Here is a 55,802-nt window from a genome sequence, read left to right as displayed (position 1 = left end):
GTGCGGGTGGCCGACGACCTGATCGGGCCGCGGCCGACGCCGGCGCAGTACGGGCTCGAGGCCCTGGCCGGGATCGCGGAGGTCTGCCAGGCACTGATCGGCGCCTCCTTCGACACGGGTGCGGTGCGTCTTGTCGAGGGGGCGGCGGTGCGGCGGTTGCGGCGGTACGCGCGCACCTATCCGATGGCGCGGCCCCGGTACGGGCGTGTGCTCGGGCGGCATCTCGCGCTGCGGGGGCGGACCCGGGCCGCCCGGCGGGCGTGGGCGCGCGCCGCGCGGGCCGCGGAGCGGCTCGGGATGCCCTTTCTGTCGTACCCCGGTGCTTGACTGTCGGCATGACCCGCCGTGGCCCGCCCCTGATGTTCGACCGGTGTGACGTTCTGCGAGGACAACGGGATCGGGCACGTGCTGCGGGTCCTGCGGGCGCTGCCGCCGCCGGCCGCCCGTGCCCGGGTGGCGTCGATGAGAGGCGCGCTCAGCCCGTGTAGAGGACCGCGTCGACCTCGATGTCGAATCCGACGAGCGGCACCGGGATCGTCGTGCGGACCGGTAGGTCGTCAGGGCCGAAGAACTCGGCGTAGATCGTGTTCATCGCCGGGAAGTCGGTGAAGTCCCGCAGGTACACGCCGACCCGGACGGCCTGGTCGAGTGACGCCCCGCAGGCGGCGGCGACGGCGGCCAGGTTCCGGAAGGCGGCCCGGGCCTGCTCCTCGAACGGGCCGGTTACCCGCGTCCCGTCCGGCAGTGCCGGGATGGCCCCGGCGAGGTAGACGGTGTCACCGGCGACGACGGCGTGCGAATACGGCCCGCCGGGTGGTGCGGCCTGGTCGGTCATGACGGTCCGCTTGGGCATGGTGGCAACCTTTCAGTGGTGGCGTGGGAACTGTTCGGCGAGGTCGTCAGGGCCGACGAGTGGGGTGTTCAGCAGCGCGCGCAGCCCGTCGGCGCGCGCCGACAGCGCCGAGCGCTGGGCGGCTGTCAGCGGCACCCAGGGCGGCGGGTCGGCGGGCAGCCGGGCGGGCAGCAGCCGGCCCGCGACGTAGGTGGCCTCGTTGACGAGCCGGACGGGGGACGTGCGCCGCTGCTGGTGGGCGTCGACGACGGTGAACGGCTCGTCGCGGACGTCCCACACGGCGAGGTCCGCGGGCGCGCCGACGGTGAGGGTCCCGCCGGGCAGGCCGAGGGCGGCGGCGGGACGGCTCGTCGCCGCGGCCACCACCTCGGCGAGGGGAAGGCCGGCGGCGAGGAGTTTCGCCATCGTCGTCGGCAGGTCGAACACCGGGCCGTACAGCGACCGCGCGTGCAGGTCCGAGGAGACGCTGAACGGTTCGAGCCCCGCGGCGAGCTGCGCCTCGAGGACGTCGAACGCGAACCCGCCCGAGCCGTGCCCGACGTCGAACCGAACACCACGTCGATGGGCGTCCACAAGGGACGGACGTACCACAGCGTCCCCTGCGGCGATGGCACTGGCGCAGTGGGTGACGAGGTCGCCGGGGCGCAGCAGGTCGAGGACCTCGTCGACGGAGGGCGGGCCGGCGCCGATGTGCGCCATCAGCGGCACCCCGCACGCGTCGGCGACCCGCAGGCCCCGGCGGAGCGGCTCGATGCCGTTGCGACCGACGGTCTCCCGGTCGATGCGCACCTTGATGCCGGCGACGAGGTCGCGGTTGGCGGTGACGGTCTCGATGGCGAGGTCGACGTCGCACGAGTTGATGTCCTTGCTCTCGCCGGTGCGGCCGGTGAGGCCGACGGCGGAGATGTTGAGCAGCACGGGCACCCGCACGGTCATCCCGCGCACCGCCTGTCGTAGCCCGTCCAAGGTGTACGCCCCGGCCGAGCCTGCGTCGACCCATGTGGTCACCCCGGAGTACCAGGCGACGGGGTCGGGGTCGATGCCCCAGTAGGTGGCGCCGGGATGGACGTGGGTGTGCAGGTCGATCAGGCCGGGGGTGACGAGCTGGCCGCGGGCGTCGACGACCGTGCGGGCGCCGTCGCGAGGCAGGTCCGGCCCGATCGCGGCGATCCGTCCATCGTGGACGGCGACGTCGAAGGTGCCGGAGGGTTCGAGCAGAGTGCCGCCGGTCAGCAGGAGGTCACTCGCCATCGGTGGCCATCGCCTCGTTGATCGTCAGCCGGTAGAGCGTGGTGGGGCGGCCCTTCGGGGTGGCCTGGGCGCTGCCTTCGGCGGTGACGAGGTTGTGCTCGCCGAGCTTGCGGATGAGCCGCCGTCCGCTGGGGTCGGTGATGCCCAGCGAGCTGGCCAGGTCGCTGGGGGAGATCGGTCGGCCGTTGAGGGTGCGGTCGAGCGCGGCGAGCCGTGACAGTGTCGCCGGGCTCAGGCCGATGCCGCGGGCGAGGCTCTCGAGGCCGTCGCTGTGGCCGCGGTACGTGAACGTGAGCGGCGTCCCGGCGCTGCCCATCGGCCCGATGACGACGCCGCTGTCCTCGACGAGGTACGCGACCGGCGAACCGTCCTGCTCGGCGCGGGCGGCGGCCCGTTCGGCGAGGGCGACGCACGTGCGGGCGCTGGCGCCGACCCCGAACCCGGCGACGACCCGCACGCCGAGGGTCTCCTGGGCGCGGGCGAGGACCGGCAGGCTCACCCAGTTGCCGGTGAGGGTCTCGAACAGCGCCCGGTGCGCGAAGACGACGACGCCGCGCCGGTCGCGGTTCTCGATCCAGCCGTCGGCGAGCTCGGGAGTGTTGAGCAGCAGGTTCATCAGACCGATGCGGGCCCGGTCGAGGTTGGGGGAGTGGTTGGCGATGAGGAACACCCCGGCGGCGAACCGCAGCTCGCTGGCCCGTTTCGACTGGATGCGCAGCGCCAGCTCGTGCAGCTCGGCGCGGAGTGTGGCGAGGCCGGTGATGCCGCTGAGGACGGGCAGCTCGCCGTCGAGGGCGGCCATCACGCCGGTGCGGACGCTGATCGTGTACGCGCTGCCGGACCTGGCCCGGAACGCGCGGTGGAACTCGACGATCTCCTCGACGGACTGTTCGGGTTCGAACGGCAGGCATGCGACGTCGGCGCGGTTGAGGCCGAGGGCGTGGGCGACGTCGTCGACGGTCTCCTGGGTGAACGTGTCGATGCTGACCGGGGTCGCCGGCAGTCCGCGGATGAGCGCCCGGCACCAGGCGAGCGCCAGGTCGAGCCCGGCGGAGCGGGTGATGGCGACGGTCAGCCCGTCGGGGAGCACGTCGCGGCATCTGGCATAGGGCACCGGGCCGAGCAGCAGGCCGTCGACGGTGCGGCGCTCCAGCAACGCGCGGACGCCGGCCCGGATCTGGCCCTCGTGCTCGTAGACCACCCATTCGAGGGCGACGCCCGTCAGCGTGCGGGCCGCGTCCTCGAACAGGCCGCGGTGGCTCGCGTGCACGACGAGCCCGATCACCATCGGCACCGGCACTGGCGGGTCCTTCCGTTATGCTCCGGCGCTATACGAGCCGGTTCGTAAGTAGCTCGTTGAAGCTTGCGGGTTCCGGGCCGAAGAATCAAGCGGGAGATCTCATGAGCGGCGAACTGCTGGACTGGCGCACCAAGGGATTCTGGCAGCCCGACCCGGTGCCGATCGGCGACTTCCTGGCGGCCCGGCCGGGGTTGTTCGACGGCGCGTTCACGTGGCCGCTGCTGGTGGCCCGGAAGTCGGCGCTGGAGCACAACGTGCGCACCATGGCCGACTTCTGCGCCGCGCACGGCCTCGCCTTCGCCCCGCACGCCAAGACCCACATGGCCCCGTCGCTGCTGCGGGCGCAGCTCGCCGCCGGGGCGTGGGCACTGACGGCGGCCACCGCCAGCCAGGTCCTCGCGCTGCGCAACCTCGGCTCGACCCGGGTCGTCGTGGCCGGTCAGCTGCTCGACCGCCGCGTTCTGGAGTGGCTGGCGCGGGAGCGCGAGGCCGGCTTCGAGGTGATCTTCCAGGTCGACTCCGCGGTCGGTGTGCGAGCCGCCGCCGGACTGCCGCTGCCGGTCCTCGTGGAGCTCGGGCACCCCGGCGGCCGTACCGGCTGCCGCGGCCGGGACGAGCTCCTGGCGGTCGCGGCCGCCGTCGAGGCCGACCCAGCGCTGCGCCTCGCCGGGGTGGCCGGCTACGAGGGCACCCAGCCTGGCGCCGAGGGTGTGTCCGGCTTCCTCGATGACCTGCGGGCGGCCGTCCATGCGCTGTCCAGGGTCGGGCTGCTCGGCCCGGAGGTGCTGGTCGCGACCGGTGGCAGCGCCTGGTTCGACCTGGTCGCGGCCCGCCTCGGCGCCGGCGCACGGTGGCCCGCGGGCCACCGTGTCACCACGGTGCTGCGCAGCGGCGCGTACCTGTCCCACGACGAGGGCTTCTACCGCGAACGGACCCCGTTCAACCGGGTCGCCGGCGAGCTGCGCCCGGCGCTGACGCTGTGGGCGCAGGTCCTTTCCGCACCCGAGCCGGGGCTGGCGATCCTGGGCGCCGGCAAGCGTGACGTCTCCTTCGACGAGGGGCTGCCGATCCCGCGCGACGGCCGGCTGACGGTCACGAAGGTCAACGACCACCACCTGTTCCTCGCCGACCCGGACGGTCTGCTGCGCCCCGGTGACCTGGTGGAGCTGGGCATCTCGCACCCGTGCACCGCCTTCGACAAGTGGCGGGCGATCCCGGTCGTCGACGATGACGGCACGGTAACGGATGTCCTGCGGACGCATTTCTGAGCGCCGACCTATTGACGCGGAGGTGACCGGCGTCTCAGGCTAGGGGCCAGTTCAACGAACCATATACGAACCAGGTCCGTAAGCGCCACCCCTCAAGGGAGCCCACATGAGATTTCGCGCAACGGCGCTCGCCGGTCTCCTCTCGGCCGGTCTGGTCGCCGGGCTGACCGGTTGCGCGCCGTCGACCACCCCCGCGCAGAACGACGGCGCCGACAAGCAGACCGGCGCCCTGCGGGTGTGGCTGTTCGACGAGCCCAACCGCGCGCCCAAGGAGAAGATCGTCAACGACGCCGTCGCCGAGTTCAAGGCCGCGCACAAGGACGTGACGGTCGAGGTCACCTACATCGCGGTCAACACCCGCAGCGAACGGTTCAAGGGCGCCTTCAACGACCCGGCCAGCGCGCCCGACATGGTGGAGTTCGGCAACACCGACCTGCCCGAGTACGTCGCCGCCGGCGGCCTCGCCGAGGTCGGCAAGGACGCCGAAGGGCTGGACCTCGGCGCCGACCTGAAGAACAGCGCCACCATCGACGGCAAGCTCTACGGCGTGCCGTGGTACGTCGGGGTGCGCGCCCTCTACTACCGCACCGACGTGTTCACCGAGCTCGGCCTCGCCCCGCCGACCTCGCAGGCGGAGCTCGTCGCCGCCGCCAAGCAGATCCGGGCCAAGAAGCCGGAGCTGTTCGGCCTCGCAGTCGGCGGCAAGTACACCTTCGGCGCGCTGCCGTTCGTGTGGGACGCGGGCGGCGACCTCGCCACGAAGTCCGGCACCGGCTACACCGCCACCATCAACTCGCCCCAGTCGCGGGCCGGGGTGAAGGCCTACACCGACCTCATCAAGGCCGACAACTGCCCGCCGCAGCAGTGCGCCGACCTCACCGGCGGCAAGACGGTGGAGCTGTTCGCCAGCGGCAAGGCCGGCATGGCGATCCTCGGCAACTTCAACCGGGCCGCCGTGGAGGCCGGTGCGGCGAAGGGCAAGTACGCGGTCGTGCCGCTGCCCGGCACCAAGCCCGGGTCGGTCGCGCCCGCGTTCGCCGGCGGCAACAACCTCGGCGTCATGAAGAGCACCCAGCGGCGCACCCTCGCGGCCGAGTTCATGAAGCTGCTCGCGAGCAAGAAGTACCAGGAGCAGATGTACACCGCGATGGGCAACCTGCCGACGCTCACCTCGGCCCGCGCCGAGCTGGCCGGCAAGGAACCGTTCCTCAAGCCGTTCATGGACACCATCGCGGCCGGCACGAAGTTCGTCCCGCTGCACCCGGGCTGGGGCAAGATCGACGCGCAGGCGGTCGTACCGACGATGCTGGAGAAGATCGTGACCGGCAAGGCGACGGTCGAGCAGGCGACCGACGAGGCGGCGACCGCGATGAACGCGGCCTTCAAGTGACAGTGATCCCGCTGGACGAGACGGGCCGGTCCAAGCCGGCCCGCCGCTCGTCCGCACCCGGCGGGCCGGTGGACGGTCGCGGCGGGCGCCCGGCCACCGGCCCGTCCGGCCGCGCACGGCGCACCCCGTGGTGGATGCTGGTCCCGGCCGCCGCGGTGCTGATCCCGCTGTTCGTCTACCCGATCTACCAGCTCGGCCTGCTGTCGGTGCTGGACTTCCGGCAGGCGCAGGTGAGCGGCGGGCAGCCGACCCGCTTCGTCGGCGCCGGCAACTACGCGGAACTGTTCGGCGCCGAACGGTTCTGGTCGGTGCTGCTCGCCACCATCGGCTTCGCGGCCGCCTGCGTCGTGGCGACCCTCGCCGTCGGCGCCGCGCTCGCGGTGCTGCTGACCCGGGTCGGGCGGTGGCCGCGGACGCTGCTGTCGGTCGCGGCGCTGTCGGCGTGGGCCGCGCCCGCGGTCACCGGGTCCACCGTGTGGATGTTCCTCTTCGACGCCAACCTCGGCCTCGTCAACCAGGTCCTCGGCCTCGCCGGTCACAACTGGATGTACGACCGTTACAGCGCCTTCGGCCTCATCGGCGCCGTCGTCGTGTGGCACTCGTTCCCGTTCGTCATGGTCACCCTGTACGCCGGGATCAAGGCCATCCCCGACGCCACCCTCGAGGCGGCCCAGCTCGACGGCGCCGGCGCCTGGCAGCAGTTCTGGCGGATCATCGTGCCGATCCTGCGGCCGCTGCTCACCATCGTCGTCATCCAGTCGATCATCTGGGACTTCAAGGTGTTCACCCAGATCTACGTGATGACCGGCGGTGGCGGGATCGCCGGGCAGAACCTCACCCTCAACGTCTACGCCTACCAGCAGGCGTTCGCCGCGTCCGAATACGGCCTCGGCTCGGCCATCGGCGTGGTCATGATGGTCATCCTGCTCGCGGTGACGCTCGCTTACCTGCGGGCGCTGCGCAGGAGCGGAGAACCGCTGTGAGAAAGCACCTCCTCAACGGGATCGCGGTCATCGTCGCCCTCGTCACGATCTTCCCGATCTACTGGATGCTGCTGTCGGCGGTCAAACCGCCCGGCGAGATCCAGTCGCTGCACCAGCGGCCGTGGACGCTCGCGCCGTCGCTGGACAGCTTCCGGCGCGTCCTCGGCGTCGAGAGCTTCGGCCGGTACTTCCTCAACAGCCTCGTCGTCGCCCTCGTCGTGGTCGCCCTGTCGGCGCTCGTCGCGTTCCTCGCCGCGGTGGTGCTCACCAAGTACCACTTCAAGTTCCGCACGACGATCCTGGTCATGTTCCTCGTCGCGCAGATGGTGCCGATCGAGGCGCTGACCATCCCGCTGTTCTTCCTCGTCCGCGACGTCGGCACCGTCGTGCCGGGGGTCGGGCTCAACACGCTCGGCTCGCTGGTGCTGGTGCACACCGCGTTCACGCTGCCGTTCGCGATCTGGATGCTGCGCGGGTTCGTCGCCGCCGTCCCCGACGAGCTCGAGGAGGCCGCCGTCATCGACGGCGCCAGCCGCTTCACCGTCCTGTGGCGGATCCTGTTCCCGCTGGTCGCGCCGGGTCTCGCGGCGACGAGCGTGTTCTCGTTCATCACCGCCTGGAACGACTTCCTGTTCGCCCGGACCTTCATCATCAGCGCCACCGAGAACCAGACGCTGCCGATGGCGCTGCTGGTGTTCTTCAAACCCGACGAGAACGACTGGGGTGGCATCATGGCCGCGTCCGTGCTGATGACCGTGCCGGTGCTGCTGTTCTTCCTGTTGGTCCGGCGCCGTCTCGTGGCCGGTCTCGGCGGGGCGGTGAAAGGATGATCCCCCGTCCGTCCACAGTGGAACCCGGCCGCGGCGAGCTTCGCCTCACCCCCGCGACGACCCTTTCCGCCGCCCCCGGGCTCGAGCGGGCCGCGGCCTGGCTGCGCGCCACGATCGGCCCGGCCACCGGCTGTTTCCTGCCGCCCGGCGACGACATCCGGTTGTCCGTCGACGGTTCACTGCCCGACGAGGGCTATCGCCTGCGCATCACCGCGGACGGTGTCGACCTCACCGGCGGCACGCCTGCCGGGGTCTTCCATGGTCTGCAGAGCCTTCTGCAGGTCCTGCCGCCCGAGGTGTACCGCCGGGCGCCGGTCACCGGCGTCGACTGGCTGCTGCCCGCCGTGACCGTCGACGATGCGCCGCGGTGGCCGTGGCGCGGGTGCATGCTCGACGTCGCCCGGCACTTCATGCCGAAAGCCGACGTGCTGCGGTTCGTCGACCTGCTGTCGGTGCACAAGCTGAACGTGCTGCATCTGCACCTCACCGACGACCAGGGGTGGCGCCTGCCGATTCCCGGCTACCCGCGCCTCGTCGAGATCGCGACGTGGCGGCACGGCACGATGCGCGGGTCGCGGCAGCACGGCGTCGTCGACGACCGCCCGCACGGCGGCTACTACACCGCCGACGACCTGCGCGAGATCGTCGCCTACGCCGCCGACCGGCACATCACGGTTGTGCCGGAGGTCGACCTGCCGGGCCACATGCAGGCGGCCGTGGCCGCATACCCGCAGCTCGGCAACGGCCTCGCCGATGTGGGCGTGCGGACCGGCTGGGGCATCTCACCGCACGTGCTCAACGTGTCCGACGCCGCCCTCGACTTCTGCCGTGCCGTGATCGACGAGCTGTGCGCGATCTTCCCCGGGCGGTACATCGGCATCGGCGGCGACGAGTGCCCCAAGGACGAGTGGAAGGCGAGCCCCGCGGCCCAGGACCGGATGCGGGAGCTCGGGCTGCCCGACGAAACGGCACTGCAGGCGTGGTTCGTCGGCCAGGTCGCCGGCCACATCGCCGGCCACGGCCGGACGGTGCACGGGTGGGACGAGATCCTCGAAGGCGGCGCCCCCGGCGGTGCACTGATCGCCGCGTGGCGCGGCCCGGAAGCGGCCGTCCGCGCGGTCCGCGCGGGCCACCACGTCGTCTCCTGCCCAGACATGTGGACCTACCTCGACTACCGCCAGTCCGACGCGCCCGACGAACCGATCCCCGTCGGCACGCGGCTGTCCGTCGCCGACGTGTACACCTTCGACCCGGTCCCGCCGGGCCTCACCCTGGCCGAGGCGGGGCTGGTGCTCGGCGCGCAGTGCAACGTGTGGACCGAGCACCTCCCGTCCGCCCGCGCGGTCGACTACGCGACGTTCCCGCGGCTGGCCTCCTTCGCCGAGGTGATGTGGTCCGGCCCGGCCGACGGCTTCACCTCCAGGCTGGCGTCGCACCTCGACCGGCTCGACGCGCTCGGCGTCGAGTACCGCCCGCCGGGCGGCCCGCACCCGTGGCAGCGCCGCCCCGACGCGCAGGGCTTCCCGAAGACCCGCGCCCAGCGGGAGGAGGAGATCCGCGCGATGTTGGGTGCCCCGTTCATGCGGTGATCAGGTCGGCCATGCCGAAGGTGTGCTTGTGACGGATGTCCTTGGCGGCGGCGCGGACGGCGGGAAGCCGCAGCGCGGGCCGCTCGCTGCCGTCAGTTCGACGGTGCCATCGGGCTCGGAGTGCGCCGTCCGTTCGCCCTCCACCATGCAGCGTAGGTGCCGTCCCAAGGGAGGGGGTCCCTCCGCACGCCGTCGGAGCGGTACGTGCGCCGGGTGGGGAAGACCGTGACCTCCATCTCCGCCTCGGCCTCCCGGGAGGCGAGCCGCACCTCGTCGAAGGTGTCGTCCACCGGGACGATCGGCCGGCCGCTCATGACGACGTGGATGTGGTCGAAGACGCCGTGTTCGAACGAGTCGAACACGGTGATCGTCAAGAAGCAGGCGCCGAGCGGGTTGGGCGGATCGGGTTTCTCGCGGGCGACCGCCCACTCCGCGATCGTGTGACCCGCCCCCCATTCGAACGGGGCTACCTCTCCCGGTCGCAGGAGGCGCTCCCTTTTTGCGGCGGTCGCCCCCACGAACTGGGCCCCTTCGTCGAGTCGCACCCGTGCCGTGGTCGTGCCCTCGTTGATCAGTACGCCCCTGGTCTGGAACCACATGAGCTGTGCCCGCGCTCCATCTCGTGCGAAGAGATGCGCCGGCGAGGCCGTCTCGGCCCGCCCCGCAGAACGTTGGTCGAGCAGTCGCGGTTCGTTCCCGTACGGCATCCGGTCGCGCGTCGCGTCGATCAACGGGGGCCATTGCGGCGCCTCGAACAGCGCGACGACGAGGGGCGCCCGCTCGTCCGTCCTGGCGCGTGCCGCTTCCCGGACCGCCGCCGTCGCGGCCTTGAGGACCTCCTGGGCGAGGGTGACCTGCTCGTCGGCGGCTTTCGACTGAGCCGCACTGATCTCGACCTGCTTCTGCAACTCCGGCAACTGCCTGGCGGCGGTCCGGGCCGCCCCGCGCGCCGCGCGAGCGGCCGAGGCGCCGGCGATCGCCGCGGCGACCGCACCGATGCTCGAGATGATCTGCAGCCACCCGGCCAGCGTCAGACGATCGACGCCGGCCGCCAGCGCGTCCCACAAAGCCCGCACGTCAAGGCCTACTTTCCACGGAAGCTCACCCTTGTGGCCGGGTCCGTGCCGGGCTCGGCCGCTCACCGGTCGACGTGCGACCTGCCCCGCCAGGGAAGGTATAAGCACGTGATGCCGAGGCGACGGCCGCGGCCCGGCGCGCTGGTCGCGCTCCGTGCCATGGGTGCCGTGCCGGGTGAGGAGGATGAGCCGTGGGGTGGTCGAGGCGTGCGGTCCGTCGCCGTTCACGATTTGCCGACGACTGGTGCGAGGTGAGCGGTCACAATTCAATGCTGGTCCGGCCTCGCAGTTCAATCTGGCGTCAACTCGGATCGCTTTCCAGGCTGAGTCACCGCAGTGGTCGCCGTCCCAGTTCGGAAGCTGTTGGATGAGTTGTGCTGAGAAATTGTTATATTCCCGAGGTCTCTTGAGTCGCAATTTATGGTGCGGAAAGTTACATGCTTCCCTTGCCTGGTGGCAGCGGCAGATATGGATGCCCACTTGAATGGCCGGCGTATTTCTGACAGTGTCGGCGCCTCGCTGTTAGCGCTAACAACGACATCTTCAGGAGCGATCGACGCGGAACGGCATCGACGACCGGAAAGGCAAGGCATGACACAGGAGCAGAAGGAACTGGTGCACTCGGAGCGACGGTTGCTGAGCCGGAGAACCGTGCTGACCACCGTGGGGGCCGTGCCGGTCCTCACGGTCGCGGCGTCGGTGCTGCGGGCGACGGAGGCCGCGGCGGCGACGGCGAACATCAATCCGTCCTCGCCGCGGCAGACGATCCGGGGCTTCGGCGGCATGGCGCACGCGGCGTGGATCGGCGACCTCACCGCCGCCCAGCGGACCACGGCGTTCGGTGGCGGCGACGGCCAGCTGGGGTTTTCCGTGCTGCGGATCCCCGTCGGGGAGAACCAGGCGGACTGGAGCCGCGACCTGGCGACGGCGAAACGCGCCGTCGAGCTCGGCGCGACCGTCATCGCCTCGCCCTGGAACCCGCCCGCGAGCATGATCGAAACCTTCACCCGCGGCAGCCAGACCAACGCGAAGCGCCTGCGGTACAGCTCCTACGGCGCCTACGCACAGCACCTGAACGACTTCACCACCTACATGCGCAACAACGGAGTCAACCTGTACGGCATCTCGGTGCAGAACGAGCCTGATTACGCGACCGACTGGACGTGGTGGACCTCCGCCGAAATCGTCCGGTTCCTGCGGGAGAACGCCGGCTCGATCGGAACCAGGGTCATCGCCCCCGAGTCGTTCCAGTACGTGAAGTCGATGTCGGACCCGATCCTCAACGACGCCACGGCGCTGGCCAATGTGGACATCATCGGGGCCCACCTCTACGGCACGTCGTATGCGAACTTCCCGTACCCGCTGTTCAAGCAGAAGGGCGCGGGCAAGGAACTGTGGATGACCGAGGTCTACTACCCGAACAGCTCCGATTCGGGTGACCTCTGGCCGCAGGCCCTCGACGTGGGGGAGCACATCCACCACGCCATGGTCGACGCCGAGTTCCAGGCGTACATCTGGTGGACGATCCGCCGCAGTTACGGGCCGATGCGGGAGGACGGCCAGATCAGCAAGCGCGGCGCGATGATGGCGCAGTTCGCCAGGTTCGTGCGTCCGGGCTATGTGCGGGTCGACGCGACGGCGAACCCGGCGACGAACGTGTACGTCTCGGCGTACCGGGGCGGCAACACCGTGGTGATCGTCGCGGTCAACAAGAACACCTCGTCGGTGAGCCAGCAGTTCACCCTGGCGGGCACCACCGCGTCCGGCAGCGTCGCCAGCTGGCTGACCGACGCGAGCCGCAACGTCGCGCCGCAGAGCGCGCAGACGATGGCGAACGGCTCGGTCACCGTCACGCTTCCCGCCCGCAGCGTGACGACGTTCGTGACCAGCGTGAGCGGCACGCCGCCGACCAGCCCGTCGCCGAGCATCACGCTCTCTCCCACGCCCAGCCAGTCTCCCACCGGTGGCTCGGGTCCCCGGGTCGCGTACACGATGAACACCTGGAGCTCCGGGTTCACGGCCAGCATCAGCATCACCAACACCGGCTCCGCGACGATCGACGGCTGGACGCTCCGCTTCACCCTGCCTTCAGGGCAGGCCATCACCTCGGGCTGGAACGCCACCTTCGCACCGTCCACCGGCCAGGTGAGCGCCACCAACGTCAGCTACAACGGGACCCTCGCGCCAGGGGCCACCGTCGACATCGGCTTCCAGGCCACCCACACCGGGAACACCGCCGAACCGGCCGCCTTCACCCTCAACGGCATCCCCTGCATCGTGGTCTGACCGGTAGACGAAGCACCGTGCCGCGGCGGCCAGGATCAGCGACAGGCGAGGGGGAGACATCCCGGACAACGCACCGCGTCGATACGTCGCCGGGATGCCCCGAAGCACCCGTCAGTGGTTGGCGGTGGAGCCGAGCAGGCCGCGGATCCGGGTGGCGAGCCGGTCGAAGCGCGGGTCGGACATGACGGCGCCTACTCGCGCTCCGCCGGCAGGTCCACCTCGAACTCCTCCTCGATGCGCCCCGGCCGGGGCTCATCACCACGACCCGGGTGCCGAGGAACACCGCCTCGGCGATCGAGTGCGTCACCAGCAGCACGGTCGTCGACGTCTCCCGCCAGATGCGGTTGACCTCGGCGCGGGGCATGCCGAGCATCTCCGCCTGCAGCAGGACTCGATCCCGGCCGGGATCACCGCGATCCAGCAGCTGGGCGGGGCCAACAACTTCCGCAACCCGTTCCGGATCACCGTCGACCCGTTGACCAACGCCGTGCTGGTCGCCGACTACGGCCCGGACGCCCGCGCCGCCGACGCCAACCGCGGCCCCGAGGGCACCGTCGAGTTCGACCGGGTCACCTCGGCCAGCAACTACGGCTGGCCCTACTGCATCGGCAACAACACCCCGTTCAACGACTACAACTTCGCCACCAGCACGGCCGGGGCGAAGTTCAACTGCGCGGCGCCGGTGAACAACTCGCCGAACAACGCCGGCGCCGGCGACGGGCACGGTGAACCTCACCAACCCCGGCACCACGTTCAACCTGTACCTGGTGTTCAAGAACCCGGCGACACCACCGCCGGCGGGCACCTACCTGATGTCGATCGACTGGCTGCGGTTCAACGGCGCGGGCGTCAAGCAGGAGACCGGGGCCGGCGTCACCGGCACCGCGACCCCGGCCACCGGCGGCCCGCGGACCGTGTCCTTCAGCGCGGTCGCCACCCCACCGGCGGGCCGCACCATCGCGAAGTACGAGTGGGACTTCGGTGACAACGCGGCGGTGTTCACCAGTACCACCACCGCGACGACCACCCACGCGTACAACCGGGTCGGCACGTTCACGGCCCGGCTGACCATCACGGACAGCGCGGGCGCCCCGCACGCGACCATGGTGACGGTCACCGTCACGTAGCACGGTTCCACCCACCGCCGGCGGCTCGGCCAGGGCCGCCGGCGGTGTCCGTGCGCAGCTGGACGAGCAGTTCACAACGATCGCTGACCAGGGTTTTGTAAACCTTCTTTGGAGATATTGACTCGGTATCGGGGCGCTGCGACGGTACTCGGCATGATGACCCGCCGCACCCTGTTCGCCGCGTTCGCCGCCGCCGGTGGTGCCCTCGCCCTGCCACGGCCGTCGGTTGCCGCGGTCACGGACCCGGTCGCCGACGAGTACCACCGGCTGCTGCTCGTGCACACCCGCTGGGTGCAGCAGCAGTGGGACCCGGCGACCGGCGCCTACCGGGCCGCCGACTTCCGGTTCGCCGCTGTCCTCGGCAACGCCGTCCTGCTGACCAGCGACGGCTACGACGCCGACCTCGCCGGCGTCGACGCGGCCACCCTGCGCACCCGGACCCTCGCCACGATCACCCGGTTCGCCGCGACGAACAAGCTCGCCGGCGGCGCCGACTGGGGGCAGCGGCTGTTCTGGGACTCGACGTTCGAGCTGTACTTCGTGCTCGCCGCGCGGCTGCTGTGGGCGGACCTGGACGCGACCACCCGCGCGAACGTGGACAAGATCGCCCGTGGGCAGGCCGCGTACGCGTACGGGCTGGGCACCGGCAACGACCCGCTCAGCGGCTCCTGGTCGCCGAACGGCAGCACCGGCGGGTACGTCGGCGACACCAAGCTCGAGGAGATGGGCGTCTACGCCCAGGCCATCGCGCCCGGCCTGGCGTGGGCGCCCACCGGCGACGCCGACGCGGCCCGCTGGCAGGAGCGGTTCGTGTTCTGGGCGGCCAACTCCAGCGGCCTGCCCGCGGCCGACCGGGCCAACCCGGCCGTGGTCGACGGCCGCGCGGTCAGCGCCTGGAACGTCGCCCGCAACCTGCACGACACGTTCATCGTGGAGAACCACAACTCGGCGAACCCGCACTACCAGGCCGAGCTGTGGCGGACCGCGGGGCGCTCGGCCGCGCACTTCCTCGCCGCCGGCCGGCCGCTGCCGCAGGTGCTGACCCGCCAGCCCAACGGCCGCGAGCTGTGGGCGACGCTGCGCCTGCTGGCCAGCGACGCGGGCGAGCCGGTGATGCCGATGGTCGCCGACCGGTACCACCTGTATGGCCGCGACGTGCTGCCGCTGGCGTTCCTCGCGCAGGTCCAGGGCGACCCGCACGCCGCCCGCGCCGAGGCCGACCTCGCCGCGCGGCTGATGCCGTACCTGCAGTACGCGCCGCAGTACCGGCTCACGAAATTCAGCGGCGAGGAGAAGTACGAGCCGGAGGCCCGGGCCGAGCTCGCCATCGCCTACCTGTTCCACCGCTGGCGCAGCACCCCGGTGCAGCCGGTGACGTCCGCCGAGTTCTTCGCCGCGGCCGCCGGTACCCGCGACTTCGGCCCAGCGGTCGGGCTGACCGCGCACCAGAGCGCCACGGGCTTCGCCGCCGCGGTCACCAAGCCGGGCCAGGTCAAGTTCCTGTGGCAGCCGGGCCACGACAACTGGTTGATCGACACCCGGGCGCCCGCGTTCCTGCCCGCCCAGACGGCGGCGCCGCTGCGGCAGTCGACCGTCGCGTACACCACCGCCCGCGACGGCGTCGAATCCACCGCCACCGTGCTGCAGACCGCCGCCGGCTGGGCCGGCTACGCCACGCTGCCGACCGGCACCGTCGTCTACACCGGACCGGGCACCGCCACGCTGACCCTGTTCAACCTGTCGATGCCCGGGGTGCCCGGCCTCGACGGCAGCCGCACGTTCACCGGCCCGTCCGGCAGCGTGACCCCGCCGACCGGCGTCGGAGACGGCGGCACCGACCGGCTGACGTTCACCGCCCGCACCGCCCGGCACGTGCGGTTCCTCGGCCGGGCCGCCGCCACCCAGTACGGCTACTCGCTATTCGCGTTCGAGGCGTTCGGCACGGCCGGCACCGACCTGGCCCGCGGCCGCACCGTCACCGCGTCCTCGGCCGACCCGGCCTACCCCGCCACGAACGCCGTCGACGGCAACGCCGGCACCCGCTGGGCCGTCGCCCGCGAGGAGCGCGGCCGCGCCGACAGCTGGCTCGCCGTCGACCTCGGCAGCAACGTCCAGCTCACCGGCGTGACGCTGACGTGGGAGGCCGCGTACGCCACGTCGTTCCTCGTGCAGACCTCCACCGACGGCGCCACGTGGAGCACCGCCGTCACCGCACCCGACGCCACACTCGGCGCGTGGGCCGGGATCGACGGCCGGGCCGGGGTCGTCGCGCACGGCGCCGCCGGCCCGATCACCGCCTCCCCGACCCTGGTCAGCATCCCGGCCGCGACCCTCGTCGAGGGCTACACCGGCACGGGCACCGACCTGGCCGCGGCCGCCGCCCGGCGACTGCCGACCGGCGGGCCGTCGACGCTGCGGCTCAGCGACGCCGACGGGTACCTCACCCTGCTCAACCTGTCCACGACCGCGGTCGACAACGCGGTGCTGACCCTGACCCGCGCGGACCGGCTGTACCGGGGGCTGTCCGTGGTCCGCGCCGACGGCCGGCTGGACCTGACCGCGTCCGTGCCGGCCGCCGGCGGCGCCGTGCGACCCACCCGGTTCACGGTGACCGGCACCGCGCCGGCCGGCACCCGGTTCAACGTCGCCGACTCGCACCACCTCACCGTCACCGCCCCGGCCGGCGCGGCCGTCGACGTCCGGCTCGCCGCCGGCGGATGGTCCACGCAGGCTCAGGTACCGGCCGGCGCGACCCGCAGCTACACCGCCACGTTCGGCGGGCCGGTCACCCCGGCGACCGACCTGGCCCGCGGCCGCACCACGTTCCCGACCTCGCCGCTGCCGGCCGGCATGGGCGAACCGTCCCGGGCCGTCGACGGTGACCCGGCCACGTCCTGGCGGCCCGGCCCCAACGGGCGGATGGTCGTCGACCTCGGCACCGCCCGGACCGTGACCGCCGTGTCGCTGACGTGGACGACCGGCACCGCACCCGCCGCCCGCATCGAAACGTCCACGGACGGGGTGACCTACGCGACGCTCGGCGGGTCGGTGTCCGCCCGCTACGTCGCCGTCGCGGTGCCGGCGTGGCGCACCGGCGACCCCGATCTGGTGCACCTGTCGGTGACGTGACGCCGCACGGGTCTACGCCGGCGCCCGCGACCCGCGCGCGGGGCGAGCCCCTGGGCGAAGTGGCTTGGAGGGTTCCCAGACGGTCCTGCAGTTCCCGGCCATCGTGTTCACGAAGTGACCCGGCTGGGAGCTGCGCAGCCTCATCGGGACGGTGCGTGTGCCCTCGGTTCTCCGCCGGTTCGTCGTTCTACGTGAGCGGAAGGTGCTCAAGCGTTCCCAGATCGTTGGGACTCTGCCCGACGTGCGGATGCCACAGCACGTTGATCCGTCGGCGCGCATCGTCGGACAGGGCGATCCGATCGGTCGGACCATCGCAGGCGGCCTGAGGACAAGTCTCTGTCTCGCGTTCGTCGGTCGCTTCTTGTTGGATCTTTTCGGCAGTCTTGAAAACCTTGGCTCGTATGCCAAGCGGGATCGATTGCTCGTCGTAGAACTCATGGCTAAATCGGTCCGGTACGCGAGAGCCGTAGATGAGTAGGATGCCGTGCTCGTACCTCCGATCTCCCGCGTCCAGGAAGGCGCTTAGGGTCTCCAAATCCTTGCGGGGTCCGTACTTCACGAAGCCCGGCAGTGACTTGATCTCAACCACGACGGCGTTGCCATACGGGTCCCCGGGTACGTGCCATACCAGGTCCGGCTGATGGTTCCCCTTTTCGATCACTGAGTGCAATCCACTCTTGTTGAGCTCGCCTGATGCGACGAAGTGTGGTGAGCCGGCCGCTTTGCCAACGCTTTCGCTCAGCACGCGGATCTGGTGGTACAGCTCGTAGCAGTACACCCGTTCCCGGTAGGCGGTCTGGGTCTCCGTTACACCATGGCTGGAGTACGGAAGCAAAAACCACGGGTCTTTGACTCGCCGGGCCGCTCGATCTAGCAGTTGCCGGAAGCCTTTGACGGCCTGTTGCCTATCAACATGAGGCATACGTCTGTTGTACCGCCTCTGGAAGCTTTGTCAATATATGTCTGGTCATGCGCCGGAGCCTGCAGCCGTCGTGGGACTGGGCGCAACCCGTGACCGCAAGCAATCCGATACCCAGAAGATCCGGCTCCGATGTGGTCGTGGCCGTCGAGTTCGATGAGCTCGAAGCCGGCCTGACGCAGCTCGTCGGGGCGGTTGGGGATGTTGCGGGCGATGGCGGCTCCGCCCACGAAGTCGTACATGCGGCGGTCCGGTTCGCGGTCGCGTGATTTCGAGCTGCGCCCGTTCGTGGTCACCTGCGAGCGGACAGGTCGCACGGGAGGGCGCCGTGAGACGAGACATTCGGCCCTCGATGAGGACCGAGCCAGGGCGATTCCCCCGCCGGGGGCCGCCTTGCCGGCAGAAGGCGACCTGAAGCGAATCGTAAGCGGCCCTCGGCAGAGTGACCCCTGTCAGCAGCGATCACCACGACCCATCCGGGAGAGCCTCCGATGCGCAAGCTCATCAACTCCACCTACCTCACCCTCGACGGCGTCATCGAGAACCCGATGTGGACGTCGCCCTACTTCGCCGAGGAAGCGGCCGAGGTGGCCACCGAGGTCACCAACGGCGCGGACGCGCTGCTCATGGGCCGCGCCACCTACGACGGCTTCTCGCAGGCCTGGCCGGCGATGGACGAGAACGATCCCACCACCGGCGCCGCGTTCTTCAACAACGTGAAGAAGTACGTGGCATCGACCACGCTGAAGGACCCCTCCTGGAGGAACACCGAGGTGCTGGAAGGGGACCTGGTCGAGGCGGTCGCGAAGCTCAAGGAGCAGGACGGCGGGAACATCGTGCAGTACGGCTACGGCGCGGTCACCGCGCAGCTGGTCACGGCCGGCCTGGTCGACGAGGTGAAGTTCTGGATCCACCCGGTCATCGTGGGCGCAGGCAGCTTCTCCAGCGTGCTGAGCGATGTCAAGGCCACGTTCGAACTCATCGACACCCGGGTCTTCACCAACGGTGTCATCGTCGCGACCTACCGGCCGAAGGCCACCGCCTGAGCGAGGCTGAGTTTGGCGCCCTCGGCCACCAGCTCGTCGAAGCGTTCCTGGCCGAGCGCGGCAACCGCCCGTCGCGCCGCCCGGTCGAGCTCGTCCTGCTCGGCCGGGGCGGCCGGGGCGAAGTTCTGCTCGCGGACGGTGGCCGCGGCACCCAGCAGCCGGGCCGCCACGGCCGGCTCGGCCACCGTGGCCATGCCCTCGACAGCGCCGATGCCGTCGCGAGTGGAGCCGATGGCGCTCTCGTACGCCTCCATGTGCAGTGCCCAGGCGGCCGCCGGGTCGCCCTGCAGCTCCCGCGCGTAGGCCAGCTCGACCAGGATCATCGGCAGGTACGGCGGCGGGCTCGGCTCGATCCGGCCCTGGTCGGCGATGCGGGTCAGGTGGGTGACGGCCTGGTCGAGGCGGCCCGCGCGGCGGGCCGCGATGCCGAGGCTCAGCTCGGCGAACACCACCGCGGTGGGCGCGCCCTGCTCTACGGCCAGCCGGTAGGCGCGTTCGGCCAGCTCCCGCGCCGTCTCGTGGTCCCGGCGCTGGACCGCCAGCCAGGCCAGCCACGACAGTTTCGCGCCGACCTGCGGCGACAGCGCGAGCTCGGTCGCCCAGCGCAGCCCTTCCCGGTGCAGGGCGGCGGCCCGTTCGTGCTGGCCGCGGAACTCCGCCAGCCCGCCGAGCCAGTCGCTGGCCCGCAGCCGCCCCCACCGGTCGCCGAGCTCGGCGAACAGCGCGTCGCTGCGCGTCGCGGTCGCCTCCAGTGCGGACAGGTCACCGGCGGCGTGCGCGAGCATCGCCCGCGACGCCAGCACCGCCGCCTCGGTCCACGCGTCGTCGTACTGCTCCGGCAGCAGCTCTGCGGCGAGCGCCAGGTCACCGCGGTCCATCACGGCGTCCGCCACGAACCAGGCCGACCGTCCGGCCGGGTCCAGGGCGAGCACGTCCCGTACGTTCTCGGGCACCCGCTCGCCCTGCAGCAGCGCCAGCCCGAGCCGCCAGGGCGCGGCGAGGCGCTCCTCGTCGGCCGTGCCGGTCAGCGCCAGGGCGGCGCGGGCCTCGCTGAGCCGCCCCCGCAGCACCCAGTACCAGGTGAGCGCCAGCGCCATCCGCAGGCCGCCGCCGTGCGTGAGCGCGGCCTGCAGGTTGGCCCGCTCGGCGTCCAGGATCGCGAGCCACCGCTGCTGCTCGGGGCCGCGCAACAGCGGGTCGGCGTGCTCGGCGACGGAGCGGAAGTAGCTGGTGTGCCGGCTGCGGACCGTGGCGGCGTCGGTGAGCTGCGCGGCGCCGAACTCCGCGATCGACTCCAGCAGCCGGTACCGCGGCCCCGGCTCGGCCACCACCAGCGACCGTTCCACGAGCCGGTCCACGGCGTCCAGGCCGGCGTCGCACACCTGTTCGGCGGCCTCGGGTGTACAGCCGTCGCGGAAGACCGACAGCCGGGCCAGCACCGCACGGTCCTGCGGGTCCAGCAGGTCCCAGCTCCATGCGATCACCGCGGTGAGGGTCCGCTGCCGTTCCGGCACGTCCCGCTGCCGGGTGGTGAGCAGCTCGAAGCGGTCGTCCAGGCGGTCCACGACGCCCTGGACGCCGAGCGCGCGCACCCGGGTCGCGGCCAGTTCGAGGGCCAGGGGCAGGCCGTCCAGCCGGCGGCACAGCTGCGCCACCGCGGGTGCGGTCTGCTCGTCGAGCCGGAACCCGCGGTGCTGCGCGGCCGCGCGCGCCGAGAACAGCCGGGCCGCGGCCGAGCGCCGCACCGCGTCGACGTCGGCCGGGTCGCCCGGCAGCGCAAGCGGGCCCACCTCCCAGACCTGTTCGCCGGTCAGCAGCAGCGGCTCCCGGCTGGTGGCCAGCACGCGTACCCCGGGCGCGTCGCGCAGCAGCCGCCCGGCCAGCGCGGCGGCCGCCGCGATCACGTGCTCGCAGTTGTCCAGCACCAGCAGCATCTCGCGGTGCCGCAGCGCCGTCACCAGCCGGTCGGTGGCGGACCCGGTGGTGCCCGGCGCCTCGTGCAGGCCGAGCACCCCGAGGACCTGCTCCGCCACCCGCGGGTCCGCCGGCGGCAGCGGCGCCAGCTCGACCAGGTGCACGCCGTCCGGGTGGACCTGTTCGGCGGCGGCCGCCGCGGCGAGCCGGGTCTTGCCCACCCCGCCCGGCCCGACCAGGGTGAGCAGCCGGACGGCCGGGATCAGGGTCCGCAGCTCCGTGAGGGTTTCGGCCCGGCCGATCAACTCGTCCAGCTGGGCGGGCAGGCTGTTGCGGACGATCGCGGACTTCGGCGGTGCGGTGAGGGCCGGATCCTGCTCGAGGATCCGCCGGTACAGGGCGGCCAGTTCCGGTCCCGGGTCCAGGCCCAGCTCGTCGGCGAGCCGCTCCCGCAGCCCGGCGTAGCTGTCGAGGGCGTCGGCCTGCCGTCCCGCGGCGTACAGGGCGCGCATGTGCAGGACGCGCAGCCCTTCCCGCAGCGGGTGGAGCTCGACGAGCTCGGCCAGCCCCGCGGCGACCAGGTCGTGCTCGCCGCGGGCCAGCCGCGCCGCGGCGAGCCGCTCGTGCACGAGGAGGCGCTGCTCGGTGAGCCGGGTCGCCTCGGCGCGCGCGAACTCCTGGTCGGCCACGTCGGCGTAAGCCTGGCCGCGCCACAGCGCGAGCGCCGCGCCGAGCCGGTCGACGTCGGCGGCGTCGGCGAGCGCGGCGAACCGGTCGGCGTCGACGTCGTCGGCCCGCAGCCGGTAGCCCGGCGGCCGCGACTCGATCAGGTCACGCGCGCCCGGTTCGGCGTCGTTGAGCGCCTTCCGCAGCTGTGACACCCGCACCTGCAGCGCGCCGGCGGGGTTCGCGGGTGCGTCATCGCCCCACAGGTCCTCGATGAGCCGGTCGGCGGAGACCACCGTGTTGCGGTGCGCCAGCAGATCGGCCAGCAGCATGCGCACCTTGGCGCCGGGCACGACCACCGGCTCGCCGTCGGCGGTGGTGACGGCGAGCGGACCGAGGATCCCGAAGCGCACGACGGATCATCTTACGGCGGTAAGCCGACCGTAAGCGCGGGCCAGCACACTGCGCCGTATGGAGATGTACTTCGAGGAGCACGGTGACGGCCCGGGACGGCCGCTGATCCTCGTGCCGGCCGCGCTGTCGGGCATCCATACGTCGTTCGGCACGCTGCTGCCGTTGCTGGCCGGAACCCGGCGGGTCGTCGCCGTCGAGCTGCCGGGGCACGGGCGCAGCCCCGACTGCGATGGGCCGTACACCGTCAGGGGCTTTGCGGCGCAGGTGGTGCAGCTGCTGGACCGTCTCAGCCTGGCGCGAGCGGACCTGCTGGGCTGGGGGCTGGGCGCCGCGGTCGCGCTGCGGATCGGCACCCACCACCCGGCGCGGGCAGGCCGGCTCGTGCTCGCCTCGCCGGCCTTCGACCGCGGTGGCCTGCACCCCGGGCTGCTCGACGGCGCCGCGCACCTGCGGCCCGAGCACCTGCACGGCTCCGAGCTGCATGAGGAGTACCTGCGTACCGCGCCCGACCCGGCGGGCTGGGATCGCCTCGTCACGAAGATGGCGGTCCTGGACGCGCATCCGCCGCGGTGGACGGCGGCGCAGATCCGCGCCCTGCGGGTCCCCGCACTGGTCGTGGTCGGCGACGCGGACATCGTCCGGCCGGAACATGCCGTGCGGATGTTCCGCCTGCTCGGCGGCGGTGTCCCCGGCGACGTCTGCGCGATGCCGCGCTGCCGCCTCGCGATCCTGCCCGGCACCACCCACACCTCCCTGCCGCACCGGGCCGGGCTGCTGGTCCCGCTGGTTGAGGAGTTCCTCGACGAGGCTTGAGCACCGCGGTGGCCACGTGTCCCGTGCGGGGCCCGGACGGTATGACGTCTGGGCCCCGCGCGGGACGGGAGTGTCAGCGCTTCATGAGGGCGAAGACTCCCCAGCTGAGATATTCACGCCCGTAGCGCGCGTAGCGGGCGGGCTCGGTGGTGAGTTCTTCCCGTATTTCGGGGGCGAGTTCGTCGTCCGGGTTCTGGTCGAGCCAGCGGCGCAGGTTGAGCCACTGGGCCGCGGCGTAGCGGTCCCAGCTGTCCTGGTCGGCCAGCATCATTTCAACGACGTCGTACCCGAGTTCCTGGAACTGCTCGATCAGCTCCGGGAGGAGCAGGAATTCGGCGATGGAGGTGGCGTGGCATGCCTTGCCGGTCGTTTCGTCCGGAGGGGTCTGCCGCCAGTACGGCTCGCCGATCAGCATCAGTCCGCCGGGGCGCAGGCTGCGGTCGAGCAGCTCGGTCGTTCCGGCGACGCCGTTGCCGATCCACGTGGCGCCGATACAGGCGGCCAGGTCGACCGGCTGGTCCGCGACATGGCCGGCGGCGTCACCGTGGATGAACTCGACCCGGTCGGCGACGCCGAGTTCGGCGGCGCGGGACCGGGCCTGCTCGGTGAACACCGTGCTGATGTCGAGCCCGGTGCCGGTGATCCCGTGGTCACGCGCCCAGGTGCACAGCATCTCGCCCGAGCCGCTGGCCAGGTCGAGGGCTCGTGTCCCGGGGGCGAGGTGGAGCGATGCGCCCAGGGCGGCGAGCTTGTCCGCGGTCAGCGGGTTGTGGATCCGGTGGCTGCTCTCACGGATGGTGAAGATGCGGGGAAGGTCCATGACCAGATTCCTTTCCGTCATGCCTTGAAGTGCGGGGATTGCATGAGGACGCGTCGAAGCCGCGCGCCGTGCTTGATCGGGCGCGCAGCCGCGCGTCGGTGCGGGAGGCGGCATTGGTGGTCTCGCGCTGCAGCCGGTGGTGGCTGTCGAAGCGCCGCTGGGTGAGGGAGCCGTCCTCGACGGCGGCCAGCACGACGCGGCCCGGCTCGCCGGACGACAGGCGTGCCGAGTAACCCTCCTACGAGGGAGGAAGGCAGGCGAAGGTCAGGACGAGGCCCGGGAGGTGAGGATGATCCGGGCGCCGCACACAGCGGGCGTCTCCACGCCAGTCATCAACACACCTCCTTGGATCGCCGTCAGCGAGCTGGTCATCGCTCCGGCAAGTACGGTAACACCCTCCGTGGACGTCGGCGCCGCTTGGGATGGCACGTCGGTCCGTCACGGTCGGCGTTGGCCGGGGCTCCGGTTACCCGATCAGATGACGCGACGGCACCCGATCGCCCCGAGTCCTCACGGACGAACGCGGATGATCGTCTTCCCCTTGCGTCGCTCAGTCGGGTTGAGGGCGGCGACGGCATCGTCGAGGGCCGCGACGTTGCCGATGTTCGTCCGCAGCCGTCGGTCACGCACGCGCTGGACGATCTCACCCAACTGGGCGCGATCGGACTCGACGACGAAGTCGATCGCCAGGCCATCGGCTGGCCGCGCCTCGGGTGGCCCTACGACGCTCACCAGTGTTCCTCCGGCCCGGATGAGGCCTGCGGACCGCCTCTGGATGTCTCCGCCGATGACGTCGAACACCAGGTCGACGCCGCCGACGTCGTCCAGGGCGTCGTTGTCGAGATCGACGAAATCCTGCGCGCCGAAGTCGAGCGTCTTCTGACGGTCGGCAGGGCGCCCCGTACCGATGACATACGCGCCGGCCTCACGTGCGAGTTGCGTCACCATCGTCCCGACCGCGCCGGCCGCGCCGTGCACGAGGACGCTCTGCCCCGCCTGAAGACGGCCGTGCTGGAACAGCCCCTGCCATGCGGTCAGGCCCGAGATCGGCAGGCTCGCGCCCACCGTGAAGTCGACATCGCCGGGCAGCGGCGCGAGGTTGCGTGCCTCGATGGCCACATACTCCGCCAGGGTGCCGTCGCGATGCCAGTCCGCGAGGCCGAACACCCGCTGTCCCACCGACAGCCCCGTCGTGCCGAAGCCGAGAGCGGTGACCACTCCGGCCAGTTCGTGTCCAGGGATCGACGGTGTTCGGTCACGGCCGAGGCGATCGGTCCAGGTCGAGGGCCACGCCATCTCAGTCGGGACGAATCCCGACGCATGAACCTGAACAATGACGTCGTTGACCGCCGGTTCGGGATCGGGCCGCTCCACCAGCGTCATCCCGGCCGTTCCTGCGGCCTGATCGGTCACCACAATCGCCTTCATCCGGCACCTCCCGCGGATGAGCCATCGCGGACCAGTTCAATCACGTCGTCCGGTACGAGTTGTCCGATGGCTCGGCAGTGCAGACGACCACGTACCCGCTCGGGTCGAGCAGAAACCCGGTCGACTGCGGGTAGACCGGATCAGGGTTGACGAAGCGCCTCACCGGGATCCCGGGACGGCCGCGGCGGCTGTGGAGAGCAGGTCGGACGCGCCGGCCGTCACCACCTTGCACGCCGTTCGCGGCGGTGTCTGCGCTCCGGCGAGCCATCCACGGCGCCTCGCGGCCCGGTGCACCCCGGTCACCTCACCCGGATGGGGGTGATCGGGCACCGCCGGGCAACCATGGGGTCCGTAGCCGGCGGCTACGGACACCTCGAGACACGTTGGAGGACTACGATGCCCAAGGACCTCGTCACACGGACGACGCTGCTCGACGAGTCACCGCCGTTCATCCCCGATTCGCCCGAGCTCATGACGGTGCTGCTCGAAGTGCCGCCGGGCGAGGGTGTCCCGCCGCACCGGCACTCCGGCCCACTCTCCGCCTACGTCCTCGAAGGCGAGATGATCTTCGAACTGGAGGGCCAGCCAGAGCGAGTGGTCCGGGCCGGCGAGGCGGTCTTCGAACCGGGCGGCGACGTCATCCACTACCAAACCGCCAATCCCCGGCCGGACACCTGGCTGCGCTTCCTGGCCACCATGATCATGGTGCCGGGTCAGCCGATGCAAACGCTGGTCAGTGATGAGGAGCTCGAACAACGTCGCGACCGGCGGGCACCCCGGCCCTCCTGAACTTCAGCACAGGGCGCCACAGCGCCGAGCCACTGGACGTCGACGAGCTCAAGGCAGGACCTCGGCTGCGACATCGCCCAGGGCTACCACTGCGCCAAGCCGATGCCGGGCGCGGATCTGAGCCGTTGGCTGTGCGAAGACACCGTGCCGGTCGAAGCGTCGACGGCTGGGTAGGGATGAGGCCATGGACTTCGGAATCGGATATTTCCCCACCCACAATGCCATGGCCCCGGGAGACCTGGCGCGGCTGGCCGAGGAGCGCGGCCAGTCCGCAGTGTTCTTCGCCGAGCACACCCACATCCCGGCCAGCCGGGACACGCCGTCCGAGGACGGGCGGGAGCTGCCGCAGAGGTACTGGCACACCTACGACCTCTTCGTCGCCCTGACCGCGGCCGCGGCGGTCACCAGCCGGCTGCGCATCGGCAGCGGCATCTGCCTCGTCATCGAGCGTGACCCGATCATCACCGCCAAGGAGGTCGCCTCGCTCGACCAGTTGTCCGGTGGCCGCTTCGAGTTCGGCGTCGGCGCCGGGTGGAACCGCGAGGAGATGCGCAACCACGGCACCGACCCGCGGGTGCGCATGGCCGTGCTGCGCGAGCGGATCGAGGCGATGAAGGCGATCTGGGCCGAGGAGGAGGCGTCGTACCACGGCAAGTACGTCGACTTCGAACGGATCTGGTCCTTCCCGAAGCCGGCCCAGCGCCCCCACCCGCCGATCCTCGTCGGTGGCATGGGCCCGGGCGTGCTGGACCGCGTGCTGGCGTTCGGCGACGCCTGGTTCCCCAACTACGGCGAGGGCGTCATCGAGCGCATCGGCGAGCTGCGGGCCAGGGCCGAGCGCCGGATCGACGTGCAGGTGCTCTCGGCGCCGGCCGATCCCGCGGTGCTGCAACGTCTCCACGAGGCCGGCGTCCAGCGCGCCAGCCGGTGGATCCCCTCCGGCCCGCGCTCGACCGTCGAGCGCGGCCTCGAACAGTGGGAGCGGGCCATCGCGGACTTCGCCGGCGAAGGCGCGTGACGCCCGACGAGTGCCGGCAGCGTTTCGGGGCGGCGCGCGTGGCCCGGCTGGCCACCGTCGCCCCGGACGGCTCGCCCCATGCCGTGCCCATCGTGTACGCGCTGGAGGGCGACACCGTCTACCACGGCGTGGACGCCAAGCCGAAGCGGCACACCGCCCTGCAGCGGCTGGCCAACCTGGCCGCCGAGCCGCGGGCCGCCGTGCTCGCCGACCACTACGACGAGGACTGGTCCGCGCTGTGGTGGGTCCGCGCCGACGGCATCGCGCGTGAGGTCGACCCGGCGGGGGAGGAGGGCCGCCGGGCGCTCGGGCGGCTGGTGGCGCGCTACCCGCAGTACCGAATCCGGGGCTTGATGATCGCGATCGACGTAACCCGGTGGACGGGCTGGTCGGCCTCGTAGAGTCGGGGTCATGACCGACTTCTCCGCCGAGCACCGGCGGCTCATCGACGCCGTCGCCGAGCGCCCGGGCGCGCAGATCGCCGAGGCGACGGTGGCCTACGACCATGACGGGCAGCCCATGGAGGGCTACCGCGCCCACGACGCCGCGGTCGCCGGGCCGAAGCCCGCCGTGATCATCGTGCACGACTGGACGGGGCTGCGGGAGTACCCCAAGGCCCGTGCCCAGATGCTCGCCCGCCTCGGCTACTACGCCTTCGCCGCCGACCTCTACGGCACCGGGCGGCGCTTCGAGGACCACCAGAGCGCGGCGGCGGAGGCCGGGAAGTACTACGGCGACCTCGCGCTGATGCGCGCCCGGGTCCGCGCCGCCTACGACGTCGTGGCGAACGACCCGGCGGTCGACGCGAGCCGGATCGTCGTCATCGGGTACTGCTTCGGCGGCTCGGCGGCGCTGGAGTTCGCCCGCACCGGGGCACCGCTGGCCGGCACGGTCGCGTTCCACGCCCGCCTCGTGGCCCACGAGCCGGCCGACGTCGCCGCGATCACCGGCGCGGTGCTGATCTGCACCGGCGGCGCCGACCCGGTGGTGCCCGACGAGGCGGTGGCGGCCTTCCAGGACGAGCTGCGCGCCCGCCCCGACCTGGACTGGCAGGTCATCACGTACTCCGGCGCCGAGCACGGATTCACCCTGCCGGGCGGCGCGTATCACCCGGCGGCCGACGCCCGCAGCTGGCGCGAGCTGACGGCCTTCCTGGACGAGGTCTTCTGAAGATCTTTGAAGTTGTAGCTGCTGCCGATGACCTTGCCCGGCTCGCTCGAAGCGCATCCGAGGGCTGACGGATCAGACGGCGAGGCGGTAGCCGCGTTTGATCACGGTGTGGACCAGTTCGACGCCGGGGACCGACCGGCGCAGCCGCGACACCGCCATCTCGATCGCATGGTCGTCCACGTGGGCCAGGCCGGGGACCTGCTGGCGGAGGTCGGCGCTGGACAGCACGTCGCCCGGCGCCCGGGCGAGCGCCCGCAGCACGTCGACGGGTCCCTGCTGGACCGGGTACAGCCGGCCGTCGAGCAGGACCGCGTGCCCGCGCACCTCCAGGGTCAGGGCACCGACGGCGGCGTGCACCGCCCGGTCGAGCACCGACCTGGCCAGCAGCGCAGCCGTCTCCTCGTCGAACGGCAGCGGCGGCACCGACGGTGCCACACCGTGCCGGCGCAGCACCCCGGCCGCGAGCGACCCCCGGCTGACGGTGACGACGTGGGCGCCGAGCTGGTCGGTCAGCGCCGGCAGCCGCCCGTGGTCCGCGGCGAACCGCAGCACGTGCCCGGTCGAGAGCGGGTCCAGCCAGGCGACCGCGTCGAGCTGGCGACGGCTGATCAGCTCGACCGCCCGGCGCAGGCCGACCACGTCGTTCGGCGGCTCGGACCGGAACGTCGGCACCTCCACCACGCCGGCGCCCCGGTGTCGCAGTGCCTCGCACGCCTCGGCCTGCACCGGCGCGTCGAGCTGGGCCACCACGTGCCGCCCGGCCGGGGCGTGGGTCAGCAGGTGACGGAAGAGCTCGTCGGCGGACCCGGCGGCGGTCGACAGGATGTCCCGGAGCCCGAAGCCGCGCAGGGCGTCGGCGGTGCGGGCGTCAGCGGCGAGCAAGCGGGCGGCGCGCAGCACCCGCAGCAGGCGCTCCGGGTCGGGGACCGCCTGCAGCCACGCGCGTATCCCGCCGGCGGAGGCGGCGAGGACGTCGTCGACAGGCCCGGCGAGGACCGCGGTCGTGGCCCGGGTGATCGCGGCACGGTCGGGCTGCGGGACCGCCCGGACACCCTGGACGGAGACGATCCGGGCGCCGTGGCCCTCGAGGAGGTCAGCGAGGCGGTGCCGGCGCCGATGGCTGATCACGGCGATGGTGAAGCCGGCCAGCAGCGACGGGTCCGCCGGGTGCTGCACCGCCACCTCCTTTCCGGGACCGGCCGGGTCCGGATCGTATGCCGTCGGATGGTCGTAGGTCACTGTTTGGCAACATCCGGTCGGGTGTCGATCATCGGGGCGGGCCGGCCGTGCAGGTGGACGCCGTCGGGGATCGGCGGGCCCGGTCATTAGTGATCTTGTGAGGCGCTTTGCAGAAGGGTCACACGCCGCCGCGAACCCTGGTGCGCGCAGCCGCTGAGGACGAACACTCGTGGTGACACGCGGGCAGGTCGACCGAGGGGGTGCGGATGGGGCACAACACGCTGCTGGTCCGGGAGGCCGACCTGGGCTCCGCCGCGCGGCAGCCGATGAACCTCTTCGCCGCCGTCCTCATCGACCTCGGCGGCAGCCTCATGCTCGAGGTGTGCGGCCAGCAGATGCCGGTCCCGGGGCTGCGGCGCCGCCTCGACCAGCCACACCTCCAGCAGTACGGCAGCCGGCGCGTGCTCGTCGAGATCCGGCCCGAGCATCTGTACGACGCGACGGTCGGGCTGCCGCCCGGAGCGGGCCGTGCCGGCCGGACGGCGTCAGTGCTGCACGGCACCGTCCGAGCCGTCCGGGTGGACGGTCCGGACCGCATCCTGGACGTCGAGGTGGCCGACGCGGCCGGCTGGCAGCCGGCACCGAGACTGGCGGCGCGCGTGGACCCGCGCAGCACCGCCGAGGCCGGCGACGCGGTCATGCTCGCCGTCGACCTCCGGTACCTGCGGGTGTTCACCGCCGACGGCGACCCGCGGTGACGAGGCCGCGATGCTGAGACGGTGGCGCGGCACCGCCGCCGGGCTGTGCTGCACCCTGCTGCTCGCCGCCGGCTGCTCGGCCGGCGCGGCCGCCGCGACAGGCCGCTACACCGGGCAGTCGGTCGAGGTGGTGGGCAGCTGGACCGGCGCCGAGCAGGCGAACTTCGAACGGGTGCTGCGGGCCTTCGGCGACCAGACCGGCGCGCGGGTGCGGTACACCTCCGGCGGCAGCGACCTCAGCGTGCTGGTGTCGTCCCGGCTCGGCAGCGGCAACCCACCGGACGTCGCGATGATCCCGCAGCCGGGAGTCCTCGCCCAGTACGCCGCGAGCGGTGCGGCGAAACCCGTCACGGGCGCGGTCGCCGCGGCGGTCCGGGCGAACTTCTCACCGCAGTGGCAGCAGCTCGGCACCGTCGGCGGGCAGCTCTACGGCGTCTACTTCAAGGCCGCGAACAAGTCCGTCATCTGGTACCGCGCCGACGCGTTCGCCGCCGCGGGGGTGGGTCCACCGGCCACCCTCGACGAGCTGACCGAGGTGTCGCAGACCCTGGTCGACTCCGGCACACCGGCGATGACGGTCCCGGGCGCCGACGGCTGGCCCCTCACCGACTGGTTCGAGAACGTCTACCTGCAGCTCGCCGGGCCGCAGCGGTACGACCAGCTGGCCGCGCACGAACTGCCGTGGACGGACCCGACCGTGGTCGAGGCGCTGCGCACCATGGGCCGCTACTGGGCGGCGCCGCAGTTCCTGCAGGGCGGCCCCAAGGTCGCGCTGCAGACGACGTTCACCCGTTCGGTCGCGGACGTCTTCGGCGCGAAGCCGACCTCGGCCATGCTGTACGAGGCGGACTTCGTCACGACCGAGATCGCCAAGCTCGGCGTGTACCGGGTCGGCAGCGAAGCCCGGCACTTCGCCTGGCCGTCGCTCGCCGGGTCCGGCCACATGGTCGTCGCGGGCGGTGATGCCGCCGTGGCGTTCACGGACCGGCCGGTGACGATGGATCTCATGGCATACCTGGCGTCGCCGGAGGCGGCCGCGATCATGGCGGGGCGGGGCGGGTTCCTGTCGGTGAACCGGAACCTGGACACGGCCGTCTACCCCGACGCGACCACCCGGGAGCTCGCCGAGACGCTGCTGCACGCGGAGACGCTGCGCTTCGACCTGTCCGACATGACACCCCGCAGCTTTGGCGGCGGCAACGGCGCGTCCATGTGGCGGCTGCTCCAGGCGTACCTCGCCGCACCGGCGAGCGACCCGGCGGTGGTCGCGGCCCGGCTCGAGGACGCCGCGGCGAAGGCGTACGGGGCGGCGTGATGGGGCGCACCGCCAAGTTCTCGACCGCGGCGTGGTTCCTGGCGCCCGCCGTCGTGATCGTCGCCGTGCTGCTCGTCTACCCGATCGGGCAGACACTGTGGCTGAGCTTCCACGACGCCGGCGGCCGCACCGCCGTCGGCACCGCCAACTACGCCGACATCCTCACCACCCCGCAGATCCGTCGGGCGCTGCTCAACAACGCCATCTGGATCGTCGTGGCGCCGAACCTGGTCCTGGCCGTCGGGCTGTTGGTCGCGTTCCTCGCTCAGCGGGTCCGCGGGGCCACCGCGGTCCGGGTGGTGCTGTTCATGCCGATGGCGATCTCGCTGGTCTCCGCCGGTGTCGCGTTCCGCCTCGTGTACGACGAGAGCCCCGACCGCGGTGCGCTCAACGCAGCCGTCGTCACCGCCCACGACGCGGTGCGGCCGCCGTCGCGGTACCACGGCGCGCGCCCACGCGACGAACGGGCGCTCGTGCCGGCGGGCGGGGCGCTCCAGACCGCCGGCACGGTCACCGCCGGCGAGAACGTGCTCCTGCCGCTGGTCGGGCTGGCACCGCAGCGACTGCCGGCGCAGGCCCGGCAGGCCGGCACCGGCGGGGACGGCGGCGCCGGCGTGCGCGGCGTGGTGTGGTCCGACTTCACCGCCGTCGGCGGCCGACCCGGCGCCGTCGACACCGGCGAGCGGGGACTGCCGGACATGGCGGTCGAGGTGATCCGCGACGGCGCCGTCGTCGCGCGGACCCGCACCGCCGCCGACGGCACCTTCAGCGTGCCGCAGCTGCGCGGCGGCGGCTACGTCGTGCGGCTCGCCGCGGACAACTTCACCGCCCCGTTCGCGGGCCTCACCTGGCTCGGCCCGGCACTGATCACCCCGGCGCTCATCGGCGCGTACGTATGGATCTGGGCCGGGTTCGCGATGGTCCTGATCACCGCGGGGCTCGCCGGCATCCCGAAGGAGACCATCGAGGCCGCCCGCACCGACGGCGCCGGGGACTGGCAGATCCTGCGCCGCGTCACCGTCCCCATGATGCGGCCCGTCGTCGTGGTCATCCTCGTCACCCTGACCGTCAACGTCCTCAAGGTGTTCGACCTCGTCCTGGTGCTCGCCCCCGAGTCCGCGCAGGGTTCGGCGTCCGTCGTCGCGCTGGAGATGTGGCGGTCGTCCTTCGACCACATCGGCCGCGGCAGCGCCCTCGGCGTGCTGCTGCTCGTCCTGGTCCTGCCCGGAGTGCTGTACAACGTGCACCGGCTGCGAAGGAGCGAACCATGAGCCTGTTCGCCGCGGTCGAGGCACCCGAGCTCGTGCCCGCCGGGACCGAACCACCCCCGCCCGCGCCGAGCCGCACCGCCCGGGCCGCGCGCCGCTTCGCCGTGACGGCCGCGCAGGCCACCCTGTTCGCCGTCGGGCTGTGGTGGCTCGTCCCCACCGTCGGGCTCGCGATCGTCAGCCTGCGCGGCCCCGCCGCCAACAGCGGCGCCGGCTGGTGGACCGTCCTGACCGAGCCCACGCAGCTCACCCTGCGCAACTACCGCGGTCTCGTCGCCGACGGCCGGCTGACCCACGCCCTGTGGAACACCGTGCTGATCTCGGTCCCGGCGACCGTCCTCGTCGTGGTGATCGGCGCCGTCGCCGCGTACCCGCTGGCGTGGCTGGCGTTCCGGGGCCGGCACGCCGTCATGCTGAGCCTGGCCGGGCTCGTCGCCGTCCCCGTCCAGACGGCACTGATCCCCGATGCGCGGCTGTTCGCCGCGTTCGGTGTCGCCGGCACCATCCCCGCGGTCGTCGCGTTCCACGTCGCGTTCGGGCTCCCGTTCGCGGTCCTGCTCCTGCGCAACTTCTACCTGGCCATCCCGCCGGACCTCATCGAGGCCGCCCGCATCGACGGCGGCAGCGAGGCCGTGATCCTCCGCCGGATCGTGCTGCCGCTGGCCCGGCCGGCGCTGGCGTCGCTGGCGGTGTTCGAGTTCGTGTGGGTGTGGAACGACCTCATCGTCGCACTGGTCTTCGCCCGGCCCGACAACGCGCCGATCACCCTGGCGCTGCAGGAGCAGATGCGCTCCTTCCCGTCCAATGTGGACGTCATCGCTCCCGGTGCGTTCGTCTCGATGGCCGTGCCGCTGCTGGTCTTCTTCCTGTTCCAACGGTTCTTCCTGCAAAGCACCGTGGCCGGCTCGCCCCGGTAACGACGCCACCTGTTCCCCGCCCGCGGCGGCCGGTCGACGACGACCCGCCGGCCGTGCGGCGTCCCCACCCCACCCATCCGACGGGAACGACGATGCACCAGCACACCCGCACCGCCCGGCGGCTGCCGGTCCAACCCGACTGGTTCCGGCGGGCCGTGTTCTCCGAGGTCCTCACCCAGGCGTGCTTCGACTCCAACGACCACGGCTGTGGCGACCAGCTCGGCCTGGTGTCCAAACTGGACTACCTGCGGTGGCTCGGCGTCGACTGCATCTGGTTCGCCGGTCACGTGCCGGTGGAGCTGACCGGCGACACGACGTTCCCGAGCATCGGGCGGCGGCCGTACCTGCTGACCCTGCCCGGTTACGGCTCGTACTGGTTCCGCATCGTCGCGCCGGACCGGAACCGGGGCGGTGCCCGTGCCCGATGAGGACGCCGCCGACCTGTTCGAGGCGAGCCTTCTGCTGCTGGCCGGGACCGCGCCGCTGCGCCATGCGACGGCGGCGCGGCGGCGCACCGACTGGGAGGTGGTCGCCGCCGCGTGGGACGGCGCGCCACTGCGGGTGGAGTTCGAGGCCGAGTACGCGGCGGCCAGGTTCGCCGAGGTGATGCGGGCCGTCCCGGAGGTCGACTGCTGGACGGGCCGCCGGGAGGCGGGCATCCGCCGCCGCTACGAGACGTTCGTCGTGGACGTCGCGGCTGCCGAACCCGGCAGCGTCCTGGCCCGCTTGCAGGACGAGTGGACCCGGGCCGCCGACCTGCTGCTCGGCGACGGTGCCGCGGACGAGACCCGGCTGCGGACCCGGGCCGTGGTGGTCTGGCGGTGTGCGCTGCTGACCGGGGCGCCGCGGCACTCCCGGGCGGGGCTGCGGCTGCGGGCACCCGACGGCCGGTCGTTGCGGCTGCTGATGCGCTCCGCGCAGGTCCTCGGCGTCACCTGCGAGGCGCACACGGGCCGGGGCCGGCAGATCCTCTCCGTCGGCGGACGCGGCGCGGTGACGCTGCGCTCCACCACACGGGCCGCGTCCTGAACGGTGCCGGCCACCGACGCGATGGAGACGGTCGAGTGCCCGTCATGCCGGTCGCCGCGCCGGTTCGCGTTCCAGCCCGGGCCCGACTTCGTGCCGCCGCCCGCCTACGGCGGCCCCGAGCCGGCGGCGGCCTTGCGGGCCCGGTACGCGCCGACCGCCGCCTTGTTCCCACAGCTGTTGTCGCAGAAGCGTTTCGAGCGGTTCTTGGACAGGTCGACGAAGACATCGCCGCAGCCCGGGTAGGCGCACACGCGCAGCCGGCTCAGCTCGTTGCTGCGGACCACGTCGACAAAGGCCATCGCGGCCTCGACGGCCATGCGGTCGGCCAGCGGCGCGTCGGACGGCGTGGCGTGCAGGTGGTACGCATACCCGTCGTGCTTGACCAGCTGCGGCAACGCCTGCGCCGCACGGAGCAGCTGGTTGACGATGCCGACGACGCGGTCCTCCTCGGCATGCCAGAGCTCGCGCAGCCGCGGCCGCAACGCCCTGACGTCCGCCAGTTCGGCGTCGGTGCGCTCGTGCCGGCCGGTCCAGCCCTGCTCGGCGAAGAACGCGTCGAGCGCGGCGACGTCACCCAGCAGCTCGCCGGCGCTGCCGTCGGTGTTGATCAGTGCGGCGGCAGCGATCAGCGCGATCTCGGTGTCATGAGCGAAAACCATCTTGACTCCTGTCGCCCGTCTACCTAGTGTCATGAGTGTAGCCGCTATAGCTCATGACAACGACCGAGGGGGCGTCATGCAGCGCCGACACACCGCCGGGCTGGGACTGGCCCTGTTGTCCGCCGTCACGTTCGCGACGTCCGGCACGTTCGCCCGGTCGCTCATCGACGCCGGCTGGTCGGCCGGGGCCGCCGTCGCCGCCCGCGTCGGGGTCGCCGCGCTCATCCTGGCCGTCCCGGCCGTGCTCGCGCTGCGCGGCCGCTGGCACGTGCTGCGCCGCAACCTCAGCACGCTCGGCCTGTTCGGCATCCTCGCCGTCGGCGCCGCCCAGGCCTGCTTCTTCAACGCCGTGCAGTACCTGCCGATCGGGGTGGCGCTGCTGCTGGAGTACCTCGGGATCATCCTCGTCGTCGGCTGGATGTGGGCCGCGCACGGGCAGCGTCCCCGCCGGCTCACCGTCGCCGGCGCCGTCACCGCCGTGCTCGGGCTCGTCTTCGTCCTCGACCTCACCGGCAACGCCGACCTCGACCCCGTCGGTGTCCTGTGGGGCCTGGGCGCCGCCGTCGGCCTCGCCGGCTACTTCGTCCTTTCCGCGCGCACCGACAACGAACTGCCCTCGGTCGCGCTCGCCAGCGGCGGCATGGCAGCCGGTGCGCTCGCACTCCTCGCGCTCGGTGCCGCCGGAGCGATGCCCCTGCACGCCACGTTCGGCCCGGTGACCTTCGCCGGCCACAAGGTCAGCTGGCTGGTGCCCCTCGCCGGGCTGTCGATCGTCGCGGCCGTCGTGTCCTACGTCGCCGGCATCGGCGCGGCCCGCATCCTCGGCGCCCGGCTGTCCTCATTCGTCGGGCTGACCGAAGTCATGTTCGCCGTGCTCATCGCCTGGGCGGTCCTGGGCGAGCTGCCCAGCATGATCCAGCTGGTCGGCGGCCTGCTCATCATCGGCGGCGTCGTGCTGGTCCGCATCGACGAGTTCCGCACCCCCGAGCCGCAGGCGCCGTCGGCAAAACCGACCGACCCGGTGCCAGTGGCCTGAGCGGACGACGCCGGCATGCCGGCGCTGGGCCCGCAGGTGCGGCAGGCGGTCAGCCGCCCGGCGGAGCCGGGCGAGCATGCCGCTGAGGTCCTGGGTGAACGGTTCGTGCCGGAAGCAGCGGCCGCCCGGGACCTCGTGCCACTCGTGGGGATGCCGGCGTCGACCGCCTCCTCGCCTTCACCGCTTTACGGTTCGTGCGCAGGTCTCGGCGGAGGTGTGTACGCCGGATGAATAGTCGTGGCCAGTGTGCTCCATGCACATTGACCAGTGAAAGTACATCCTGGATACGCCTCTGATCCGCATGTTACCGTGCGGCCGACGAAATCGCATCGATCGATGTCGTCAATTCGCCGTTGGGAGGTGAATCGCATGCTCAGCTTTTCGGGTCAGATCGGCACGACGGCCACCGGTGGGCTGACCGTCACGGTCGCTCCGGGTGCCTCCACCACGTGCGGCGGCGGCAACTGCTGCTGCACCAGTTGCTGCTCGTGGTAGTCGTCGGCCTGTACGCCCAACCAGTGAAGGGAAACCAGCCTTGCTCAGCTTCTCCGGCCAGATCGGTACCACGGCCACCGGTGGGCTGACCGTCACGGTCGCTCCGGGTGCCTCCACCACGTGCGGCGGCGGCAACTGCTGCTGCTCCAGTTGCTGCTCCTGGTGATCCGGCCGCTGCCGGTCACCTCCCTGTCCGCGCTCGCATCGGAGTGACATGCCCTACCGCCGCACCAGGGAAGAAGTCGAGGAAGCGCTCAAGGACCACGACTACCTCCGGGCGGTCGGCAGCTTCGCGATGCAGCACACGATTGTCTCGATCTATACGTCATCCACGGTCGTCCGGACCCCAGACTCCGTGGTGCGGGGCCGATGGGCGACCGGGGATGACGCCTTCGCCGGCGAGGAACTCCTGCTCAACTACCGCACGGACAACGCTCGGCTGGGCTTCCAGATGGGCATCGGCCGGTTCTACGAGCCGGATGCGGTCCTGTCCTCCTGCCACGCCGACCTTGAGGAAGACCTGCGTGACGTCGTCAAGCTGCCCGCCGCGAAACCCATCCGTGCGGGACTGACCGCGGTCGTCACCGAGCGGCGCAGCACCCGCCTGTTCAGCGGCGAGCCGATCTCGATGGCCGACCTGTCGGCGCTGCTGTTCCACTGCCAGGGTGCCACCGGCAGCCTGCCGTACGGCAATCCGACCGACCCGCACGGCGTGATCGGGCTGCGCACCGTCGCCTCCGGCGGCGGCCTCTACCCGGTGACGCTGTACGTCCATGCGTTCAACGTCGCGGGGCTCGCCCCCGGCGCGTACGAGTACCTGCCGTACGCCCACGGTCTTTCGCCGGTCGCGCCGCATCCGCAGCTGTCGCCGGCGCAGGTGCTGCGCTCGCCCGACCTGGACGTCGAGCGCAGCGGGTTCGTCATGACGTTCGCGTACAACCTCTACGACAACTCGCGCAAGTACGGCGACGGGGGTGTCGTGTTCGGGCTCATCGAAGTCGGCGCCATCCTGCAGAACCTGCACCTGGCCCGCACGGCGCTCGGCCTGGCCGGCTGCGACCAGGGTGGCTACGACAAGCAGACGATCGAGAAGATGCTGGACCTGGACGGCCTGACCAGCCACGTCGTGCACGTGAGCGTGGTCGGGCAGGGAGAGTAGTCGGTGAGCGCAGACGAGTCCATGATGGACAGTTACCTGCTGGCAAGCACGGCGCGGTTGGTGGAGGACAGCGCCGGCCGCTTCCGGATCCGCACCGGGGTGTGGAACTTCGAGGAGGCGGTGATCGACGTCAGCCGCGAGTCGCCGGCGGTGGGGGCCACCGTGCGGGCCGCGCTGCGCGCGGCGGCCGCCGGGCCGGTGCGCGTCGCCGACCACCTGGATCCGGGGCTGCAGCCGATCGAGTCGGCCAACATCGAGCGCCTCTTCGCCGACCTGGCACAGGCCGGATTGTTCGTGCCCGCGCGTGAGCGCGACAGCCAGGACGCGGTGACCGCGGCGCTGCTGGGCCGGATGGTGTCGCCGTACCCGGGGGACGGCGAGCCGCCGAGCGGTGAGGTCGCCTTCCTGTCGGACTCCGCCGCGGCCACGGCGCAGGCCGAGCACCTGGCGGCCGGGATGCGGCTGCGGCTGGCGCCGCTCGCCCCGGAGACGGTCGAGCGCCTCTCGAGCGCCGACCTCACGTCCCGTATCGACGGCCTGGCCACCGAGCAGGCCATGGCTGACCTGACTCCGGCGCTGACCGGCTCGGCGGCGCTGGTCACGTGCCTGCAGCGACCGGCGCTGCCGTTGCTGCGCAACATCAATCGTGTGCTGGAAGGCCGCGACGTGCCGTGGGTGTGCGCGTTCATCGACGGGCCGTTCGTGTCCGTGGTGGGCCTGAAGTCCCCGCACACCGGCTGCTTCGAGTGCTTCGAGCAGCGGGCGCTGGCGCGGCTGGAGGACCACGTGTCCTATCACGACTTCGCCCGCTCGCCGGTCGGGTCCGCGGCACCGCGCGCCGCGGACGCGCCCATGATGAGCCTGCTGACCACGCTGGCGCTGACCGAGGGATACCTGCACGCGACGGTGGGCGTGTCGCGGCTGTCGGGCCGGGTGCTCGGCGTGCATCTGCCCACGCTGGAGATCCAGACGCAGGACCTGCTGCGCATGCCCGCCTGCCCGGGCTGCGGCAAGGTGTCCCGCCAGCGGATCCGCGAGATCAACTTCAACAGCCGGGCGGCCGTGGACCGGATCGTGTCCGGGGTGCTGCGATGAGCGCGGTGTCGCACTACCCGCCGATGACGCGGCTGCTGCGGCGGTACAAGCACCTGGGGGCGAACCAGACCGGCATCATGCCGGGGTTCTTCGTCGCCGTCGCCGACATCCCGGGCGAGCCCCGGATGCGGGCGATGACGGCGACCATGCCGCACTACCACCGCCTGATCATGGGTGACCCGCATCTGCAGGTGCAGTACCACCTGAGCGGGTACGGCCTGTACCAGGAAGAGGCCATGATCAAGATGATGGGGGAAAGCGTCGAGCGGTACGCCGCGATGGTCGCGATCCGCCTGTTCGACCAGGATTTCCGGTACGCCTCACGGCGCGAGCTGTCGGCCGAGGGCGAGTGCCTGCCACTGGAGTACCTGGGCATCCTCGGTCCGGAACAGCAGCGCACCCTGGCCTCGCGGCTGCACCGGTACGCCGACCGCCCGCCCACGGAGGACGACGTCATCGCGTGGGTGCGCTGCCCGGCGCTGACCCGGCCGGGGGAGGACCTCTGGGTCCCCGCGCAGCTGTTCTTCCTCGGTTTCACCACCTCGGCGGCGCACGGCGACCTGCTCTTCACCCCGTCGTTCTCGACCGGCACGGCGGCACACGTGAGCCTCGAGAACGCGCTGCGCAACGCGTTGATCGAGGCGGTGCAGATCGACTCGTTCATTCTCAACTGGTACACCCCGAATCCGTGTCCGCAGGTCGTCGTCGACGACGAGGACGCGCTGCGGGTGCTGGCCACGATGAACCTCGGGCCGGATGCCGACTATCGGGTCCGGGCGATCCACCTGACCCGACCCGACCTCCCACTGCCGACCATCGGCGTGTACATGGACCGCAAGACCGACGCGCTGCCGATGCTCAGTTTCGGGGTGCAGGGCGACGCCGACCCGCGCTCGGCGTTGTTGCGCGGAGCGATGGAGAGCGCGGCCATCCTCGGCCTCGGCATGTACAGCGCCATCTTCGACACGACGGCGGTGCACGCGGCGACGAACTCCTCGCCGTACCTGGACCTCGACTCCAACGTGTTGTTCTACGCCGGACCGCAGGACGCGGAGCGCAAGCGCGCCATCGTCGCCGAGCGGTTCAGCGGGTCCGTGAAGCTCTCCGAGATCGCCCCGCTGGACGGAGCGTCGACGCTCGAGTCGCTGCTCGAGATGGTGGCCGGGGTGAGCCGCTGGGCGACCTACCTCGACATCACGCCGCCGGAGCTGGCCGGCACCGACTGGAAAGTGGTTCGCGTCCTCATCCCCGAACTGCTCAGCATGTGCCTGCCCGGGATGCCGCCGAAGGCGCATCCGCGCATGGTCGCGCACGGCGGAGTGACGAATGTCCACCCGCACCCTCTGCCTTAGCGCGCTGGTACTGCTCTGCGCGGCGTTCCCGGCGCAGGCGTTCCGGCTGACCCTGTCCGGGGTGCTCGGCGGCACCGGCGCTCGCGGCGCGGCGCCGCGCAGACTCGACCCGGCCGTGCGGGGGCAGCTGGTGTTCGCCGTGGCGCTGATGGCCATGGCGGCGCTGGTCGCCACGCTCGCACCGATGCGGTGGGACCTGTCCTCGCCCGTCGACTGGCGCTGGTACGCCGCCGCGGTGGCGTTCGGGTGCCTTGCCCCGGTGCTGGAATGGGCCACCGGCGCCGCATGGCTGGCGGTCCGGCACCGGCGACTGGCCGGCATCGCGCTGCACCGGCTCGCGGGCGGGGGATCGGTCTGGGTGGTGCTGGCCGCGGTCGGCGTCGCCGCTGCCGAGGAGGTGCTGTTCCGGGGCGTGGGACTGCACCTGCTGGGAGTCGTCCTGGGCTGGCCGGCCGCCGCGGCGCTGTTGGTCACCGCGGTCGTGTACGGCCTCAACCACCTCTACTTCGGCGCCATGACCGTCGCGCAGAAGACCTTGACCGGCATCGGGTTCGGCCTGCTGTACCTGCTGGGAGGCGACAACGTGCTCGTGCCGATGGTGGCGCACGTGGTGCAGAACGTGGTCGTGCTCACCGTGCTGCGGCGCCGGGAGCCTTCGTGACCCGCGACGCGGCGGTGTTCACCGCCGTCGCTGTCGTGGCGACCGCGGCCTGGCTCGCGCTGTACCGGCTGCCCTTCCGGCGCAACCGCACCCGCCAACGGGTACGCCTGGCCATCGCCGGCCGCACGGGGCTGCCCGGCCGATACGTGTTCCCGATCCTGGGCACCCTGGTGTACCTGGCCGGCGGTGTCCTCGCGTCGACCCTCGTGGTGTACTGGGGCGGCCTCGACGTGGCCGCCCTGCTCGCCTGGCACGTCACCCCGCACGACGTCGGTCTGCTGGTGCTGACCGCCGCCGGCGCCAGCGCGCTGACCGCATTCGCCATGTCCATCCTCTATGCCGTGCGACCCCGCACCGACGTGCCCGGCGCGGTCACCGGCGTCCGCTGGATCGCCGAGATCCTGGCGCTACCCCGGGCATGGCGGTACATCGTCCCGGCGACCAGCGCCGCCGTCGAGGAGTTCTACTTCCGCGGTGTCTTCCTCGGCGGCCTGCTGGCCGGCGACACACCGGTGTGGGCCGCCATCGCGATCAGCGGCGCGGCCTTCACCGTCGGCCAGGTACTGCTGACCGAGACGGCCCTGCAGGCCACCGTGCTCGCGCTGTCCAGCGTGGTGCTCGCGGTGGTGTGCGGGCTGCTGGTGATCGTCGAGGGCAGCGTCCTCCCGGCGATCGCGGTGCATGCCTCGTTCGCCGCCTACTACACCCAGACCAGCTCGCGCCGGGTCGCTCCCGTCGCGGCCGCAGTGCCCCGATGAGGAGGCCGACAACGGTGAGTCGAGAAGCAGAAGCAAGCGCCGCCGAGCCATTCGTCGACGCCCGGAACATCACCGTCCGCTACGGTGACCTGGTCGCCGTCGACGGTGTCGACCTGAGCGCCGACAAGGGCCAGGTCGTGGGCGTGATCGGGCCCAACGGCTCCGGCAAAACGTCGTTGCTGGAGTGCATCGAAGGGCTGCGGAAACCGGCCACGGGCACGATCCGCGTCGGCGGCTTCGACCCGGCCACCGACCGTACGCGGATGACCCGCATCGCCGGCATCCAGCTCCAGCAGCTCGTCTACCCGCCCCGCACCACGGTCGAGGAGATCTGCCGGCTCTTCGCGTCGTTCTACCCCGACCCGGCCGATCACATCGAGCTGCTCGAGCGGTTCGGCCTGAGCGAGCAGCGGCGCAGCCAGGTCGTCAAACTGTCAGGCGGGCAGCAGCAGCGGCTGTCACTGATTCTGGCGCTGCTGAACAACCCGCAGGTGGTCTTCCTCGACGAGCTGACCAACGGCCTGGACCCGGCCGCCCGGCGCATGGTCTGGGACGAACTGCGCCGCCGCAACGGCGACGGCCTCACCATCGTGATCACCTCGCATCACATGGAGGAGGTCGAGTACCTCTGCGACCGGGTCAACGTGCTGCTCAAGGGCCGCATCGTAGCCACCGGCACACCCACCGAGCTGATCCGGGACCACGCCGGCGACTCGGCCCGGCTCGTGCTCGACGGCGCCGGCGGCAACCGGAAGCTGGCCGAAAGCCTCACCGGGCTGGGTTCCGGGGTGCGGGTGGAGCCGGCCGGGCAGCGGCTGATGCTCGAGGTGCGACCGGCGCGCCGCGGGGACGTCGACCGGGTCCTGGCCGAAAACGGCACCACCGCGCGGGAGCTGCCGGCCTCGCTGGACGACGCGTACCTGAACCTGACCGGGCAGGCCGCCGGAACGGCCTCGAGCGAAGCGGACAACGTCGATGTTTCCTAGCGTGCTGGCGTTCGAGTCGAGGCGGATGCTGCGCAACTTCCCGCCGCTGTTCTTCGGCCTCGTGTTCCCGGTCATGGTGCTGGGCATCTTCGGCGGCATCTACGGCAACAAGCCGTCCGACCTGTGGGACGGCCTCGGCACCGTCGACGTGTCCGTGCCCGCCTACGTCGGCCTCGTCCTCGCCGTCGCCGGGCTGATGAGCTTCCCGCTGGGCATGGTCGAGCACCGCTCCCGCGGGTTTCTGCGCCGGCTGCGGGGCACCCCCGCCCGGCCGACCGTCTTCCTCACCGCACAGCTGCTGATCAACATCGTCATCTGCGTGCTGGGCATCGCCCTGCTCGTCGTCGTCGGCTCGCTCGTGTTCGGTCTGCACGCGCCGGAGCGGACGTTCGCGTTCGCCGGTCTGGCGCTGCTTTCCGGCGCCGCCATGTTCGGCATCGGCCTGCTGATCGCCTCCATCGCCAGAAGCGAGCAGACGGCCCTGGTCATCGCCAACCTGGTGTACTTCCCGATGATCTTCCTGACGGGCGCCACCGTCCCGCTCGAGCTGATGCCCGACTGGATGCGCAAGATCAGCGACGCCCTCCCGTTGACGTACGCGATCGACGCGCTGCAATGGGCGTGGCTGGACCGAGGCGACTCCATCGGCGTCGATGTCGCGGTGCTGGGCGGCACCGTCGTGGTCTGCGCCGCCGGCGCCGCCTGGCTGTTCCGCTGGGAATGAACCCCCTCGTCGACCGGACCGTGCAGGCCACCGCGTACGCAGCGGCGGCCTGCCGGGCCGCGGAGAGCCGCCTTCCGCGCCCCCGGGTGTCGGACCCGCTCGCCGAGCTGTTCACGCCCACCGCTGCGGCGGCGCCGATCGCGCGGCTCGCCGACGCCGGGCGGGACGAGGTTGTCGCCCGGACCGTCCTCATCGACCGCATGCTCGTCGATGCGCTCGAGCGACGGCCGGGGGCCGCGGTGGTGAACCTCGGGGCCGGCTTCTGCACGCGGCCGTACCGGATGCGACTGCCCGGATGCCGCGAGCTGGTCGAGGCCGACGACCCCGCCGTCGTCGAGCTGAAGGACCGGACCCTGCACGGCCGGCCGCACAGTTGCCCGGTGAGGCGGGTCGGCCTGGACGTCCGCGACGAGACCGCGGTGAGCGCCGTGGTGGACGAGACGGGACGATCCGGCGACGTGATCGTGCTCACCGAGGGCCTGCTGGTGTACCTGCCGGCCGGAGCGGTCACGGCGCTGGCGGCCACGCTCGCGAGCCGGACCGGCGCCGCGCACTGGATCGCCGACATCGTCAGCGCGGACTCCGCCAGGCAGATGCAGACCCTTGCCCAGCGCGTCCCCGGTGGGCTGGCGCTTTTCGGGCTGGACTCGCTGACGCCGCTGGAGGAGCCGGGCTGGCGGGTCGTGGCCTACCGGGCCCTGCCGGTGCCGCGACCCCGGTACGGCGCCTCCAGCCGCACGGTCGTCGACGGCGTGGTCGCCCTCGAACCTCGCCGCGGCGGCTGAGTCCGGCGCTGGAGCAGGTCGCGTGGCTCGGGGATCTCGGGCATCAGGCTCGCCTCCGCCTGGGCGGGGTCAACGTATTGAGTAGTCGGTCTGAACAGTGATGATGTGCCGCTTCTTCCAGCTAGCGGGCCTTGGCATGGCAGTGCCCCTTGCGTAACGTCATGGGTCGCTTGGTCCGGTTCATGCTCACAGCAGGTGACGCCGGCAGGCTCGCTGAGTCGTGCACGCACGAGCCGGGGACCCACCGCCGTCAGCTGACCCGGTAGGCGGACGCGTAAGGAGAGCATCACTTCTTGCGGCCCGATGGCTGTGCATCGCGTGTCGCCGCACGTCATGCCCGTATCGATCGCCCTGCTCCGGGCCACTGGAGACTCGTTGTGAACCTTGAATCCGTCCAGCCGCAGTCCCACCGCGCCGGGGATGTCCGCCGGCCGCGGATGGCGGTGACCATGTGCGTGATGCTCGCCGCGGCGGCCGTGGCCGGCATCGTGCTCAGTCAGCTCGGCGATCCGCCGTCTGAGCGCACCGCAGCGGCGGGCGCGGCGCTGACCACGAAACCACCGAAGGCCGGCGGGGCGGCGCCGTCCGCGCCGGCGACGATGCTCCTCAAGTACCAGTTCCAGCTGCAGCCGAACTACTACTTCTGCGGGCCGGCGGCCACCCGGATCGCGCTCACGGCAGCCGGCCACGCCGTCAGTCAGGACGAGGCCGCGGCCATGCTGGGCACCACCACCAACGGGACGGACTCGGCCCTCGACACCACCCGCGTGCTCAACCAGCTGCTCGGGCACGGCCGCATGCTGTACCGGACCAGAGAGATCCCGGTCTACCCGGCAACGCCCGCGCAGGCCGCGCAGCTCCGGACCGACGTGCTGACCACGGTCGGCGGCGGACGGGCAATCGTGGCGAACATCGCCGGACACGTGACCGACACCGCCGGTGCCGTGCACGCCTACGAAGGCGGTCACTACCTGACGATCGTCGGATACCGTGACGGCGGCGGCACGGTGAAGATCGCCGACCCGGCCAACCCGAGTGGGGACGGCACCTACTGGCTGCGCACTCCCAAGCTGGCCGACTGGATCTCCTCGCGCGGCTACTCGTATTGATTCCCGGCATCGCCGATCACCTGACGGTGGCAGGGCGGCGTCGTGGTGGCTGGCGTCCAGCGTCCTGTTCGTGGTCACGCTGTGGGTGTCCGGTGGCGGTCTGCACGGCCTCGGCTCGCTGGCTGCCGGCGCTACGTCCATCGGCCGGCTGACCGGACTGGTTTCGGCCGACCTGCTGCTCATCCAGGTGCTGCTGATGGCCAGGGTGCGGCGCCGGCTTCGCGCTCACCGCTTGCAGCGACACCGCAAGCGGTGGCGGTGGTCCTACGGCACCGAACAACGGCAGCGTCAGCGTCAACCCCACCTTCAACAACGTCGACGCGGTGTTCGTCCGGATGATGATCCCGCACCACGAGCAAGCCGTGGAGATGGCCGCCCTCGCCGAGACGAAGGCGACCGATCCGGACGTCAAACAACTCGCCGCCAAGATCAGTACCGGGCAGAAGGCGGAGATCGCAACGATGAAGGGCTGGCTGGTCGCCTGGGGCCGGCCGACCATGATGCCGAGCTGTCCCGAGATGCATTGCATGCCGAGCAACATGATGCCGAACGGAGCATCGCCGAACGGCATGATGCCGAGCGGGATGATGCCGAGCGGGATGCCGACGATGTCGGGCATGATGTCGAGCGCAGACATGGCAAAGCTCCAGGCGGCGACCGGCACCGACTTCGACAAGCTGTTTCTCCAGATGATGATCGTTCACCACCAGGGAGCGGTCATGATGGCCCAGGCGGAGCTGGCCCATGGAACCAACCCGGACGCCAAGGCTCTCGCCGGCCGTATCGTGAAGACACAGCAGGCCGAGATCGCTGCGATGCAGCAGATGGCCGGCCAGTCGCATTCATGAGCACGCTGCGCGTACAAGGTGGAGGCGGCCGCGCACCGCGGCACGATAGAGGTAGAGCGGCATGAAGGGGGCGTCATGAAACGCCAACCCTCGGGTCTGTACGTAATCGCGGCGGCGATCGGAATCGTCGGGGCCGTCGCATTCGGGGTGCCGGCGTACGTCCTGTTGTTCGCGGTGCTCGCGCTGGCCTGTCCGATGATGCTGTTGATGTTGGGCGGCATGCACGATGGCCGCGGCGGGCAGGGCCAAGCCGGTGAACGCGGCGGCCCGGCCGCCGAGGACCACGACCAAACCCACGGCCAGCCGGCAGCAGTCCGGCCGCTGGACGGAGGAGATCACGATGATGTACTGGGGCAACGGCATGGGCGGTTGGGGCATCGTCCTCATGACCGTGAGCAACCTGCTGTTCTGGGGCCTGGTGATCGCCGGCATCGTACTGCTCGTTCGCGGCGTGGGTCGCGGCAGCCAGGTCGATGCGTCGAGCGGCCAACGATCCACACCGCAGCAGGTGCTGGCCGACCGGTTCGCCCGTGGCGAGATCGATGAGGACGAGTACACGCGCCGGCTGCAGGTCCTGAGCGGCGCCGCTCACACCCATGGACCCGGAGGTTGACGCGGACACCGGCGCCGCCTACGGGCTGTGGCCACTGGTCATCCTCAACACCGCGGTGTTCGCGGCCGGCTCTTCCATCCGCGCATCGGACGGGACTGGCGGGGCGGTGTCTGCCTGATCATGCAGCCCGGCAACGCAACAGAGCCCCACAGGCAATACCCGATCAGTACGAACGTGGGCCCCGGGAGAGATTCAGGGGCCCACGTTGCCATGTATTCCACGCTCACTCGGATCGTGACCGTCAGTCCGACCGGGCGCGGGCGTGGGCGCTCCCGTTAGAAGAGCGCGCTCACCGGCGACCCGAGTACAGCTGCGTCACGTGGTCGGCGCTGAGCTCGTAGCCGTACAGGCGGAAGTCGTCGATCAGACCGTCGAACGCGGCGTCGCCGTACCCGTTGCGGCCCAGCCAGTTGTTGGCTGTCGGGCCGATGCCGGCCATGGTGACCGTCAGGTCCGTGCGGGTCGCGATCGCCACGCCGTTGAGGTACAGCGTGGCGGTCGAGCCCTGACGGGTGAAGGCCACGTGGTTCCACTGGCCGGCGACCACGTCCCGGACGGGAGTGGCATGGACCCGCTCCTCGGGACCGGTCTTCGCCTTGAAGGTGGCGGCGAGCCCGGTGTTGCCGTTCGCCTGGGTCTGCATCTGGATGTGGAAGTAGCTCCCGGCGGAGCCCAGCCCGTCGCCGATGTGGAACATGCTGGTCCAGTTGCTCTTGGTGTCGGGGCGCACCCAGAACCCGGTGGTGAAGTTCGTCGCGTTCTGCAACAGGTTGTCCGGCAGGTCGACCGCGTTGGCGGTGCTACCGCCGGGCAGGTTGATCGCCTTGCCGAGGACGCCGTTGGTCGACCAGCCGGTGGTGCCGGTCAGGACGGCCGCGCCGACCGAGCTGACGGTGCCGGTGTTGGCGCCCGTGGTGCCCGTGCCTTCCTCGAACTCGTAGCGGATCGGGACACCGGCGGCCGGCGGCCGGCGGCGGCGGGGAGCAGTCGGCGCTCAGCAGCCCGGCGGCGTAGGCGAGGCCGTTCTTCATCTGGGCGCGCATGTAGGGCTCGCTGTAGGCGGTGCCCTCGTGGCCCATGGAGGTGTACCAGGAGCGGCCGGAGTCGATCTTCTGGCACCAGGTGAGCGGGTGCGGGGAGCCGTTGGCGCCGCCGCCGTAGGACGACTCGTCGGCCTCGATCAGGGTGCGGACGTTGGGTGCGGGGTTGACGACCCAGTCGTACCACTCGTCGCTGCGGGTGATCGAGGCGGTGACGCCCTGGACCAGCGGGTGGTTGGCGTCCGAGACGAACACGCGACCGGGGCGGACGCCGGGGTTCTCCGGGTGCCCCTCGGAGACGGCGCCGACGAGGCGGTAGTAGAACGGGTTGACGTCGTGCTCGCTCTGACCGACCGACCATCCGGCGTAGTGCATGCCCATGTAGCCGCCGCCACCGCGGATGTAGGCCTCCAGCGCGCTGCGCTGGGACGCGTCGAACAGCACGCCGCCGATCCGGCAAGCATGACCGACGCGACGAACGCCGCAGCGAGCGGGGCGAACGCCCGCCCCCGCCATCGATCGGCATGCGCGAAGAGGGGAACGGGGCGGACCAGCGGCGCACTTTCATGAGACATCCCTTGGGGTTCGGCATGGCGGATACCACCACCAGTAGGACTGTGAACAAAGTGCTGGTCCGGGTTCTTCGAGGGCTGGTACTGGCTCGAGGTCGGCGGGCGTCAGCTGCTGCGACGGGATTGTCCGACCTTGTTTGTCTGGCGCAGCGAGCAGTGTCGGACAACCCAGGCCGTCCACATGCTGAGCGGGCAACCCCAGCGGCACCGACCAGGGGCCATGCGAATCAAGGACAACAAGGCGAACCGGCCGATGCCGGTCGCCCCGATGAAAGGGGATTCCCCGGTGGGAAGAGTCAGCCGAAGAATCGTCATGTCGTTCATCACCTGCGCGCTTGCCGCAGCGGGCCTCACCGTCGCCACCGCAACTCCGGCCAGCGCTGCCTGCAGTGCCACCATCGCAAACCCTGCCCGTGGCACGATCTCCGGCAACTACTGGGTGTACTCCACGGGTGCGACCCAGGGTTGCGGCACCGGACCATGGGAGGTCGTGCTCTTCCGGTCCCGCTGGTATGGCTGGGAGGAGCTCGACAGGACCTCGCGTTGGAGCAACGACGGTTCGAATACCGCGTGGTGGGACTGCGACGGCACGCATGACTACCGGGCGCTGCTCCAGAAGAACGGCGTCAACTACAGGTGGTCGTCAACCCTCACCATCAGCTGCTGATGGCCTCAGGGCCGGCCGCTGTCGCTCCGCGGCGCGGCCGGCCCACTTGGGCCGCGGACCCGGCCGGCGCCGCCAGCCGCCTGCAAACAGGTGCTCACCGACGGCTGCGGGTCCTCGGACCCGACCGCCCCGACACCGCCCCGCTGTGCCCGTGGTCAGGCGGACCGTGAAGGCAGCATCCAGTGGCCGCCGGTCGACCAGCCGAGCAGCCGCCGGCGGTCCGGAGCCGCCGTACCGTCAGGGGGGAACGTCCCGCCGGTGACGACGTGCTCGAGGCCGCCGATCGCGGGCTGGAGCCGGATCTGGACGTGGAACGGCAGACCGTCGGCGTCGTTGCGTGCCGTCCGGACGAACCCGGCGGGATCGGCGCCGGGCATCGACAGGAAGAACACGAGGTGGCGCCAGGCGTACGCGATGTCCTTGACGACCGGCAGCGGATGCGGGCTGGCCGGCACCTGCGCGGCGAGGGTCTTCGCCTTCACGAACGCCCGCCACGCCAGCGTCGCCCAGTCGCCGGCCGGGCGGACGCCGGCCGGCCCGACGAGGGTGGCGAGGTTGTGGGTGGTGAGGATCTGCGCCTGCTCGATCACCGTGCCGTTGGCGGCGACCGAGCCCGAACGGGTCGATCCGCTCGCCCGTGCCCGCTCGCCGCACAGCGCGTCGAACGTCGGCGACGTCCGGGCGCCGTACCGTCCACTGTGGACGTCGTCGACAGCCGTGAGGGCGGCGTAGTCGATGCCGTAGTAGCGCTCGTACAGGCTGCCGGTGAGCAGACCGCCGGCGATCTGCGCGGCGGCGAGGTACTTGCCGGAGAACGTCCCCATGAAGATGTCGGCTGCCAGCTCCTCGACCCAGGGCAGCCGCAGACCGGACTCGGCCCCGAGCGCGCTGAGCTCACGGACCAGCGGGTTCGGCAGTACAGTCGCCGGAAACGCATCCAGAGTGAGCTCGCCGAGCCGGCGCAGGGCCCCGGCTGCGGCGCCGCGCGTGTCGGCGTCGGCGTGCCGGTGGGCCTGCACCGCCCGCACCCACGGCAGTTCCTCCAGGCGCACCTGGTGTTCGAGGTTGAGCAGCAGCAGCGACCGGCGGTTGCGGAAGGCGCGGTAGGTCGCCGTCATCAACTGCCGCAGCGCCGGGTCACGGTATGCGGCGGCGGTGCTCGCCGCCGCCAGCTGCGGCACGAGCATGGCCAGGACCTCGGCCGACGGGACGACACCGGCGTCGAGGAGCTCCTCGACGGTGCCGGCGGCGGCGCGACGCACGGCGGTGCCGAACGCGTCGGGGACGGCTGTCCCGACCGGGATCGCCGCCTCGGGTGCCTCGCCGGCCTCGACCGGCCGCAGGACGGCGTCGACGTCGCGGACCCCGACGTGCTGCGGCAGGGCGGCCAGGCGCGCGACGACGACCCGGGCGATCCCGTGGTGGGTCGGCACGGCGCCGATGGCAGCCTGCTCGGCGCGCAGCGCGGTGTGCGCAGGTGAGCCGGGCGCACCTCGACGGCGCACCATGCTGTCGACCGCGTGCTGCAACAGTCCCCGGGTGCGCGGGGTGAGACCGTGCCCGGTGAGGTGCTCGGCGAGGGCGTTGCGCAGAATGGCGAGGTTCTGCTTGCGGTTGCGGTGCTTCGTGCAGTGCCGGTGCCGGTCGGCGAGCGCGGTGTACCGTGCCAGCAGCGTCCGGGAACGGGCCGTCCAGGCCTCGTCGGCCCGCTCGGCGACCCGGCCGTCGACGACGGTGGCGAGCCAGTGGGTGAGCAGTTCGTCGGCGAACGGGTTCCAGACCGTGAGCGCCTCGCGCATCGCTTCGATCCGCGGGTTGGGGCGGCGGGCGGCAAGCTCCTCCCGGACCTCGCCCGCGCTGTGCCGCCACACGATCGACGGGTCGGCCGCCGCGGAGTCCGTCGGCTGTGGCGCGAACCGCAGCCGCCCGGCGAACGGCGCGATCTCCTCCACGACCGCCGACGCGGCCTCGTCGTCACCGGCCCGGACCAGCCACGCGACGGTGAGCAGGGCCGCCTCCTCCGGCAGGTCCACCCGGAACGCGCCGCTGTCCAGCAGCGTCCACAGCTCGGTCAGGCCGTGCTTGCTCAGGTGGTGGCGGAACAACTCCGCTCGGTCGGCGGCAACACGCATCCTCGTGGCGAGCGCCTGCTCGTGCGGCAGCAACGGGCCCTCGGCGGCCGCCGACCCGGTCGCGAAGCCACCCCGGACGACACCCGGCGTGACCCACGCGGGCAGGTCCTTGACCGGTGTGCGAGACCCGATCGTCAGCTTCCCGTCCAGGACGCCGCGCAGCACGGCGCCCCACCGCTCCATGCGGCGGTCGGCGCGGCGGCGCGTGTCGGCGTCCTCGTGCGTCGTCGCGGTGACGAGCGCCCGCGTCAACTGGTCCACGGCGTAGCCGAGGTTGACGCCGGTCGGTGCCCCCGTCGGGGAAGTGGTCGGGTCCGGGGTGGGGTCGGTGTTCGCGGCCATGCCAGCGTGGCGGGCCTCGCACCCGCACCCACCGGGGCCAAGCCCGGCGCTCTGTCTCGTTGAGCTACACGCTGTCGTCGTGCGTCGCCGACGTGGCGGGAGTCGCACCCGCGCCCACCGGGTTACGAGCCGGCGCTCTCCTGACTGAGCTACACGTCGCTGCCGACATGGCGGGAGTCGCACCCGCACCCTCCGGGTAACAAGCCCGGTGCTCTGCTGACTGAGCTTCATGTCGAGGCCGACGCGGCGGGAGTCGCACCCGCGCCCTCCGGGTTGAGAGCCCGGTGCTCTGCTGCCGAGCTCCACGTCGTCGCGATCCCGACCATACAAGCCCGGTGCTCTCCCGGTCCTCCCGTTTTTCGCCGGCCTCGATCAGGTGAGCGTCAGCCGGACCGGGTAGCGGCGCAGCCACAGGTTGAGGCCGAGCAGCAGTTCGACCGAGCGCCGGCTCATCCCGAACCCGCTCTCCTCCAGCGGGGCGGCCAGCGTCTCCCGGATCCGCGGCGGGTTGATCAGCTCCGCGATCGGTGCCTGCGGGTCGTCGACGACCTCGATCAACGACTGGCGCAACGTCCGTTCGTACACCGGATCCTGCGTCGACGGGTACGGGCTCTTCTGCCGGCGCAGGACCGACTCGGGCAGCAGGTCGGCGACGGCGGCGCGCAGCACGCTCTTCTCCCGGCCGTCGAATGCCTTCATCGACCACGGCGTGTTGTAGACGTACTCCACCAGCCGGTGGTCGCAGTACGGCACGCGGACCTCCAGCCCGTGCGCCATGCTCATCCGGTCCTTGCGGTCCAGCAGGATCTGCAGGAATCGGGTCAGGTGCAGGTAGGAGATCTCGCGCATCCGGTGCTCGGCCGGCGACTCGTCGGGCAGGTGATCGACCTCGGTCAGTGCCTGCCGGTAGGCGGCGTCCCGGTACCCGTGCAGATCCAGCGCGCGCTCCAACTCCGGGGCGAACAGCCCCTGTGTGCCGCCCGGTCGATCCGGCAGCGCGGTCAGCCAGGGGAACCCGTCGGCGTTGACCGCGGTGGGGTCGTGGAACCAGCGATACCCGCCGAACACCTCGTCCGCCGACTCGCCGGACAACGCGACGGTCGAGTGCTCCCGCACCGCGCGGAAGAGCAAGAACAAGGAGGTGTACAGGTCGCCGAGGCTGGTCGGGATGTCGTTGGCGACCATGACCTCCGTGCGGTACAACGAATCCGTCAGATCGCCGCTGTTCAGCATGATGTCGGCGTGCTGGGAGCCGACGTGCTCGGCGACCTCGTGGGCGTAGGGCGTGTCCGGCTCCGGCCGCATCGCGTCCGGGTGGAAGTGCTCAGTCTGCCCGACGAAGTCGACCGCGAACGAGCGCACCGACCCGAGCCCCTGTTCCCGCAACCCGAGAGCGGCGAGCGCGGTGACCGCCGACGAGTCGAGCCCACCGGACAGCAGGGTGCACAGCGGTACATCCGCTATCAACTGCCGACGGATGATGTCTTCCAGCAGGTCTCGCACGGTGTGTACGGTCGTGTCGAGGTCGTCCGTATGCGGCCGCGCCGACAGCCCCCAGTAGCGGCGCGTCCGAGTTCCATCCCGGTCAACGACGACAACGTGGCCCGGCCGGACCTCGCGCACCCCGCGATAAACGCCGTGCCCCGGCGTTTTCACCAGCGCCAGCAGCTCCCGCAGCCCGTCAAGGTCCACCTCGGCCGACACGTCCGGATGGGCCAGAATGCTCTTCGGCTCCGAGGCGAAGAGCACCCCGTCCGGCGTCGGATGGAAGCACAGCGGCTTCACCCCCATTCGATCCCGGACCAGCAGCAGGCGCTGCTGGCGGCCGTCCCACACCCCGAAGGCGTACATGCCGTTGAGCCGTTCGGCGAAATCCTCGCCCCACTCGAGGTACGCGTGGAGCACGACCTCTGTGTCGGAGTCGGTCCGGAAGTCGTGTCCGAGCGCGCGCAGCTCCGCGCGCAGCTCCCGGTAGTTGTAGACCTCCCCGCTGTAGGTGAGGGCGACGGTCGGCTGCCGCTCCTCTTCGGCGAGCATGGGCTGAACGCCGCCCGCCAGGTCGATCACGGCCAGCCGGCGATGGCCGAAGCCGCAGTGCTGATCGAGCCAAAGCCCTTCGGCATCGGGTCCGCGGAGCGCGGCGGTGGCCGTCATGGCCCGGAGCGCCGACTGCTCATGGACGAGATTCCGGTCATACGCGACCCATCCGACAATTCCACACATAGGTTGCCCGTACCCGTCGAGCGCCGGGCACAATCGCCCGCAACGCCTGACTTGCGGCTGCACCGGAACGACGCGAGCAGGACACCGTAGGCAGCCCGAAGATTCTCAACATGCCACTGCTCTCGTGGCAGCTCCAGAGCCGCGTTCGCCTGCAAGCACCCCCGGAGGGTGGGGACTGTCAGGTTTTCGCAGGTGGGTCTCCACCGACCTCTTCAAGAGTTCGTACCATCCACATGGTAAGGGTTTCTGACGATGGGGGAGGCGATGTCGTGACCGGGTCTCAGGCACCTGGTTCGCCGCTGCACCTGTCGACGGCGGAGCTGTTCGCCGCGGCGGAGGCCGAGGTCCGCGACGACGATTCGGAGTGGCACTGGGAGCACCTGGTGGCGCTGCACGAACGTGCCACGCCCGAGGTGTTCCGGACCGCCTGGGCGCTCGCAGGCGATGCGGACCCACGCCGTCGGGAGCTTGGTGTGCGCGTCATGCGGGAGGTCGGCCGTGACGACCCGGCCGCCGCTGATCTGCGCCGCGGGAACTGGCCGGTGCTGCTCGACCTCCTCGACCGCGAGACGCATCCGGACGTGCTGCCGTGGGTGGTGTCGGCGACCGGCTACAACGAGGTGCCCGGCGCGTTGCCGGCGGTGCTGCGGCTGGCCGGCCATCCCGACGCGGAGGTCCGGTTCCGAGTGGCGGCGAGCATTCCGAGCCTCGTGGATCCGGCGGCGCCGGAGGAGGCGGCACTCGCGGCGCTGCGAGTACTCACCGAGGACGACGACGAGGACGTGCGCGAGTATGCCAGCTACGGTCTGGTCGAGGAGCTCGGCGCCGGCATCTGACGACGGACGGGCGGCTCACCGGTGAAGGGGGCGCAAGAAATGGTCGGCTCCAGATCCAGGTGGGCCGTGCTCTGTGCACTGGATCGGCGGCGTCCTCGTCGCCGCGGCCTGCGGTTCGGGCGCCGCTGACGTCGTTTACTGGAGCAGCGGCGCCGACCAGGACAAGGCCGTCGAGTCCTACGCGGGTTCGGCGCACTGCGGGTGGCAGGACGTGACCTTTCTGCACGTCAAGTGGCTGCTGCCCGGGCAGACCGGTGAGGCGGCCAAACCATGTCGCTGCGCCGTGCTCCGTCACGTTCCGCCACTTGACTGGTCGGACTCCGGACCCTGCCGGCCTTGGCCGCCCATGGGCAGCTTCACGTTGACGGACGTGCCGGAGCCGGCCGGGCTGGTCAGTGTCAATGTGCCGCCGAGCGCCTCGACGCGGTCGCGCAGGCCAGCCAGGCCGGAGCCCTGGTCCGGGTCCGCGCCGCCGGCGCCGTCGTCGTGGACGGTCACGGCGAGGATCGCGCCGGGCGCCGACTCGTCCATCGCCGAGTCGTCGGCGATGACGTCGATCTCCACGGAGACCTCCGAGACGTCGGCGCGCTTGGCCGAGTTGGCGAGCGCCTCCGAAATCGCGTGGTAGGCGGCGACCTCGACGTAGCCGGGCAGGCGATGGTTCAGCCCGCCGTGCACCGCCACCGGGACCGCGCTGCGGCGGGCGAGCGCCTTGACCGCGGGGACCAGTCCGCCCTGGGAGAGGAGTGCCGGGTGGATGCCGCGGACGATCCGCTGAAGGTTCTCGAAGGCGGCGGATAGCCCTGCGGCGGTGTCCGCCAATTTGGACCGTACCTCGCCGAACTCCTTGGGGATCATCGCCTCGGCGAAGCGCAGCTCCAGCCCGAGTGAGATGAGCCGCTGCTGGACGCTGTCGTGCAGCTCGCGTTCGATGCCGCGGCGGGCCTCGTCCGCGGCGAAGACGAGCCGGGCCCGCGACGCGGTGAGCTCCGCCCGGCTCTCGGTGTTGGCGATCGCGGTCGCGACGAGCTCGGTGAACTTCGCGAGCTCATGCTCGATGCCGAGCGGCGGGGGGGGGGCCCCCCGCCCAAGGGCGACGACGACGCCCCAGACCCCCCCCGCGACGAAGATCGGCGCGCCGACCGACGCGGGGGGGCCTCCCGCC

At 71.6% G+C, this 55,802-nt stretch carries 53 protein-coding genes and 4 tRNA genes (1 of these 57 running past the window's edge); 36 read left to right on the top strand and 21 right to left on the bottom strand.

Features of this window, described 5'->3' with window-relative positions; all coding sequences use genetic code 11:
- Positions 1-327: the end of a BTAD domain-containing putative transcriptional regulator gene (locus AB0I21_RS42215; RefSeq protein ID WP_360569300.1), read on the top strand. It extends 2,817 nt beyond the left edge of the window; 327 of the gene's 3,144 nt are visible here — the last part of the coding sequence; its start codon lies off the left edge, out of view; it ends in the stop codon at positions 325-327.
- Between the two features lie 148 nt (positions 328-475).
- Here the strand turns inward: AB0I21_RS42215 and AB0I21_RS42210 are convergent, their stop codons facing one another.
- From AB0I21_RS42210 to AB0I21_RS42200, 3 genes are read right to left on the bottom strand one after another with little or no spacing between them, the layout of a single operon-like run.
- Positions 476-853 (bottom strand): RidA family protein, encoded by a 378-nt coding sequence (locus AB0I21_RS42210; protein ID WP_360569299.1) that lies wholly within the window; start codon positions 851-853, stop codon positions 476-478.
- A gap of 12 nt (positions 854-865) precedes the next feature.
- Positions 866-2,104: an amidohydrolase/deacetylase family metallohydrolase gene (locus tag AB0I21_RS42205; RefSeq protein ID WP_360569298.1), complete on the bottom strand. Its 1,239-nt coding sequence runs from the start codon at positions 2,102-2,104 to the stop codon at positions 866-868.
- Positions 2,094-3,404 carry a transcriptional regulator gene (locus AB0I21_RS42200; RefSeq protein ID WP_354896807.1) on the bottom strand — a complete coding sequence of 437 codons (1,311 nt, stop codon included), beginning with the start codon at positions 3,402-3,404 and terminating at the stop codon, positions 2,094-2,096. The genes AB0I21_RS42205 and AB0I21_RS42200 overlap by 11 nt, the downstream gene beginning before the upstream one ends.
- Before the next feature lie 101 nt (positions 3,405-3,505).
- Between AB0I21_RS42200 and AB0I21_RS42195 the strand changes: the two genes are divergently transcribed.
- The 5 genes from AB0I21_RS42195 (at position 3,506) to AB0I21_RS42175 (ending at position 9,464) form a co-directional block, all read left to right on the top strand.
- Complete coding sequence (locus AB0I21_RS42195) at positions 3,506-4,672, top strand: alanine racemase (RefSeq protein WP_360569297.1); 1,167 nt, start codon at positions 3,506-3,508, stop codon at positions 4,670-4,672.
- Positions 4,673-4,778: 106 nt separating this feature from the next.
- Entirely contained in the window at positions 4,779-6,062 is a 1,284-nt protein-coding gene (locus AB0I21_RS42190) for an extracellular solute-binding protein (RefSeq protein WP_360569296.1), read from the top strand.
- Entirely contained in the window at positions 6,059-7,045 is a 987-nt protein-coding gene (locus AB0I21_RS42185; RefSeq protein ID WP_360569295.1) for a sugar ABC transporter permease, read from the top strand. The genes AB0I21_RS42190 and AB0I21_RS42185 overlap by 4 nt, the downstream gene beginning before the upstream one ends.
- Complete coding sequence (locus tag AB0I21_RS42180; protein ID WP_360569294.1) at positions 7,042-7,875, top strand: carbohydrate ABC transporter permease; 834 nt, start codon at positions 7,042-7,044, stop codon at positions 7,873-7,875. The genes AB0I21_RS42185 and AB0I21_RS42180 overlap by 4 nt, the downstream gene beginning before the upstream one ends.
- Positions 7,872-9,464 carry a beta-N-acetylhexosaminidase gene (locus AB0I21_RS42175; protein ID WP_360569293.1) on the top strand — a complete coding sequence of 531 codons (1,593 nt, stop codon included), beginning with the start codon at positions 7,872-7,874 and terminating at the stop codon, positions 9,462-9,464. Before AB0I21_RS42180 ends, AB0I21_RS42175 begins: the two co-directional genes overlap by 4 nt.
- Positions 9,465-9,556: 92 nt before the next feature.
- Here AB0I21_RS42175 and AB0I21_RS42170 read toward each other — a convergent pair whose 3' ends face one another.
- Positions 9,557-10,531 carry a hypothetical protein gene (locus tag AB0I21_RS42170; RefSeq protein ID WP_360569292.1) on the bottom strand — a complete coding sequence of 325 codons (975 nt, stop codon included), beginning with the start codon at positions 10,529-10,531 and terminating at the stop codon, positions 9,557-9,559.
- A gap of 600 nt (positions 10,532-11,131) precedes the next feature.
- Between AB0I21_RS42170 and AB0I21_RS42165 the strand changes: the two genes are divergently transcribed.
- The 3 genes from AB0I21_RS42165 to AB0I21_RS42155 all read left to right on the top strand — a co-directional run bounded on the left by AB0I21_RS42165 (position 11,132) and on the right by AB0I21_RS42155 (position 17,082).
- Positions 11,132-12,826, top strand: a complete 1,695-nt coding sequence (locus AB0I21_RS42165; protein WP_360569291.1) for a cellulose binding domain-containing protein — start codon at positions 11,132-11,134, stop codon at positions 12,824-12,826.
- 725 nt (positions 12,827-13,551) lie between these two features.
- On the top strand, positions 13,552-13,953 hold the full coding sequence (locus tag AB0I21_RS42160; protein WP_360569290.1) for a PKD domain-containing protein: 402 nt from the start codon (positions 13,552-13,554) through the stop codon (positions 13,951-13,953).
- A gap of 153 nt (positions 13,954-14,106) precedes the next feature.
- Positions 14,107-17,082: a discoidin domain-containing protein gene (locus tag AB0I21_RS42155; RefSeq protein ID WP_360569289.1), complete on the top strand. Its 2,976-nt coding sequence runs from the start codon at positions 14,107-14,109 to the stop codon at positions 17,080-17,082.
- Between the two features lie 187 nt (positions 17,083-17,269).
- Here the strand turns inward: AB0I21_RS42155 and AB0I21_RS42150 are convergent, their stop codons facing one another.
- A complete protein-coding gene (locus tag AB0I21_RS42150; RefSeq protein WP_360569288.1) occupies positions 17,270-18,004 on the bottom strand; it encodes a hypothetical protein in 735 nt (244 codons plus the stop codon).
- 137 nt (positions 18,005-18,141) lie between these two features.
- Here AB0I21_RS42150 and AB0I21_RS42145 point away from each other — a divergent pair, with 137 nt between their 5' ends.
- Positions 18,142-18,270: a hypothetical protein gene (locus AB0I21_RS42145; RefSeq protein WP_360569287.1), complete on the top strand. Its 129-nt coding sequence runs from the start codon at positions 18,142-18,144 to the stop codon at positions 18,268-18,270.
- A 222-nt stretch (positions 18,271-18,492) separates the two neighbouring features.
- On the top strand, positions 18,493-19,047 hold the full coding sequence (locus tag AB0I21_RS42140; RefSeq protein ID WP_360569286.1) for a dihydrofolate reductase family protein: 555 nt from the start codon (positions 18,493-18,495) through the stop codon (positions 19,045-19,047).
- Here AB0I21_RS42140 and AB0I21_RS42135 read toward each other — a convergent pair.
- Positions 19,023-22,040, bottom strand: a complete 3,018-nt coding sequence (locus AB0I21_RS42135) for a BTAD domain-containing putative transcriptional regulator (protein ID WP_360569285.1) — start codon at positions 22,038-22,040, stop codon at positions 19,023-19,025. The two genes, AB0I21_RS42140 and AB0I21_RS42135, sit on opposite strands and share 25 nt — an antisense overlap.
- A gap of 58 nt (positions 22,041-22,098) precedes the next feature.
- Here AB0I21_RS42135 and AB0I21_RS42130 point away from each other — a divergent pair, with 58 nt between their 5' ends.
- On the top strand, positions 22,099-22,854 hold the full coding sequence (locus AB0I21_RS42130) for an alpha/beta fold hydrolase (protein ID WP_360569284.1): 756 nt from the start codon (positions 22,099-22,101) through the stop codon (positions 22,852-22,854).
- A 73-nt stretch (positions 22,855-22,927) separates the two neighbouring features.
- Here AB0I21_RS42130 and AB0I21_RS42125 read toward each other — a convergent pair whose 3' ends face one another.
- Entirely contained in the window at positions 22,928-23,788 is an 861-nt protein-coding gene (locus AB0I21_RS42125) for a class I SAM-dependent methyltransferase (protein ID WP_360569283.1), read from the bottom strand.
- 396 nt (positions 23,789-24,184) lie between these two features.
- Positions 24,185-25,102 (bottom strand): NADP-dependent oxidoreductase, encoded by a 918-nt coding sequence (locus AB0I21_RS42120; protein WP_360569282.1) that lies wholly within the window; start codon positions 25,100-25,102, stop codon positions 24,185-24,187.
- A gap of 396 nt (positions 25,103-25,498) precedes the next feature.
- Between AB0I21_RS42120 and AB0I21_RS42115 the strand changes: the two genes are divergently transcribed.
- The 4 genes from AB0I21_RS42115 to AB0I21_RS42100 all read left to right on the top strand — a co-directional run bounded on the left by AB0I21_RS42115 (position 25,499) and on the right by AB0I21_RS42100 (position 28,079).
- Complete coding sequence (locus AB0I21_RS42115; protein ID WP_360569281.1) at positions 25,499-25,891, top strand: cupin domain-containing protein; 393 nt, start codon at positions 25,499-25,501, stop codon at positions 25,889-25,891.
- 184 nt (positions 25,892-26,075) lie between these two features.
- Complete coding sequence (locus AB0I21_RS42110) at positions 26,076-26,909, top strand: TIGR03619 family F420-dependent LLM class oxidoreductase (RefSeq protein WP_360569280.1); 834 nt, start codon at positions 26,076-26,078, stop codon at positions 26,907-26,909.
- Positions 26,906-27,310, top strand: coding sequence for a TIGR03668 family PPOX class F420-dependent oxidoreductase (locus AB0I21_RS42105; protein WP_360569279.1), 405 nt, complete (start codon positions 26,906-26,908; stop codon positions 27,308-27,310). The genes AB0I21_RS42110 and AB0I21_RS42105 overlap by 4 nt, the downstream gene beginning before the upstream one ends.
- Before the next feature lie 10 nt (positions 27,311-27,320).
- Positions 27,321-28,079: a dienelactone hydrolase family protein gene (locus AB0I21_RS42100; protein ID WP_360569278.1), complete on the top strand. Its 759-nt coding sequence runs from the start codon at positions 27,321-27,323 to the stop codon at positions 28,077-28,079.
- Between the two features lie 72 nt (positions 28,080-28,151).
- Here the strand turns inward: AB0I21_RS42100 and AB0I21_RS42095 are convergent, their stop codons facing one another.
- Entirely contained in the window at positions 28,152-29,255 is a 1,104-nt protein-coding gene (locus AB0I21_RS42095; protein WP_360569277.1) for a uroporphyrinogen-III synthase, read from the bottom strand.
- 269 nt (positions 29,256-29,524) lie between these two features.
- Here AB0I21_RS42095 and AB0I21_RS42090 point away from each other — a divergent pair, with 269 nt between their 5' ends.
- From AB0I21_RS42090 to AB0I21_RS42065, 6 genes are all read left to right on the top strand, one after another.
- Entirely contained in the window at positions 29,525-30,016 is a 492-nt protein-coding gene (locus AB0I21_RS42090) for a hypothetical protein (RefSeq protein WP_360569276.1), read from the top strand.
- Between the two features lie 10 nt (positions 30,017-30,026).
- The gene (locus tag AB0I21_RS42085) at positions 30,027-31,331 is read left to right on the top strand and encodes an extracellular solute-binding protein (RefSeq protein WP_360569275.1); all 1,305 of its coding nucleotides are present in this window, start codon (positions 30,027-30,029) and stop codon (positions 31,329-31,331) included.
- Complete coding sequence (locus tag AB0I21_RS42080) at positions 31,331-32,602, top strand: ABC transporter permease subunit (protein WP_360569274.1); 1,272 nt, start codon at positions 31,331-31,333, stop codon at positions 32,600-32,602. The genes AB0I21_RS42085 and AB0I21_RS42080 overlap by 1 nt, the downstream gene beginning before the upstream one ends.
- Positions 32,599-33,516, top strand: a complete 918-nt coding sequence (locus AB0I21_RS42075; protein ID WP_360569273.1) for a carbohydrate ABC transporter permease — start codon at positions 32,599-32,601, stop codon at positions 33,514-33,516. Before AB0I21_RS42080 ends, AB0I21_RS42075 begins: the two co-directional genes overlap by 4 nt.
- A gap of 92 nt (positions 33,517-33,608) precedes the next feature.
- Positions 33,609-33,944: an alpha-glucosidase C-terminal domain-containing protein gene (locus tag AB0I21_RS42070; RefSeq protein ID WP_360569272.1), complete on the top strand. Its 336-nt coding sequence runs from the start codon at positions 33,609-33,611 to the stop codon at positions 33,942-33,944.
- Complete coding sequence (locus AB0I21_RS42065) at positions 33,934-34,545, top strand: hypothetical protein (RefSeq protein ID WP_360569271.1); 612 nt, start codon at positions 33,934-33,936, stop codon at positions 34,543-34,545. The genes AB0I21_RS42070 and AB0I21_RS42065 overlap by 11 nt, the downstream gene beginning before the upstream one ends.
- Before the next feature lie 104 nt (positions 34,546-34,649).
- Here the strand turns inward: AB0I21_RS42065 and AB0I21_RS42060 are convergent, their stop codons facing one another.
- Positions 34,650-35,204, bottom strand: coding sequence for a CGNR zinc finger domain-containing protein (locus AB0I21_RS42060; protein ID WP_360569270.1), 555 nt, complete (start codon positions 35,202-35,204; stop codon positions 34,650-34,652).
- Positions 35,205-35,280: 76 nt separating this feature from the next.
- On the opposite strand from AB0I21_RS42060, the gene AB0I21_RS42055 reads away from it, so the two are divergent.
- A complete protein-coding gene (locus AB0I21_RS42055; protein ID WP_360569269.1) occupies positions 35,281-36,240 on the top strand; it encodes a DMT family transporter in 960 nt (319 codons plus the stop codon).
- 386 nt (positions 36,241-36,626) lie between these two features.
- Here AB0I21_RS42055 and AB0I21_RS42050 read toward each other — a convergent pair whose 3' ends face one another.
- Positions 36,627-36,755 (bottom strand): hypothetical protein, encoded by a 129-nt coding sequence (locus tag AB0I21_RS42050; protein ID WP_360569268.1) that lies wholly within the window; start codon positions 36,753-36,755, stop codon positions 36,627-36,629.
- 194 nt (positions 36,756-36,949) lie between these two features.
- Here AB0I21_RS42050 and AB0I21_RS42045 point away from each other — a divergent pair, with 194 nt between their 5' ends.
- The 10 genes from AB0I21_RS42045 to AB0I21_RS42000 all read left to right on the top strand — a co-directional run bounded on the left by AB0I21_RS42045 (position 36,950) and on the right by AB0I21_RS42000 (position 46,212).
- Positions 36,950-37,894 (top strand): SagB/ThcOx family dehydrogenase, encoded by a 945-nt coding sequence (locus AB0I21_RS42045; protein WP_360569267.1) that lies wholly within the window; start codon positions 36,950-36,952, stop codon positions 37,892-37,894.
- 3 nt (positions 37,895-37,897) lie between these two features.
- Positions 37,898-38,989, top strand: coding sequence for a TOMM precursor leader peptide-binding protein (locus tag AB0I21_RS42040; protein WP_360569266.1), 1,092 nt, complete (start codon positions 37,898-37,900; stop codon positions 38,987-38,989).
- Positions 38,986-40,341 carry a YcaO-like family protein gene (locus AB0I21_RS42035; protein ID WP_360569265.1) on the top strand — a complete coding sequence of 452 codons (1,356 nt, stop codon included), beginning with the start codon at positions 38,986-38,988 and terminating at the stop codon, positions 40,339-40,341. Before AB0I21_RS42040 ends, AB0I21_RS42035 begins: the two co-directional genes overlap by 4 nt.
- Positions 40,316-41,002 (top strand): CPBP family glutamic-type intramembrane protease, encoded by a 687-nt coding sequence (locus AB0I21_RS42030; protein ID WP_360569264.1) that lies wholly within the window; start codon positions 40,316-40,318, stop codon positions 41,000-41,002. The genes AB0I21_RS42035 and AB0I21_RS42030 overlap by 26 nt, the downstream gene beginning before the upstream one ends.
- Positions 40,999-41,760: a CPBP family glutamic-type intramembrane protease gene (locus AB0I21_RS42025; protein ID WP_360569263.1), complete on the top strand. Its 762-nt coding sequence runs from the start codon at positions 40,999-41,001 to the stop codon at positions 41,758-41,760. Before AB0I21_RS42030 ends, AB0I21_RS42025 begins: the two co-directional genes overlap by 4 nt.
- 14 nt (positions 41,761-41,774) lie before the next feature.
- Entirely contained in the window at positions 41,775-42,746 is a 972-nt protein-coding gene (locus tag AB0I21_RS42020) for an ABC transporter ATP-binding protein (protein ID WP_360569262.1), read from the top strand.
- A gap of 1 nt (position 42,747) precedes the next feature.
- Positions 42,748-43,470: an ABC transporter permease gene (locus tag AB0I21_RS42015; protein WP_360569261.1), complete on the top strand. Its 723-nt coding sequence runs from the start codon at positions 42,748-42,750 to the stop codon at positions 43,468-43,470.
- The gene (locus tag AB0I21_RS42010; RefSeq protein WP_360569260.1) at positions 43,467-44,255 is read left to right on the top strand and encodes a class I SAM-dependent methyltransferase; all 789 of its coding nucleotides are present in this window, start codon (positions 43,467-43,469) and stop codon (positions 44,253-44,255) included. Before AB0I21_RS42015 ends, AB0I21_RS42010 begins: the two co-directional genes overlap by 4 nt.
- A 377-nt stretch (positions 44,256-44,632) precedes the next feature.
- Positions 44,633-45,364, top strand: a complete 732-nt coding sequence (locus tag AB0I21_RS42005; protein ID WP_360569259.1) for a C39 family peptidase — start codon at positions 44,633-44,635, stop codon at positions 45,362-45,364.
- Positions 45,365-45,699: 335 nt separating this feature from the next.
- Positions 45,700-46,212: a DUF305 domain-containing protein gene (locus tag AB0I21_RS42000; RefSeq protein WP_360569308.1), complete on the top strand. Its 513-nt coding sequence runs from the start codon at positions 45,700-45,702 to the stop codon at positions 46,210-46,212.
- Here the strand turns inward: AB0I21_RS42000 and AB0I21_RS41995 are convergent.
- Positions 46,207-46,575 carry a hypothetical protein gene (locus tag AB0I21_RS41995; protein ID WP_360569258.1) on the bottom strand — a complete coding sequence of 123 codons (369 nt, stop codon included), beginning with the start codon at positions 46,573-46,575 and terminating at the stop codon, positions 46,207-46,209. The two genes, AB0I21_RS42000 and AB0I21_RS41995, sit on opposite strands and share 6 nt — an antisense overlap.
- Between AB0I21_RS41995 and AB0I21_RS41990 the strand changes: the two genes are divergently transcribed.
- A complete protein-coding gene (locus AB0I21_RS41990) occupies positions 46,553-46,825 on the top strand; it encodes an SHOCT domain-containing protein (protein ID WP_360569257.1) in 273 nt (90 codons plus the stop codon). The genes AB0I21_RS41995 and AB0I21_RS41990 overlap by 23 nt on opposite strands.
- Before the next feature lie 289 nt (positions 46,826-47,114).
- Here AB0I21_RS41990 and AB0I21_RS41985 read toward each other — a convergent pair whose 3' ends face one another.
- Positions 47,115-47,639 (bottom strand): LamG domain-containing protein, encoded by a 525-nt coding sequence (locus AB0I21_RS41985; RefSeq protein WP_360569307.1) that lies wholly within the window; start codon positions 47,637-47,639, stop codon positions 47,115-47,117.
- Positions 47,626-48,309, bottom strand: coding sequence for a ThuA domain-containing protein (locus AB0I21_RS41980; protein ID WP_360569256.1), 684 nt, complete (start codon positions 48,307-48,309; stop codon positions 47,626-47,628). Before AB0I21_RS41980 ends, AB0I21_RS41985 begins: the two co-directional genes overlap by 14 nt.
- A 348-nt stretch (positions 48,310-48,657) precedes the next feature.
- Between AB0I21_RS41980 and AB0I21_RS41975 the strand changes: the two genes are divergently transcribed.
- On the top strand, positions 48,658-49,104 hold the full coding sequence (locus tag AB0I21_RS41975; protein WP_360569255.1) for a hypothetical protein: 447 nt from the start codon (positions 48,658-48,660) through the stop codon (positions 49,102-49,104).
- 155 nt (positions 49,105-49,259) lie between these two features.
- Here the strand turns inward: AB0I21_RS41975 and AB0I21_RS41970 are convergent, their stop codons facing one another.
- The 6 genes from AB0I21_RS41970 to asnB all read right to left on the bottom strand — a co-directional run bounded on the left by AB0I21_RS41970 (position 49,260) and on the right by asnB (position 53,801).
- On the bottom strand, positions 49,260-51,578 hold the full coding sequence (locus AB0I21_RS41970) for a hypothetical protein (RefSeq protein ID WP_360569254.1): 2,319 nt from the start codon (positions 51,576-51,578) through the stop codon (positions 49,260-49,262).
- A gap of 1 nt (position 51,579) precedes the next feature.
- Positions 51,580-51,652: transfer RNA gene (locus AB0I21_RS41965), tRNA-OTHER, on the bottom strand.
- Positions 51,653-51,665: 13 nt separating this feature from the next.
- Positions 51,666-51,737 (bottom strand) — tRNA-Thr (locus AB0I21_RS41960).
- A gap of 3 nt (positions 51,738-51,740) precedes the next feature.
- Positions 51,741-51,813 (bottom strand) — tRNA-Thr (locus AB0I21_RS41955).
- 3 nt (positions 51,814-51,816) lie between these two features.
- Positions 51,817-51,888 (bottom strand) — tRNA-Glu (locus AB0I21_RS41950).
- A gap of 62 nt (positions 51,889-51,950) precedes the next feature.
- Positions 51,951-53,801 (bottom strand): asparagine synthase (glutamine-hydrolyzing), encoded by a 1,851-nt coding sequence (gene asnB, locus AB0I21_RS41945; protein WP_360569253.1) that lies wholly within the window; start codon positions 53,799-53,801, stop codon positions 51,951-51,953.
- Positions 53,802-54,070: 269 nt separating this feature from the next.
- Between asnB and AB0I21_RS41940 the strand changes: the two genes are divergently transcribed.
- Positions 54,071-54,637 (top strand): HEAT repeat domain-containing protein, encoded by a 567-nt coding sequence (locus tag AB0I21_RS41940; RefSeq protein WP_360569252.1) that lies wholly within the window; start codon positions 54,071-54,073, stop codon positions 54,635-54,637.
- A gap of 291 nt (positions 54,638-54,928) precedes the next feature.
- On the opposite strand, the gene AB0I21_RS41935 is transcribed toward AB0I21_RS41940, so the two are convergent.
- Positions 54,929-55,802, bottom strand: an 874-nt coding sequence (locus AB0I21_RS41935; protein ID WP_360569251.1) for a histidine kinase, incomplete at its 5' end; no start/stop codon positions are given.

Source organism: Dactylosporangium sp. NPDC050588, from assembly GCF_040654975.1.
Lineage (GTDB): Bacteria > Actinomycetota > Actinomycetes > Mycobacteriales > Micromonosporaceae > Dactylosporangium > Dactylosporangium maewongense.
The sequence above is the reverse complement of the archived record's forward strand: the minus strand, read 5'-3'. Positions and strand labels throughout refer to the sequence as shown.

Excerpts from the sequence above, each read along its gene's own strand:
- AB0I21_RS42070 (WP_360569272.1), top strand. The coding sequence starts at position 33,609 with ATGCACCAGCACACCCGCACCGCCCGGCGGCTGCCGGTCCAACCCGAC.
- AB0I21_RS42090 (WP_360569276.1), top strand. The coding sequence starts at position 29,525 with ATGGGGCACAACACGCTGCTGGTCCGGGAGGCCGACCTGGGCTCCGCC.
- asnB (WP_360569253.1), bottom strand. The coding sequence starts at position 53,801 with ATGTGTGGAATTGTCGGATGGGTCGCGTATGACCGGAATCTCGTCCAT.
- AB0I21_RS42080 (WP_360569274.1), top strand. The coding sequence starts at position 31,331 with ATGGGGCGCACCGCCAAGTTCTCGACCGCGGCGTGGTTCCTGGCGCCC.
- AB0I21_RS42010 (WP_360569260.1), top strand. The coding sequence starts at position 43,467 with ATGAACCCCCTCGTCGACCGGACCGTGCAGGCCACCGCGTACGCAGCG.
- AB0I21_RS42035 (WP_360569265.1), top strand. The coding sequence starts at position 38,986 with ATGAGCGCGGTGTCGCACTACCCGCCGATGACGCGGCTGCTGCGGCGG.
- AB0I21_RS42115 (WP_360569281.1), top strand. The coding sequence starts at position 25,499 with ATGCCCAAGGACCTCGTCACACGGACGACGCTGCTCGACGAGTCACCG.
- AB0I21_RS42055 (WP_360569269.1), top strand. The coding sequence starts at position 35,281 with ATGCAGCGCCGACACACCGCCGGGCTGGGACTGGCCCTGTTGTCCGCC.
- AB0I21_RS42205 (WP_360569298.1), bottom strand. The coding sequence starts at position 2,104 with ATGGCGAGTGACCTCCTGCTGACCGGCGGCACTCTGCTCGAACCCTCC.
- AB0I21_RS42045 (WP_360569267.1), top strand. The coding sequence starts at position 36,950 with ATGCCCTACCGCCGCACCAGGGAAGAAGTCGAGGAAGCGCTCAAGGAC.
- AB0I21_RS42155 (WP_360569289.1), top strand. The coding sequence starts at position 14,107 with ATGATGACCCGCCGCACCCTGTTCGCCGCGTTCGCCGCCGCCGGTGGT.
- AB0I21_RS42060 (WP_360569270.1), bottom strand. The coding sequence starts at position 35,204 with ATGGTTTTCGCTCATGACACCGAGATCGCGCTGATCGCTGCCGCCGCA.
- AB0I21_RS42190 (WP_360569296.1), top strand. The coding sequence starts at position 4,779 with ATGAGATTTCGCGCAACGGCGCTCGCCGGTCTCCTCTCGGCCGGTCTG.
- AB0I21_RS42075 (WP_360569273.1), top strand. The coding sequence starts at position 32,599 with ATGAGCCTGTTCGCCGCGGTCGAGGCACCCGAGCTCGTGCCCGCCGGG.
- AB0I21_RS42100 (WP_360569278.1), top strand. The coding sequence starts at position 27,321 with ATGACCGACTTCTCCGCCGAGCACCGGCGGCTCATCGACGCCGTCGCC.
- AB0I21_RS42030 (WP_360569264.1), top strand. The coding sequence starts at position 40,316 with ATGTCCACCCGCACCCTCTGCCTTAGCGCGCTGGTACTGCTCTGCGCG.
- AB0I21_RS42140 (WP_360569286.1), top strand. The coding sequence starts at position 18,493 with ATGCGCAAGCTCATCAACTCCACCTACCTCACCCTCGACGGCGTCATC.
- AB0I21_RS42150 (WP_360569288.1), bottom strand. The coding sequence starts at position 18,004 with ATGCCTCATGTTGATAGGCAACAGGCCGTCAAAGGCTTCCGGCAACTG.
- AB0I21_RS42085 (WP_360569275.1), top strand. The coding sequence starts at position 30,027 with ATGCTGAGACGGTGGCGCGGCACCGCCGCCGGGCTGTGCTGCACCCTG.
- AB0I21_RS42000 (WP_360569308.1), top strand. The coding sequence starts at position 45,700 with ATGATGATCCCGCACCACGAGCAAGCCGTGGAGATGGCCGCCCTCGCC.
- AB0I21_RS42195 (WP_360569297.1), top strand. The coding sequence starts at position 3,506 with ATGAGCGGCGAACTGCTGGACTGGCGCACCAAGGGATTCTGGCAGCCC.
- AB0I21_RS42110 (WP_360569280.1), top strand. The coding sequence starts at position 26,076 with ATGGACTTCGGAATCGGATATTTCCCCACCCACAATGCCATGGCCCCG.
- AB0I21_RS42210 (WP_360569299.1), bottom strand. The coding sequence starts at position 853 with ATGCCCAAGCGGACCGTCATGACCGACCAGGCCGCACCACCCGGCGGG.
- AB0I21_RS42120 (WP_360569282.1), bottom strand. The coding sequence starts at position 25,102 with ATGAAGGCGATTGTGGTGACCGATCAGGCCGCAGGAACGGCCGGGATG.
- AB0I21_RS41975 (WP_360569255.1), top strand. The coding sequence starts at position 48,658 with ATGCGAATCAAGGACAACAAGGCGAACCGGCCGATGCCGGTCGCCCCG.
- AB0I21_RS42130 (WP_360569284.1), top strand. The coding sequence starts at position 22,099 with ATGGAGATGTACTTCGAGGAGCACGGTGACGGCCCGGGACGGCCGCTG.
- AB0I21_RS42175 (WP_360569293.1), top strand. The coding sequence starts at position 7,872 with ATGATCCCCCGTCCGTCCACAGTGGAACCCGGCCGCGGCGAGCTTCGC.
- AB0I21_RS41990 (WP_360569257.1), top strand. The coding sequence starts at position 46,553 with ATGATGTACTGGGGCAACGGCATGGGCGGTTGGGGCATCGTCCTCATG.
- AB0I21_RS41970 (WP_360569254.1), bottom strand. The coding sequence starts at position 51,578 with ATGGCCGCGAACACCGACCCCACCCCGGACCCGACCACTTCCCCGACG.
- AB0I21_RS42165 (WP_360569291.1), top strand. The coding sequence starts at position 11,132 with ATGACACAGGAGCAGAAGGAACTGGTGCACTCGGAGCGACGGTTGCTG.
- AB0I21_RS41995 (WP_360569258.1), bottom strand. The coding sequence starts at position 46,575 with ATGCCGTTGCCCCAGTACATCATCGTGATCTCCTCCGTCCAGCGGCCG.
- AB0I21_RS42125 (WP_360569283.1), bottom strand. The coding sequence starts at position 23,788 with ATGCCGCCTCCCGCACCGACGCGCGGCTGCGCGCCCGATCAAGCACGG.